The following is a 54365-nucleotide window of genomic DNA, read 5'->3' on the forward strand; positions in this document are numbered from 1 at the left end:
ACGTGAGCGACCGCTCGCCCCGACCCGATGCGTTGGACCATGATCAACCTGCCGGCCGGAGCCAGCCGGGCATTAGCGTGAGACACGAGAGACCTCCGTGGGATCGAGGGAACCTAGACAGCTCCAACTCGACCTCGGAGGTCTCTCCTACGTCAACAACGATCCGGGTCAGTACATCTAGCCGCAGGACGGCGGCTCGATGACGTTCTCGGTCGTGTTGATCATCGGGGTTCCGCGCACCTCGAGCGGGCCATAGGCTCCGGGCGCCCCAATGAACGTCGCGGTCACGGTCGTGGTCTCGCCGGGAGCGAGATAAGCGGCGAAGGATGCCACGGGTCGCCCGAGATCGTCGGTGCGACCGGTGACAATGGTCTCGAGTCCCTGGACGTCGACACGTGCGTCGCTGACGGACGCCCCGATCGGGCCGTAGACGAAGATCTCGGTGCGGAACTTCTCACCCAGCCAGTCGCGACTCATCACGTACTGGGGGAGGGCGTCCGCTTCGTCGACGGTCAGATTGGAGTGCAGGGTCACGGAGGTCGAGAAAGTGGGGTTCGCCGGTGCTGTGCAGACGTCGGTCGTCGTGCGCGTGCTGGTTTGCAGGTAGTAGTCGATCTTCGAGGCCGAGGTGTCGCGGTAGTAGACCCCGATCACGGTCTTCTCGTCATTGGTCTTCGGCAGAGTGCCCTGCAAGGGGGTGCCGTCGAGCAGCGCCTGTTCGTCGGGACTGGCGCTCCACATCATGATGCTGCCGTGATTGATGCCCTCGGTGATCGCCCTGGTCATCGTCTTGATGTCGAAATCCCCGGTCGTGATCTTGTTGATGATCTCTGAGGCGGCGGCCTGGAAGAAGGCGTCGGCGAGGGGCGCGTCCTCGTTCCGGGGGTATCTCATATAGACGCCGTTGACGAGCAGGGACACGGCGTTGTCGCTCGAGAGCACGTCTCCCGAGGAGAGGGTGATGGGCCCGGTGGCCTCGAGGATCCGGGCCAGGGCCAGCGGATCGATCGAGATGACGCCGTCGACGCTCGAGCCCTGGTCGCGCAGCCAGAAGGCACGCATGATGCTCGCGGCCGTGGGGAAGTCGGGCCGGCTGGTCGAGGTGTTGATGTGGTCGACGAGGTAGCTGCCGTAGAGGTCGAGGGCGCTCTGGTCGACGGGGACGTCGACGGGGACGCCCTCGACGAAGTTGCCGCTGTTCGCCTGCCCCACCATCGCGATCGAGCCGTTGTCGATCGACATGAGCGAGTAGGCGGCGGCGCTTCCGCCCAGGGCCGTGCTCTCGGCGTTGTTCTGGAAGGCGAGCAGATAGCTACGGGGGCCGTTCTGGCCCAGCACGTTCCCGGCGACGTCGACGAGCGGAGTCATCTGGGTGATCGCCGTGTCGGCCGTGGTGAGCAGCCCGTCGAACTTCTCGACCGCGGCCTTCACGGGGCCGATCGTGTTCGCCGTGTCGATGGTCGACATCTTCTGCTTCGCATCGCCGAAGACGGTCGTCGCCGAGGCCAGGATCGTCTTGGCCTTGTCGAGCGGGGTGAGGTCGAATCCGCCGGTCACCGGATCGCGCGCACCGAGGTCGAAGGTCGACAGGGTGTCGATGGCGGGCACGGCGACCTGCTGCACGATGTCATCGATGCTTCCCGCCACGATGCGCACGGCGCTGAGGTTCTCGCCCAGCACCGGGATGTACTCGGCAGCGCGCCAGATCGGGTCGTCCGCCCCCGCGACCGCACCCGCGGAACGGGTTTGGAGCTGATCGCTCGTGCCGGCGAGAGCGTCGAGGTCGAAGCTCGTGGCTTGAGCCTGCAACTGGTCGACGAGGGTCTGCGCCGCCTCGAGGTCGTTCTTGACGATGAGCACCCGGGTCGCGAGCCAGGCGGCACAGCCCAGACCGGCGATGAGCACGATGGAGACGACGATCCAGACGGTCCGTTTGGTCGTGGATCCTCTGCCCGGCCGGCGCTCGGAGGCATGACGTGGCGTCGCGGTCGCGTGTTGGGGGCCTGGACGATTCACAGGTCAACTGTAGAGGAGCGAAACTGGGAAGCCGGGTCATGAACTGCCCCCTGAAATGACGGCAGCTTAAGGGGGAGCCCCGTATGGGATGTCCAGTACAGTTATGACGTCGTGAATCGTCTGCGATTGATCCCACGATTTACGCTTCATCACCCGAAGGATGGGCGAGTCAGGTCAGGAGGTCGCCTATGGTCGCGCGGGGTTCGCGTCCGACGGCTTCGATTCGGCGGCGGTCATGGCAGCGATCGTTCGCCGCTCGACTGTTCACGACCGACATCCTTCTGATCAGCGGCTCGGTGCTCGGCTCGCAGCTGCTCTGGTTCGGTTTCGACACGGTCGAGCTGTCCGCCGACATCCCTGCTCTTCGCGCCGGCTACACCACCGTCTCGATCGTCTTGATCGTCAGCTGGATGCTCATGCTCGACCTTTTCGGAACCCGCGACCACAAGGTCATCGGCAGCGGCTCGCTCGAGTACAAGCGCGTCACCGATGCGACCATCAGGCTCTTCGGGGTCTTCGCGATCCTCGCCTTCCTCTTCAGGATCGAGCTCGCCCGCGGCTACTTCCTCACCGCGCTGCCGGCCGGACTGCTGCTCCTCCTCTTCTCGCGCTGGCAGTGGCGGCAGTGGCTGCGTCGCAGACAGGCGAAGGCCACCTTCGTCTCGCGTGCGCTGCTCGTGGGCGAGCGCGACAAGTCGGTGCACGTCGGGCAGACGATCCAGGCGACCCCCGGGGCGGGCCTCCTGCTCGTGGGCGCGCTCACCCCCGACGGGCGGGTCACCGATCCCGACATCCAGGGGGCTCCGATCCTGGGCGACTTCGCCACGCTCCTGCAGGCCGTCGAGAGCTCGCGGGCCGACACCGTGATCCTCACCGGTTCCGACGAGCTCAGCCCGGCCGACATGCGCCGGGTCGGCTGGGAGCTCGAGTCGCGCGGCGTCGAGCTCATCGTCGCGCCGGCGCTGACGGATGTCGCGGGCCCCCGCATCCACGCCCGCCCCGTCGCCGGGCTGCCCCTCATCCATGTGAGCTACCCGACCTTCGAGGGTGTGAAGCGCTTCTCGAAGAGGATCTTCGACATCCTCGGCTCCGGTCTGCTCATCGTCGTGAGCTCCCCGCTCCTGCTGGGCATCGCGATCGCCGTCAGGCGCTCGGGGCCGGGCAGCATCCTCTACCGCCAGGAGCGCATCGGACGCAAGGGCACCCCCTTCGGCATGCTCAAGTTCCGCTCGATGGTGCAAGACGCCGACGACCAGCTCGAGAGCCTGCTCGACGCGCAGGGCACTTCGGACACCCCGCTGTTCAAGGTCACCAACGATCCGCGCATCACCCCGATCGGGCAGGTGCTGCGCAGGCACTCCCTCGACGAGCTGCCGCAGCTGTTCAACGTCTTCGTCGGGAACATGAGCCTCGTCGGTCCCCGGCCCCAGCGCGCGGCCGAGGTCGCGCTCTACGACGACGCCGCTCATCGGCGCCTCATCATGAAGCCGGGCATGAGCGGCCTCTGGCAGGTGAGCGGCCGATCCAACCTCAGCTGGGACGACAGCATCCGCCTCGGTCTCTACTATGTCGAGAACTGGTCGCTGACCGCCGACGTCATCATCCTGTGGCGCACGGTGAGGGCCGTCGTCAAGCCGGAGGGCGCGGTTTGAGGCGCGACACGCCCGGGTTGCAGCAATACCCGAAATGTGGCAAACTCGTCTAGTTCAACATTTCGGCCCGCGCGCCTGCTTGAGTGCAAGCGCTGCAGGGCCGAATCACTGCCAGGCAGTGCATAGGAGTTGCTCTTCGAGAGCATTGGGCCTAGGCCGCGGGTAGCAGAACGAAGCTTAATCGACACCCCAAACGACCTGGGTAAAACCATGTCATGAGTCGTGCGCCCGAACATCGGCGACACGCTCGAACGGGGAGCCGGTGACAGGCTCGTTGGTCGGGTCTGTCGAGCGCAGCAGGCATCGCGGAGGCTCTCCGCGGTGCGGGGCTGGGTTCGACAGGCTCGATGAGCGGCCATTGACAGAAGAACAGTGGTGCGACATACGTAGTGCTACGCAGCGTCCAATGCGGCCGGAAGACCGTAAGACGCTCTGAATGAGAGAGAGTCAGACATGGCGGGACAAAAGATCCGCATTCGACTTAAGTCATATGACCACGAGGTCATCGACACCTCGGCGCGCAAGATCGTCGACACGGTGACCCGTGCCGGCGCGACTGTGGTCGGCCCGGTGCCGCTTCCTACCGAGAAGAACGTCATCGCCGTCATCCGTTCGCCTCACAAGTACAAGGACAGCCGTGAGCACTTCGAGATGCGCACCCACAAGCGACTGATCGACATCATCGATCCGACGCCCAAGGCCGTCGACTCGCTCATGCGTCTCGACCTGCCGGCGGACGTCAACATCGAGATCAAGCTCTGAGCCGGATAGGGACGCAAGGAATCATGGCTACCGAAACCAAGAAGACCACCAAGGGTCTGCTCGGCACGAAGCTCGGCATGACCCAGGTGTGGGACGAGAACAACAAGCTCATCCCCGTCACCGTCATCGAGCTCTCCCCGAACGTCGTCACCCAGATCCGCACCCCTGAGGTCGACGGATACGACGGCGTGCAGATCGCCTACGGCCAGATCGACCCGCGCAAGGTCGACAAGCCCTCCACCGGCCACTTCGCCAAGGCCGGCGTCACGCCGCGCCGCCACCTCACCGAGCTCCGCACCGCGGATGCCGCTGACTACAGCCTCGGCCAGGAGCTCACCGTCGACGGTGTCTTCGAAGCCGGCAAGAAGGTCGACGTCGTCGGCACCAGCAAGGGCAAGGGCTTCGCCGGTGTTATGAAGCGACACAACTTCAAGGGTGTCTCCGCTTCGCACGGTTCGCACCGCAACCACCGCAAGCCCGGCTCGATCGGCGCCTCCTCGACCCCCAGCCGTGTCTTCAAGGGCATGCGCATGGCCGGTCGTATGGGTGGCGACCGGGTGACCGTGCTCAACCTCGTCGTGCACGCCGTCGACGCCGAGAAGGGTCTCTTGCTCGTCAAGGGCGCCGTTCCCGGTGCACGCGGTCGCATCGTATTCGTCCGCAACGCAGTGAAGGGGGCGTAGTTCATGGCTACCGCACTCGACATCGTCGACATCTCGGGTAAGAAGGCCGGCTCGGTCGAGCTTCCCGCCGAGATCTTCGACGTTCAGACCAATGTGCCGCTCATCCACCAGGTGGTCGTGGCCCAGCTCGCAGCCGCCCGTCAGGGAACCCACAAGACCAAGCGTCGTGGTGAGGTCTCCGGTGCCGGCCGCAAGCCGTTCAAGCAGAAGGGAACCGGTCGCGCTCGTCAGGGCTCGATCCGCGCCCCTCAGATGACCGGTGGTGGCATCGTCCACGGACCGCAGCCGCGCAACTACTCGCAGCGCACCCCGAAGAAGATGATCGCCGCCGCTCTGCTCGGCTCGCTCTCGGACCGCGCCCGCGGAGGCCGCCTCCACGTCGTCGAGTCGCTCGTCGCCGGTGAGACGCCCTCGACGAAGGCCGCTCTCGAGCTGCTCGCCGGTGTCGCGTCGAGCAGGCACGTGCTCATCGTGCTCGAGCGCGACGACGACCTCAGCTACCTGAGCGTTCGCAACATCCCCACCGTCCACGTGCTCACTGCCGACCAGCTGAACGCCTACGACGTGCTCGTCTCCGACGACATCGTCTTCACGAAGGCGGCCTTCGACATCTTCGTCGCGGCCAAGCTCGCGAGCGCGGCCAGCAAGGCGAACAAGGAAGAGGTGTCCGCGTAATGGCCATCGCAGTCAACAAGGACCCCCGCGACATCATCATCGCGCCGGTCGTCTCCGAGAAGAGCTACGGGCTGATCGACGAGGGCAAGTACACCTTCATCGTCGACCCCCGCTCGAACAAGACCGAGATCAAGCTCGCCATCGAGAAGATCTTCAAGGTCAAGGTCGCGTCGATCAACACCCTCAACAAAAAGGGCAAGACCCGCCGCACCAAGTTCGGCATCGGCAAGACCAAGGACACGAAGCGCGCGATCGTCACGCTCAAGTCCGGTTCTATCGACATTTTCACGGCAGTTGGCTAGGCGCCGGGACTAGAGGATAAAGAACAATGGCTATTCGTAAGTACAAGCCCACGACTCCGGGTCGTCGCGGTTCATCTGTTGCGGACTTCGCAGAGATCACCCGTTCGACGCCCGAGAAGTCGCTGCTCCGTCCCCTGTCGAAGACCGGTGGCCGTAACAACCAGGGTCGCATCACGACTCGTCACATCGGTGGTGGCCACAAGCGCCAGTACCGTGTGATCGACTTCCGTCGCAACGACAAGGACGGCGTGCCGGCCAAGGTCGCTCACATCGAGTACGACCCCAACCGCACGGCGCGCATCGCGCTCCTCCACTTCGCCGACGGCACCAAGCGCTACATCCTGGCGCCCAACAAGCTGTCGCAGGGCGACACGGTCGAGTCCGGTTCGGGCGCGGACATCAAGCCCGGCAACAACCTGCCGCTGCGCAACATCCCCACCGGTACCGTCATCCACGCGATCGAGCTGAAGCCGGGCGGAGGCGCCAAGATGGCGCGTTCCGCCGGTGCGTCGGTTCGCCTCGTCGCCAAGGACGGCCCCTACGCGCAGCTCCGTCTGCCGTCGGGCGAGATCCGCAACGTGGATGCCCGCTGCCGCGCCACGATCGGCGAGGTCGGCAACGCCGAGCAGTCGAACATCAACTGGGGCAAGGCCGGTCGTATGCGCTGGAAAGGCGTTCGCCCGACCGTTCGTGGTGTCGCGATGAACCCGATCGACCACCCGCACGGTGGTGGTGAGGGCAAGACCTCCGGTGGTCGCCACCCGGTCAGCCCGTGGGGTCAGAAAGAGGGCCGCACCCGTCACCCCAACAAGGAAAGCGACAAGCTCATCGTTCGTCGCCGTACCGCCGGCAAGAAGCGTAAGTAGGAGTTGTAGAAGATGCCACGCAGTCTCAAGAAGGGCCCCTTCGTTGATGACCACCTGCTCCGCAAGGTCGTTACAGCGAACGAAGCCAACAACAAGAACGTGATCAAGACCTGGTCGCGCCGCTCGATGATCATCCCGGCCATGCTGGGACACACCATCGCGGTGCACGACGGTCGCAAGCACATCCCGGTGTTCGTCACCGAGACGATGGTTGGGCACAAGCTCGGAGAGTTTGCCCCCACCCGCACCTTCCGTGGACACGAGAAGGACGACAAGAAGGGTCGTCGCCGCTAACGCGGGGACGTAAGGAGGAGAGAAATGGTGGAAGCAGTCGCACGCGTGCGTCACATCCGCGTCACCCCCATGAAGGCCCGTCGCGTCGTCAACCTGATCCGCGGCAAGCAGGCCCAGGAGGCCTTGGCCATCCTGAAGTTCGCACCGCAGTCGGCGAGCGAGCCGGTCTACAAGCTCGTCGCGGCGGCCATCGCCAACGCGCGAGTGAAGGCCGACGCGAGCAATTCGTACCTTGACGAGCAGGACCTCTACGTCGCGAAGGCATTCGTCGACGAGGGCACGACCTTGAAGCGGTTCCAGCCGCGTGCACAGGGCCGCGCGTTCCAGATCCTCAAGCGCACGAGCCACATCACGATCGTCCTGGCAACGCCGGACGAGACGGTGGCCGCCGGTTCCAAGAAGTCAGCCCAGAAGGCGAGGACCAACTAATGGGTCAGAAAGTCAATCCGTACGGTTTCCGTCTCGGGATCACGACCGACCACGTGTCGCGCTGGTTCTCGGACAGCACCAAGAAGGGTCAGCGTTACTCGGACTACGTTGCCGAAGACGTCAAGATCCGTCGTCTGCTCAGCACCTCGCTCGACCGCGCCGGCGTTTCGCGCATCGAGATCGAGCGCACCCGTGACCGCGTCCGCGTCGACATCCACACCGCCCGTCCGGGCATCGTGATCGGTCGCCGTGGCGCCGAGGCCGAGCGCATCCGCGCCGACCTCGAGAAGCTCACGGGCAAGCAGATCCAGCTGAACATCCTCGAGGTCAAGAACCCCGAGGCCGACGCCCAGCTCGTCGCGCAGGGCATCGCCGAGCAGCTTTCCGCTCGTGTGGCGTTCCGCCGTGCGATGCGCAAGGGCCTGCAGGGCGCTCAGCGCACCTCCACGGTCAAGGGTGTTCGTATCCAGGTCTCCGGCCGCCTCGGCGGCGCCGAGATGAGCCGTTCCGAGTTCTACCGCGAGGGCCGCGTTCCGCTGCACACTCTGCGCGCGAACATCGACTACGGCTTCTACGAGGCGAAGACCACCTTCGGCCGCATCGGCGTGAAGGTCTGGATCTACAAGGGCGACATCACCAACAAGGAGCTTGCCCGCGAGCAGGCCAACCAGAAGTCATCGCGCCCGGAGCGTCGTGACGGCCGCGATGGCGACCGTCCCCGTCGTGGCTCGGCGCCGAAGACGGATGCGGCCGCCGCCGCTCCCGTCGCAGCAGGAGTTGAGGCATAACCATGTTGATTCCACGTCGAGTCAAGCACCGCAAGCAGCACCACCCCGGCCGTAGCGGCCAGGCGACCGGTGGCACCACGGTGTCGTTCGGTGAGTACGGCATCCAGGCCCTCACCCCTGCCTACGTGACCAACCGTCAGATCGAGTCCGCTCGTATCGCGATGACCCGTCACATCAAGCGTGGTGGAAAGGTGTGGATCAACATCTACCCCGACCGCCCGCTGACCAAGAAGCCCGCCGAGACCCGCATGGGTTCCGGTAAGGGTTCACCCGAGTGGTGGGTCGCCAACGTCAAGCCGGGTCGCGTGCTCTTCGAGCTCAGCGGCGTCAACGAGACGGTCGCCCGCGAGGCGCTCACCCGTGCTATCCACAAGCTGCCGCTCAAGGCACGCATCATCAAGCGCGAGGAGGGCGACGCGTAATGGCGATCGGATCCAAGGAACTCCGCCCGACGGAGCTCGACACCTTTGAAGACGAGCGACTTGTCGACGAGCTGAAGAAGGCCAAGGAAGAGCTGTTCAACCTGCGCTTCCAGTCGGCCACCGGCCAGCTCGAGAGCCACGGCCGCCTGCGTGCGGTCAAGCGCGACATCGCTCGTATCTACACCGTGATTCGCGAGCGTGAGCTCGGAATCCGCGCGACGCCCGCACCTCTCGAGGTCGAGGCGAAGCCAGAGAAGAAGACCCGTGCCAAGAAGGCGGATGCCGCAGAGGCAGCGCCGACCGAGAACAGTGAGGAGGCCAAGTAATGGCTACCGCCAAGGAACAGACGACTGAGACAGAAGCCGCGGCCGAGACGCTCGTTCGCGGTTACCGCAAGAGCCGTCGTGGATACGTCACGAGCGACAAGATGCAGAAGACCATCGTCGTCGAGGTCGAAGACCGCGTGAAGCACCCGCTGTACGGCAAGGTCATCCGCCGTACCTCGAAGGTCAAGGTCCACGACGAGAACAACACCGCCGGCGTCGGCGACCTCGTTCTCATCTCCGAGACGCGTCCCCTCAGCGCTTCCAAGCGCTGGAGGCTCGTCGAGATCCTCGAGAAGGCCAAGTAAGCCTCGGCTTGCTTGCGATATAGGGACAGATAAATGCTTCAGCAGGAATCAAGAGTCAAGGTGGCCGACAACACGGGCGCCAAGGAGCTCCTCACCATCCGCGTGCTCGGCGGCTCCGGCCGTCGCTACGCGGGTCTGGGCGATGTCATCGTCGCGACCGTCAAGGACGCGATCCCCGGTGGCAACGTCAAGAAGGGTGACGTCGTCAAGGCGGTCATCGTTCGCACCAAGAAGGAGACCCGTCGTTCGGACGGCTCCTACATCAAGTTCGATGAGAACGCCGCGGTGATCTTGAAGAACGACGGGGACCCCCGCGGTACCCGCATCTTCGGACCGGTTGGTCGTGAGCTTCGCGACAAGAAGTTCATGAAGATCGTTTCCCTGGCGCCGGAGGTTATCTAGTCATGGCGAAGAACATCAAGAAGGGCGACCTCGTGCAGGTCATCACCGGTGCCACGCAGGCACGCGGTGGCGACCGCGGCAAGCAGGGGCGCGTCATCGAGGTCTTGGTCGAGCAGAACCGCGTCATCGTCGAAGGTGTGAACTACATCACCAAGCACACCCGCGTCGGCCAGACGCAGCGTGGCACGAAGACCGGTGGCATCGAGACCATGGAGGCCCCGATCCACATCTCCAACGTCGCCATCGTCGACCCGGAGACCAAGAAGCCGACCCGCGTCGGCTTCCGCACCGAGCAGGTAACGAAGGACGGCGTCTCCAAGACCGTCCGCGTCCGTTACGCCAAGAAGTCAGGTAAGGACCTGTAATGACTGACATCTCAACTGCTGCGCCGGCTGGCACAGTGTCTTCCAACAGCACCCAGCCGCGCCTGAAGCAGAAGTACCAGACCGAGATCTCGGCCGAGCTCACGAAGGCGCACGGTTTCACCAACGTGCACCAGGTTCCGACGCTCGTCAAGGTCGTCGTGAACATGGGTGTCGGAGAGGCTGCCCGCGATGGCAAGATCATCGACGGCGCCGTCACCGACCTCACGAAGATCACGGGCCAGAAGCCCCAGGTCACGAAGGCCCGCAAGTCGATCGCGCAGTTCAAGCTGCGTGAGGGACAGCCCATCGGCGCCCACGTCACACTTCGTGGCGACCGCATGTGGGAGTTCCTCGATCGTCTGCTCTCCCTCGCGCTTCCCCGCATCCGCGACTTCCGTGGTCTCTCCGACCGCCAGTTCGACGGAAACGGCAACTACACCTTCGGTCTCACGGAGCAGTCCGTGTTCCACGAGATCGACCAGGACAAGATCGACCGCGTTCGAGGCATGGACATCACCGTGGTGACGACCGCCAAGACCGACGACGAGGGTCGTGCGCTGCTCAAGGCGCTCGGCTTCCCGTTCAAGACGGCCGACACCAAGTAGCCTCACGGCTGCGCAGCGACGCGGGCATCCGCCCGGCGTCGTCCGACACCACAGGTCGACATTCGTGTAACGGATGCCGAAACCAGGCGAGAAAGGCACCACCACATGACAATGACAGATCCGGTCGCAGACATGCTGACCAGACTGCGTAACGCGAACTCTGCGCACCACGACTCCGTGTCGATGCCGCACAGCAAGCTCAAGGCCCACATCGCGCAGATCCTCACCGATCAGGGTTACATCGCGGCGTGGGAGGTCACCGACGCCACCGTCGGCAAGACCCTCACTCTCACGCTCAAGTTCGGTCCCAACCGCGAGCGTTCCATCGCCGGCATCAAGCGCGTCTCGAAGCCGGGTCTGCGCGTGTACGCGAAGTCGACCGAGATCCCCACGGTTCTCGGCGGGCTCGGTGTCGCCATCCTGTCAACGTCCTCCGGTCTGCTCACCGACCGCCAGGCTGAGAAGAAGGGCGTGGGTGGGGAAGTCCTCGCCTACGTGTGGTAACTCGCAATGTCACGTATTGGACGTCTTCCGATCGACGTGCCCGCAGGGGTCACCGTGACGATCGATGGCTCTAACGTCTCCGTCAAGGGACCGAAGGGCGAGCTCGCGCTCACCGTCGCCAGCCCCATCGAGGTTCAGCTCGAAGAAGGGCAGGTCCTCGTGACCCGCCCGAACGACGAGCGCGAGTCCCGTTCGCTGCACGGCCTGACGCGCACGCTCATCAGCAACCAGATCATCGGCGTCACCGAGGGTTACTCCAAGGGACTCGAGGTCGTCGGCACGGGTTACCGTGTCGTCGCCAAGGGCGCGGGTGTCGAGTTCGCGCTCGGCTACTCGCACTCCATCACGGTCGAGCCGCCGACGGGAATCACTTTCGCGGTCGAGGGCAACAACAAGCTCACCGTGCACGGCATCGACAAGCAAGCCGTGGGCGAAGTCGCCGCCAACATTCGTAAGTTGCGCAAGCCCGAGCCCTACAAGGGCAAGGGTGTGCGTTACGCCGGCGAGGTCGTTCGCCGCAAGGCCGGAAAGAGTGGTAAGTAACCATGGGTCTCGGAACTAGAGGAAAGAGCAAGGCGGCCGCTCGTACGCGCCGTCACACGCGCCTTCGCAAGAAGGTCGTCGGCACCGAGCTGCGCCCGCGTCTCGTGGTCACGCGTTCGGCCCGCCACGTCTTCGTGCAGGTCGTCGACGACAGCAAGGGCTTCACTCTCGCGTCGGCTTCGACGCTCGAGTCGGACCTGCGCACCTTCGACGGCGACAAGACGGCCAAGGCCCGCAAGGTCGGCGAGCTCGTCGCCGAGCGCGCCAAGAAGGCCGGCGTCGAGGCGGTCGTATTCGATCGTGGTGGCAGCAAGTACGCGGGTCGCGTCGCTGCCATCGCCGAGGGAGCTCGAGAGGGTGGTTTGGACCTGTGAGCGATCAGCAGATTTCTAAGGAGCAAGAGGTGGCTGTAGTAGAGGCACCGGTGGAGACGGCCGCATCGACCGAATCCACGCAGAACGAGCCTCGCGAAGGCCGTCGCGGGGGTCGCGAACGCAACCCCAACCGCGACCGCGGCAGCCGCGACTCCGAGAAGAGCCAGTTCCTGGAGCGCGTTGTCACCATCAACCGCGTCTCCAAGGTCGTGAAGGGCGGTCGTCGCTTCAGCTTCACCGCTCTCGTGGTCGTGGGCGACGGCAACGGACTCGTGGGCGTCGGCTACGGCAAGGCCCGTGAGGTCCCGACCGCCATCTCCAAGGGCGTCGAGGAGGCGAAGAAGAACTTCTTCCGCGTCCCGCGCGTCGGCAACACGATCCCGCACCCCGTCCAGGGTGAGGCCGCCGCAGGCGTCGTCCTGCTGCGTCCGGCGTCGGGTGGTACCGGTGTCATCGCGGGTGGTCCCGTGCGCGCCGTGCTCGAGTGCGCCGGCATCCACGACGTGCTGAGCAAGTCGCTCGGCTCGTCCAACACGATCAACATCGTGCACGCAACCGTCGCGGCGCTCAAGCAGCTCGAAGAGCCGCGCGCCGTCGCCGCCCGTCGTGGCCTCGACGTCGATGACGTCGTTCCCGCCCGTCTGCTGCGTGCCGAGGCCGACGCTAAGGCAGGTGCATGATGGCCGCGCGCCTCAAGGTGACACAGATCAAGTCCATAATTAGTGAGAAGCAGAACCAGCGCGACACGATTCGCAGCCTGGGTCTCAAGCGCATTGGTGACGTCGTGGTCCGCGAGGACAACCGCCAGAACCGCGGTTACGTCAACACTGTCGCTCACCTGGTGAAGGTCGAGGAGATTGACTAATGGCTGAAGAAACAGAAGCCACCACAGGTGCCGCAGCTGAGAAGAAGCCCGCGGCCAAGAAGGCGGCGGCCCCCAAGGTCGCAGCCGACAAGCCCGTAGCCGAGAAGGCTCCTGCCGCCAAGAAGGCGCCGGCCAAGGCCGCTGCCGACACGGCGACGGATGCAGAGAAGGCGCCCGCGGCCGAGAAACCCGCTGCTGCCAAGAAGGCACCCGCCAAGGCCGCTGCTGCTGCCACGGCGGACGCCGAGGCGGCTCCGGCCGCCAAGGCTCCCGCGAAGAAGGCTCCTGCGAAGGCGGCGCCCACGGCCAAGGCCGAGAGCGAAGCCCCGCGCGAGCAGGTTCTGAAGGTGCACCACCTGCGCCCCGCCGCCGGATCCAAGAAGGCCAAGACCCGCGTCGGACGCGGTGAGGGCTCGAAGGGCAAGACGGCCGGCCGTGGAACCAAGGGAACCAAGGCCCGGTACTCGATCCGTCCCGGTTTCGAGGGCGGCAACCTGAACTCGGTCATGCGGGCTCCCAAGCTCCGCGGGTTCAAGAACCCGTTCCGGGTCGAATACCAGGTCGTCAACCTCGAGCGTCTCGCGGAACTGTACCCGGCCGGCGGTGAGGTCACCATCGGCGACCTCGTGGCCAAGGGCGCTGTGCGCAAGAACGAAAAGGTCAAGGTTCTCGGCAACGGCGACATTACGGTTAAGCTGAACGTTGCGGTCGACAAGGTCTCCGGCTCCGCTGAGCAGAAGATCGTCGCCGCTGGTGGCTCCGTCAAATAAAACACGATGCACACAGCGTCGCGGCGTTCCGCCACGACGAGTGGCATTCGTGTCATGCAGAGTCATCGTAGAGTAGTCAAGTTGGGTGTCCGTTGGATCGGACACCCAACTAACTCCCACAGGAAAGCTGGAGGCCCTCTTGTTTAGCGCCGTTGCGCGGATCTTCCGCACACCCGACCTTCGACGGAAGATCGGCTTCACCCTGGGTATCGTCGCGCTTTTCCGGCTCGGATCCTTCATTCCCGCTCCCTTCGTCGACTTCGGCAACGTCCAGCAGTGTCTCGCGGACAACCAGGGCACCTCGGGTCTCTACGAACTCGTCAACCTCTTCAGCGGCGGAGCGCTCCTGCAGCTCTCGGTCTTCGCGATGGGCATCATGCCCTACATCACCGCGTCGATCATCGTGCAGCTGCTGCGTGTCGTCATCCCTCACTTCGAGACCCTGTACAAAGAGGGCCAGGCCGGTCAGGCCAAGCTCACGCAGTACACGCGTTACCTCACCATCGCGCTCGGCGTCCTGCAGTCGACGACGCTCATCACGGTGGCACGCAGCGGGGCCCTGTTCGGCACCTCCGCCAGCCCCGAGTGCTCGCAGCTCATCACCGATGACTCCTGGTACGCGATCATGCTCATGGTCATCACCATGACCGCGGGAACCGGCCTCATCATGTGGCTCGGCGAGCTCATCACCGAGCGCGGCATCGGCAACGGCATGTCGCTCCTCATCTTCACCTCGATCGCCGCGACGTTCCCGAACTCGCTCTGGGCCATCGCCCAGGCCAAGGGCTTCGAGGTCTTCCTCCTCGTGCTCGCGATGGGCATCGTGATCATGGGACTCGTGGTCTTCGTCGAGCAATCGCAGAGACGCATCCCCGTGCAGTACGCGAAACGGATGGTCGGGCGCCGAACCTACGGCGGCAACAACACCTACATCCCGATCAAGGTCAACATGGCCGGCGTCGTGCCCGTCATCTTCGCCTCCTCGCTGCTGTACCTCCCCGCCCTCATCGCCCAGTTCAACCAGCCCGCTGCGGGCCAGGAGCCGGCACCGTGGGTCGTGTGGATCACCAACTACCTCACCAAGGGCGACCACCCGCTGTACATGCTGCTGTACTTCCTGCTCATCGTCGGGTTCACCTACTTCTACGTCGCGATCACCTTCAACCCCGAAGAGGTCGCCGACAACATGAAGAAGTACGGCGGGTTCATCCCCGGCATCCGCGCAGGGCGCCCGACGGCCGAGTACCTCGACTTCGTGCTCACCCGCGTGACCCTGCCCGGATCGATCTACCTCGGTTTGATCGCGCTCATCCCGCTCATCGCCCTCGCGGCGGTCGGGGCGAATGCGAACTTCCCCTTCGGCGGCGCGTCGATCCTCATCATCGTCGGTGTCGGACTCGAGACGGTCAAGCAGATCGACTCCCAGCTGCAGCAACGGCACTACGAGGGTCTGCTTCGGTGAGCCGGGCGACGAGCGAGTCGGGTACTCGTCTGCTGCTCATCGGCCCTCCCGGGGCTGGCAAGGGCACGCAGGCGGCTCGGCTCGCCGAGCTCCTCGGCGTACCGGCGGTCTCCACGGGAGACATCTTCCGCTGGAACGTCAAGAACGAGACCGAACTCGGCCTGCAGGCGAAGGCGTTCATGGATGCCGGGCAGTACGTGCCCGACTCCCTCACCAATGCGATCGTGCACGACAGGCTGCAGGAGGCCGACGCCGGGGCGGGGTTCCTGCTCGACGGCTACCCGCGCACGACCGAGCAGGTCAGTGAGCTCGACCGTCTCCTGCATTCCGACGGCACGCACCTCGACGGCGTCGTGCAGCTCGTGGCCGACCGCGACGAGGTCGTGAGCCGGCTGCTCAAGCGGGCAGACGAGCAGGGGCGTTCGGATGACACGGAAGAGGTCATCCGTCACCGCCTCGCCCTCTACGACGAGCAGACCGCTCCGCTCATCGAGGTCTACGGCCGTCGTGGCCTGCTCATCGAGATCGACGGGCTCGGCCCGGTCGACGACGTGACCGACCGCATCGTCGCGCAGCTCGTGGAACGCGGCATCCTGCCCGGGGACGGCGAGTCGGCCGCCTCTTGATGGCCCTGCACCGTTCGCTCTACAAGACGCCTGCCCAGCTGCGGGCGATGGTCGCGCCCGGCCTCGCGACCGCCGCGTCCCTCGCAGCGGCGCGCGACGCCATCCGCCCCGGCGCGACGACCCTCGAGCTCGACACGCTCGCCCGCCAGACCATCGAGGGCCTGGGCGGCATCTCGAACTTCATGCTCGTGCCGGGCTACCGGCACACCATCTGCGCGTCGGTGAACGACGACGTCGTGCACGGTATCCCGAGCGACCGTCCGCTCGAGGCCGGCGACATCGTGTCGATCGACAGCGGCGCCGAGATCGACGGCTGGAACGGCGACTCGGCCTTCACCATGGTCGTGCCGGATGCCGCGAGGCCCGAGCTCGTGGCCGAACGCGAGCGCCTCTCGCACGTCACCGAGCAGTCGCTCTGGCACGGCATCGCGCGGCTCGCCCGCGCACGTCACCTCAACGAGGTCGGCGAGGCCGTGCAGGACTACATCGAGTCGCAGCACAACCCTTCGTCTCCGGACGGCCGGTACGGCATCCTGACCGATTACATCGGCCACGGCATCGGCCGGTCGATGCACGAGGCGCCTCCCGTGTTCAACTACCGGGTGCGGCAGAAAGGCCCTGAGGTCAAGCCGGGGCTCGTCGTCGCGATCGAGCCCATGGTCGTGCTCGGCAGCCCCGACACCTTCGTGCGCGACGACGAGTGGACGGTCGCGACCGAGGACGGCGCCTCCGCGGCGCACTGGGAGCACTCGGTCGCGGTGCACCCGGGCGGAATCTGGGTGCTCACGGCGCCCGACGGAGGGGCGAGCGGTCTCGCACCCCTCGGTGTGACCCCCGTTCCCGTTCCGTAGCCCGCCCGTCACGGCTATCGTGAAGCTGGGTGGCGACGTCCGTTCGGGCGGAGTTCGATCCGCGACGTGAGGATGGCGATGGAACTGCACGGGATCGGTGTTGGACAGGGCGTGGCGATCGGGCCGGTCATCCTCATGCCGGAGCCTCTGCCCGAGCCGGTGGGCGCGCAGAGCGCTCTCTCGCCGGCGGAGGAGGGCGAGCGCGCGGCCGCGTCTCTCGCCGCCGTCGCCGACGAGCTGCGCGCTCGGGGCGAGCGTGCGGGAGGGACCGCGCAGGAGGTGCTCGACGCACAGGCGCTCATGGCGGCGGACCCGGCGCTGAGCGACGACGTGACCGCCCGGCTGCAGACGGGGATCACCGCAGAGCGCGCTGTGTTCGAGGCCTTCGCCGCCTTCCGCGAGCTGCTCGTAGGCATGGGCGGCTACATGGCCGAGCGCGCGACCGACCTCGACGACATCTCGCAGCGGGTCATCGCCGACCTCGGCGGGCTCCCCGCGCCGGGGGTGCCGGCCCCGGACCACCCCTTCGTGCTCGTCGCACGCGACCTCGCGCCGGCCGACACCGCCCTGCTCGACCTCGAGAAGGTGCTCGCCCTCGTGACGAGCGATGGCGGCCCCACCTCGCACACGGCGATCCTGGCGCGCGACAAGGCGATCGTCGCGATCGTCGGCGCCTCGGGCGCGCTCGCGCTGCACGACGGGCAGGAGGTGATCGTCGACGCCGCGGCCGGCCGTGTGGTCGTCGACCCCTCCGCCGACGAGAAGGATGCCGCGCGCTCCGCCATCGCGGATCGCGCGGGCCGCGCCGAAGCGCCCGTGGGGCCCGGCCGTCTCGCCGACGGCACCGGGCTGCCGCTCCTGGCCAACCTCGGCTCGGCGGAGGGGGCCGCGGTCGCGATCGAGCGCGGAGCGGAGGGTGTCGGCCTCTTCCGCACCGAGTTCCTCTTCCTCGACGCGGCGATGGCGCCCACAATCGTCGAGCAGCAGGAGCAGTACACGGCCCTGCTCGCGCAGTTCCCCGGGCAGAAGGTCGTGGTGCGCGTGCTCGACGCGGGCGCCGACAAGCCGCTGCCCTTCCTCAACGACGGCGAGGAGGAGAACCCCGCCCTCGGCCTGCGCGGGCTGCGGGCGCTGCGAGCCAAGGAGGACATCCTGCGCGAGCAGCTCACGGCGCTCGCGAACGCCGACGCGGCCACCGACGCCGAGGTCTGGGTGATGGCGCCCATGGTCTCGACGGTGGAGGAGACGCGGTACTTCGTCGAGCTCGCCCACGAGCTGGGGCTCGCGATGGCGGGCGTGATGGTCGAGGTGCCGGCGTCGGCGCTTCTCGCGGACCGCATCCTCGCCGTCGCCGACTTCGTCTCGATCGGCACCAACGACCTCACGCAGTACACCCTCGCGGCCGACCGGATGCTCGGCTCGGTCGCCGGCTTCCAGGATCCGTGGCACCCGGCCGTGCTGAAGCTCGTCGGCGAGGTGGGCGCAGCAGGGGTCGCGACGGGCAAGCCCGTCGGCATCTGCGGGGAGGCCGCGGCCGATCCCGCCCTCGCCGTCGTGCTCGTCGGGCTGGGGGCCACGAGCCTGTCGATGTCGTCCGCCGCTCTCGGCGACGTGCGCACCGAGCTCGCCGGCGTGACGCTCGCCCAGGCGAAGGAGCTCGCGGCGGTCGCCCTGGCCGCCGACGGCGCACCGGAGGCCCGAGCCGCGGTCGCTGCGGCCGCCCGGGGCTAGGCCATCCGGCGGGTGCAGGGGAACACCGAGGCTCCGGGAGTACACTGACGGCCGCGCAGAACCCGAGTCGGAGGCACCATGTCAGTCACAACGGAATTCTTGGCACAGACGGGTGTCAACACCCTCCCGATCATCATCGGCGTGGCCGCCGTCATCGCGATCGGCGTGCTGCTGCTCGTGGTCGGGCTCGTTCGACGTCGCGGGCAGCGCTGAGTCGCGGCATCCGCTCGCTTCTCGTCGTTCTCAAAACGACGGAGATTTCGCTTAAACCGGGCCTTGTGAGCCTCAAATCCGCTCAAATCGGCAGAATGTCCGTCGTTTTGAGTACGGGTGAGGGCGACGGAGGCGACTGCGATCGCGACGGAGGCTCCGCCGCCGGCGAACGATTGGCGAAAAGCGGGATTATCACATAAGATTGCTCTTTGGTGTCTTGAGCGCGCCCGCGCGCGCCGTTTTCACCACTCCACCCGCACGATCAGCAATCATTACTCTTGAGCGACAGTGAGGCTATGGCCAAAAAAGACGGTGTCATCGAAATCGAAGGCTCTGTGGTCGAGGCTCTTCCCAACGCGATGTTTCGCGTTGAGTTGACCAACGGACACAAAGTTCTCGCCCACATCTCCGGCAAGATGCGTCAGCACTACATCCGCATTCTGCCCGAAGACCGGGTGATCGTAGAACTGAGCCCCTACGACTTGACCCGCGGCCGTATCGTCTACCGCTACAAGTAACGAGCGCTGAAAAGTAACGGCCCGCTCCCGCGTCCGAACCCGGACATCACGGCGAGCGGGTACGAAGACAGCGAATGAAGGAACAGCTATGAAGGTCAAGCCCAGCGTCAAGCCCATGTGCGAGCACTGCCGCGTCATCCGCCGCAACGGCAATGTCATGGTCATCTGCAAGAACAACCCGCGCCACAAACAGCGTCAGGGCTAGATCGTCGACCGAGCCTGCCGGATGCCGGCGGGCTCGCTCCACGAGTGACAACTGAACACGAGATAACGGCACCGTCAGAACCTGCTCCGGCAGGGGACACCCCGGGTTGGAGGCCCGGGCACAGGCGCTGCTCCACACCTCCACTCACCAACAGGAGAAGCCACAATGGCACGTCTAGCAGGCGTAGACATTCCGCGCGACAAGCGCGTGGAAGTCGCATTGACGTACATCTACGGTGTCGGCCGCACGAGGGCGCTCAAGACCCTCGCCGACACCTCCATCGACGGAAACATCCGAGTCAAGGACCTGAGCGACGACCAGCTCGTCGCCTTGCGTGACTACATCGAAGGCAACTACAAGGTAGAGGGCGACCTCCGCCGCGAGGTGGCCGCCGACATCCGCCGCAAGGTCGAGATCGGCAGCTACGAGGGCATCCGCCACCGCCGCGGCCTCCCCGTGCGCGGCCAGCGCACCAAGACCAACGCTCGCACCCGCAAGGGGCCGAAGCGCACCGTTGCCGGCAAGAAGAAGGCCCGATAGCGAGCACTGCTCGTATCGCCATAAAAGTTTTAGGAGAAAACAATGGCAGCACCAAAATCGGCCGTTCGTAAGCCGCGCAAGAAAGAAAAGAAGAACATCGCTCTGGGCCAGGCCCACATCAAGAGCACGTTCAACAACACGATCGTCTCGATCACCGACACCACCGGTGCGGTCATCAGCTGGGCGTCGTCCGGTGGAGTCGGCTTCAAGGGTTCGCGCAAGTCGACCCCGTTCGCCGCTCAGCTCGCTGCGGAGTCGGCTGCCCGCCAGGCTCAGGAGCACGGCATGAAGAAGGTCGACGTCTTCGTCAAGGGGCCGGGCTCCGGTCGCGAGACCGCGATCCGCTCGCTTCAGGCCGCAGGCCTCGAGGTCGGCTCGATCAACGACGTCACCCCGCAGGCGCACAACGGATGCCGCCCGCCGAAGCGTCGCCGCGTCTGACCTTTCGCGTTGACCGCCGGCCGATCCGCCGGTGATCGGGCTCGTCGAATCCGACGAGCCCCGTCACCGTACGACCGGCCGGCGGTCGATGGTCACGTTCTCTACACAACTCCATAGATAGCCGGGCCAGCCACCCGGTCGCCAACGCAAGTGTCATATAGCGGACACTTAGCCGAAAGGAATCAACAGTGCTTATTGCACAGCGTCCAACGCTCACCGAAGAGAACATTTCGGAGTTCCGTTCGCGGTTCGTCATCGAGCCGCTCGAGCCGGGTTTCGGTTACACCCTCGGTAACTCGCTTCGCCGGACCCTCCTGTCCTCGATCCCCGGTGCAGCTGTGACGAGCATCCGCATCGACGGCGTGCTCCACGAATTCAGCACCGTCCCTGGTGTCAAAGAAGACGTCACGGAGATCATCCTCAACATCAAGGGCCTCGTCGTCTCGAGCGAGCACGACGAGCCCATCACGGCCTACCTGCGCAAGCAGGGCGCCGGCGAGGTCACCGCTGCCGACATCTCTGCTCCTGCGGGCGTCGAGATCCACAACCCCGAGCTCGTGATCGCGACGCTCAACGACAAGGCGAAGTTCGAGCTCGAGCTCACGATCGAGCGCGGCCGCGGATACGTGTCGGCCACGCAGAACCGCAACGAGTTCAGCGAAGCCGGTCAGATCCCGATCGACTCGATCTACTCGCCCGTGCTCAAGGTCACCTACCGCGTCGAGGCGACGCGTGCCGGTGAGCGCACCGACTTCGACCGTCTTGTGGTCGACGTCGAGTCGAAGCCGGCGATCACCCCGCGCGACGCCATCGCCTCGGCCGGCCGCACCCTCACCGAGCTCTTCGGTCTCGCCCGCGAGCTCAACAACGCGGCCGAGGGCATCGAGATCGGCCCCGCGCCGGTCGACGCCGTGCTGAGCTCCGAGCTCTCGATCCCGATCGAAGATCTCGACCTCTCGGTGCGCTCGTACAACTGCCTCAAGCGCGAGGGCATCAACAACGTCAGTGAACTGGTCGCCCTCTCGGAGACGCAGCTCATGAACATCCGCAACTTCGGTCAGAAGTCGGTGGATGAGGTCAAGGACAAGCTCACCGAGCTCGGCCTGTCGCTCAAGGACTCCGTTCCCGGCTTCGACGGGGCGCACTTCTACAGCGGCTACGACGACGAGAACATCTAAGGCTCGTCGCAAGACGGCTAACCGACATTTGACACTGGAGATTCACTAACATGCCAAAGCCAACCAAGGGCCCCCGCCTCGGAGGCGGTCCTGCTCACGAGCGACTCCTGCTCGCCAACCTGGCTGCTGCCCTTTTCACGCACAAGAGCATCAAGACCACGGAGACGAAGGCCAAGCGACTGCGCCCCGTCGCCGAGCGTCTGGTGACCTTCGCGAAGCGCGGCGACCTGCACGCTCGTCGTCGTGCGCTCGCGATCATCGGCGACAAGTCGGTCATCCACGAGCTCTTCACCGAGATCGCTCCGCTCGTCGCGGAGCGTGAGGGCGGCTACACCCGCATCACGAAGCTCGGCTTCCGCAAGGGAGACAACGCCTCGATGGTGCAGATCGAGCTCGTTCTCGAGCCCGTCACCCCCAAGGTGAAGCGTTCGAGCACCTCGAAGGCCGCTCCGGCTGCTGAGCCCGTCGCCGACGCGGCCGAGGTCGAGGAGACCGAGACCGTCGAGGCCTCCGAGCCCATCGCCGAGGAGGAGACCACCGAGGCCGCCGCCGAGGTCGAGTCCGACGCGGCCGAGAAGGCCGACGACGCGGCCGCCGAGCCCGCGGCAGACGCCGAGAAGGCCGACGACGCCAAGTAAAGCACCTGCACACCGGAAAGCCCCGGCCGTCGTCGCGACGGCCGGGGCTTTTTTGTGCCCTTCGCCAGCCTGGCTGCAGGAAGGCGTGATCGAGGTCGCGGGGCCGGGGCGAGGCCGGCATCCGTGTCGTGGATTTCGCGCCCGAGCGGGCCGAGGCGACACAGCTGCCCCCCAACGACGCGTTTCGGGCGGGCACGTGAAAGTCTCGCGGGCACGTGACTTTCCGGGTGCCCCCGGGCTTTTCACGTGCCGCGAGGCGCCGGATGATTTTTAGCCGGCGGTTGAGGGCGTGAAGGCGTCGAGGGGGGCCGCATGCTGCTTCTCTTGCGCGAGCCGGGCGAGGGCGTCGCTCACGGCGTTCGCGTAGATCTGCCCACCCGTGGGGCCGGGGTGGATCTGGTCTTCGGAGAGCAGGTCGAGGTGACCCGCGATCGCTGTGCTCCAGTCGGCGCACGCGACGTTCGTGTAGGCGATGTCGAAATTGCCCAGAGTCTGGTTGACCACGGGAACCCAGTCGCGGGGGGCGAAGGCGTTCACGAGCACGATCTCGCGGTCGGGGCCGGCGATCGCGCGGATCCGCTCCAGGCCGTCGTTGGAGACGAGTCCGTTGGTGCCCAGACCGATCAGGATCACCGGGCGCAGGGCTCCCTGGTCGCTCAGCGCCTGGACGATGTCGGGCGCCTCGGAGAACTGCCGGGAGACGGTGGCGTCGATCGCGATGCCGGGGAAGGTGCTCTGGAGCTCGGGGGCCGAGGCCAGCATGACCGAGTCGCCGATCGCCGTGATCTGGTCGCCCGAGGGAATGGTCACGGCCGGGGCGGGAGGCGCCGGGGGTGTGGTCGGGTCGGTGGGGGCGTTCGGGGCCGCGGGCTCGGGCGGGGTCGTCGGGGCCGGATCGGCGTCGGCGGGCGGGGCCGGGGTCTCGGTCACGGCCGGAGCCTGCGTCGGCCCCGGGCTCGCGAGCGCGGCGAGGCCCCTCTCGATGTTCTGCTGCGCGCTCGAGACGCGCGGCGCGGAGGCGAGCGCTGCGGCTGAGCCGGCCAGGAGGAGCGTCACGACGACGGCGACCCCCGCGACGATCCGGCGGCGCACGCGTGCCGAGCGCACCGGCGCCATGGCGCGGCGCGCGGCCTCCCGGAAGCCCAGCCGTCGGATGGGCCGCTCGATGTACCGGTAGGAGAGGAAGGCCACGGGCACGAAGACGACGAGCGTCAGGACCCCCACGAGCACGCTGCGCGGTGTTCCCGGGAGGGCGGGCAGCACGGCCGCGACGATCACGAAGACGGGCCAGTGCCAGAGGTAGAGCCCGTAGGAGCGTTCTCCGAGGTAGCGCAGGGGTGCGACATCCAGCCACCGGCCCAGCCGCCGCCCCGACTGGATGCCCGACCAGATGAGCACGACGGTGAGCACGCTCACGATCGGCAGGCCGCCGTGATAGGTGAAGGTCGCCGTGTCGTGGAGCAGGGCGGCGAAGGTCACGAGACCGAGGAGCGCGGCGATCCCGATGACGGGCGACCACCTCTCGATGACGGGCAGGAGCCGCCGGGCCCGGGCGGGGTCTCGGGGGAGCTGGGACGAGTGGGCGAGGGCCAGCGCGGCGCCGAGCATAAGCCCGAAGCTGTGGGTCTCGGTGCCGAAGTAGACCCGGGTCGCATCCGTTCCGGGAACGTAGAGCAGCCACATCGCGGCGGCGGATGCCACGGCGAGGCCCACGACGACGATCAGGGTGATGACCGAGCGCCGGCGGCCTCCGTCGCGGCGCAGCAGGAGCAGCAGGAGGAGGGCGAGCGGCCAGAGCACGTAGAACTGCTCCTCGACGGCGAGCGACCACAGGTTGCGGAAGAGCTCGGGCGCCGTGAGCGCGAAATAGCTGCCGTCGGAGGCGATCGCCAGCCAGTTGTAGCTGAAGGTCGCGGCGCCGAGCACCTGCCAGTCGAGGCCGACGAGCACGTCGCCGCCGACGACCCAGGCGAAGGTGCAGCAGACGAGCAGGAGCACGCCGATCGCCGGCACGAGCCGCAGGAAACGGCGCCACCAGAACGAGCGCAGCGCGACCCGCCCGGTGCGCACGCGCTCGTCGATGAGCAGGCTCGTGATGAGGAAGCCGCTCACGACGAAGAAGACGTCGACCCCGATGAACCCGCCCGGCAGGAAGCCCGGGAAGAGGTGGTAGACGACGACCGCGATGACCGCGAGCGCGCGCAGCCCGTCGAGGCCCGCGTAGCGCGGCCGCCCCGCGCGCGCGTCGGAGAGCGCGGCCGCCGTCGCGGTCGGGGCTGGCGCAGGGGAGTCGGTCTGTGTCGTCATGTTTTCGTGAGGTGCAGTAGGTGCCCGACAACGATAACTCCCCGCACCTGCCGCCTAGACTATTCACCCGTGGCGGGTGTGATGATGGTCGAGAATTCGCAGGAGCCGGTGCGTTTCCGGCTCGATCTGTCGTATGACGGCTCCGATTTCACGGGCTGGTCGCGCCAGCCGGGGCTGCGCACGGTGCAGGGCACGCTCGAGGAGGCCCTCGAGACGATCTTCCGCCGCCATCCGCCGGCCCCGCGGCTCGTGGTCGCCGGGCGAACGGATGCCGGTGTGCACGCGGCCGCGCAGGTCGCCCACGTCGAGCTCACCCGCCAACAGCTCGCCGCGCTCGTCAAGCCCAGCCGTGGGCACCGGGAGACGGCGGTCAGCTCGGATCCGGAGGTGCAGCTGCTGCGCAGGGTCAACGGCGTGCTGGGCGCGGTCAGCGACATCGTCGTGCACAGGGCGCGCATCGCCCCCGAGGGCTTCGACGCACGTTTCTCGGCGGTCTGGCGCCGCTACGAGTACCGCATCGCCGACGCGGTCGCGCATCGCGACCCGCTGCAGCGGCACCGCACCTACTGGCACCACCTGCCTCTCGACGTCGAGGCGATGGATGCCACGGCCGCGAGTCTCGTCGGGCTCCACGACTTCCGCGCCTACTGCAAACCGCGCGAGGGCGCGACGACCATCCGCACGCTGCAGGACTTCCGCTGGCGGCGCGACGAGGACGGCACGATCGTGGCCTTCCTGCAGGCCGACGCCTTCTGCCACAGCATGGTGCGAGCGCTCGTGGGGGCCTGCGTGTCGGTCGGAGAGGGCAAGCTGCCCGCGCAGGAGCTCACCCGGCTGCTCGAGCAGCGCGAACGCGACAACGAGTTCAAGGTCATGCCCGCTCGGGGCCTGACCCTCATCCGTGTCGGCTATCCGGAGGACGGCCTGCTGAGGTTCCGCGCAGAGCAGACGCGCGCGCGGCGACGGCTCGACGGCGAGGCCGAGGCGGAGGGCGCGGTCGAGCCGAGTGCCGCGGACGACGGCACGGCCGGGTCGAGCGCTGCAGTTTGACCGGGTCGCCGCCTGTGGCCTAGTATGGACGTTTGGTGTCTGCGCCACGCGCGGCACTCGAAGTTGAGCCCTCCACCGCCGGTGTTACCGAGATGTTTTTCTCGCGAACACGACAGGGAGCGGGATTCACGAACACCTCATTTCGAACTCAAGGAAGCAGCACTACTGTGACGCGCACATATTCCCCTAAGGCCGGCGAGATCCAGCGTGACTGGGTCGTCATCGACGCGACCGACGTCATCCTCGGCCGCCTCGCAAGCCACGCCGCGATCCTCCTTCGCGGCAAGCACAAGCCGACGTTCGCGCCCCACCTCGACAGCGGGGACTTCGTCATCATCATCAACGCGGAGAAGGTCGCCCTCACGGGAGCCAAGCTCGAGCAGAAGAAGGCCTACCGCCACTCGGGTTACCCGGGAGGCCTCAAGGCCGTCACCTACTCGGAGCTCCTCGAGAAGAACCCGACCCGCGCGGTCGAGAAGGCCGTTCGGGGCATGCTGCCCAAGAACTCGATCGGTCGTGCTCAGCTCACCAAACTCAAGGTCTACGTCGGCCCGGAGCACCCGCACGGCGCACAGCAGCCCAAGCAGTACACCCTCGACCAGGTCGCCCAGTAAGCGTCCGGCGCCAGACTTTCAGATAAGGAATCACAATCGTGGCGAAGATCGCAGACCAGATTGACGCGGCTCCGGAGAGCTACTCGACGGAGACCCCGGCCGAGGTCGCACCCAAGACCCCCCGCGCCGTCCTCAACGTCCCCGGCGCAGCCGTGGGCCGACGCAAGCAGGCCATCGCCCGCGTGCGCCTCATCCCCGGTTCGGGAACCATCACGGTCAACGGCCGTGAGTTCGCGGACTACTTCCCGAACAAGCTGCACCAGCAGCTCATCACCGACCCGTTCACGGTGCTCGACCTCATCGGCAGCTACGACGTGATCGCCCGCATCACCGGAGGCGGCCCCTCGGGCCAGGCCGGTGCACTGCGTCTCGGCATCTCCCGTGCGCTCAACGAGATCGACGAGGAGAACAACCGCGCCACGCTCAAGAAGGCGGGCTTCCTCAGCCGCGACGCTCGCGTCAAGGAGCGCAAGAAGGCCGGTCTCAAGAAGGCTCGCAAGGCTCCGCAGTTCTCGAAGCGCTAGTCGCGCTCCGGGTACAGACTGCGCTCCATGGCACGTCTTTTCGGCACGGACGGTGTCCGTGGCCTTGCCAACCGCGACATCACGGCTGAGCTGTCGCTCGGCCTCGCGCAAGCGGCCGCCCAGATCCTGGGTGCGTCCGCTCGCGAGGCCGGGCGGCGCCCCGTCGCGGTGCTCGCACGCGACCCCCGCATCTCCGGCGAGTTCATCTCGGCCGCGGTGGCGGCGGGGCTCGCCAGCTCGGGGGTCGACGTTCTCGAGGCCGGCGTCCTGCCGACCCCGGCCGCCGCGTTCCTCATCGCCGACGTCGGCGCCGACTTCGGCGTGATGATCTCGGCGTCGCACAACTCCGCGCCCGACAACGGCATCAAGTTCTTCGCCCACGGCGGCACCAAGCTCCCCGACGAGCTGGAGGACGAGATCGAGGCGGCCCTCGCGGGCGAGAAGCTCGCTCCCGTCGGCGGCGAGGTCGGGCGCATCCGCCGTTTCTCCGACGCCGAGGACCGCTACATCGTCCACCTGCTCGGAAGCCTTCCGCATCGTCTCGACGGCCTGCACGTCGTCATCGACTGCGCCCACGGCGCGGCCGCCGGCGTCTCGCCCGAGGCCTTCTCGGTCGCGGGCGCCAAGGTCACCGTCATCGGCAACGACCCCGACGGTATGAACATCAACGACGGTGTCGGATCGACGCACCTCGACTCGCTCGCGGCGGCCGTCGTCATCCACGGGGCCGACCTCGGCATCGCGCACGACGGCGACGCCGACCGCTGCCTGGCCGTCGACGGCCAGGGCAACATCATCGACGGCGATCAGATCATGGCGATCCTCGCCGTCTCGATGGCCGAACGCGGTGTGCTCAAAGACCGCACGCTCGTCGCGACCGTGATGAGCAACCTCGGCCTGCGGGTCGCGATGGCCGAGAACGACATCACGATGCTCGAGACGCGGGTGGGCGACCGCTACGTGCTCGAGGCCATGAACGAGAAGGACTTCTCCCTCGGCGGCGAGCAGTCGGGGCACGTCATCATGCGGGCCTTCGCGACGACGGGCGACGGCATCCTCACGGGGCTGCACCTCGCGAGCGAGCTGGCCCGCACCGGCAAGACCCTCGGCGAGCTCGCCTCGGTGATGTCGGTGTACCCGCAGATCCTCGTGAACGTGCCGGGCGTCGACAAGAGCGGCGTCGAGACCGACGAGGTCATCGCCCAGGCCGTGCGCGACGCGGAGGCCGAGCTCGGCGACACCGGTCGGGTGCTGCTGCGCCCGTCGGGCACCGAGCCCCTCGTACGGGTCATGGTGGAGGCCGCCGACCAGCACACGGCCGACCGTCTCGCGCACGAGCTCGCCGGCATCGTGCGGGAACGGCACTCGCTCTGAGCCGTCGCGCGTGCCCCTGAGCCCCGTGCCCCTAAGCTCGTTGACGTGATGCCCGCCGAGAACTCCGAGACCTGGCCTCGCGGCGGCAACGACCTCGTGGTGCAGGGCGACAACCTGGCCGTCATCCGTGACTTCCCCGACGAGACCTTCCGCCTCATCTACCTCGACCCGCCGTTCAACACGGGCCGTGCGCAGAGCCGGCAGTCGAGCGCCATGGTGCGCTCGGAGACGGGCGACAGGGTGGGCTTCAAGGGCCAGCGCTACGAGACGGTCAAGGGCACCCTCTACGGCTACGACGACGAGTTCGCCGACTACTGGGAGTTCCTCGAGCCGCGCCTGCGCGAGGCCTGGCGCCTGCTCACCCCCGACGGCACCCTCTACCTGCACCTCGACTACCGCGAGGTGCACTACGCGAAGGTCATGCTCGACGCGCTCTTCGGACGCGAGTGCTTCCTCAACGAGATCATCTGGGCCTACGACTACGGGGCCCGCTCGCGCCGCAAGTGGCCGAGCAAGCACGACACGATCCTCGTCTACGTCAAAGACCCGTCCGGGTACTTCTTCGACTCGCGGGGCGTCGACCGGGAGCCCTACATGGCGCCCGGGCTCGTGACGGCCGAGAAGGCCGCGCTCGGCAAACTGCCGACGGATGTCTGGTGGCACACGATCGTGTCGCCGACCGGTCGCGAGAAGACCGGCTATCCCACTCAGAAGCCCGAGGGCGTGCTGAGGCGCATCGTGCAGGCGAGCAGCGCGCCGGGGGACTGGGTGCTCGACTTCTTCGCGGGCAGCGGCACCACGGGGGCGGTGGCGCAGTCGCTCGGCCGCCGCTTCGTGCTCGTCGACGAGAACCCGGAGGCGGTCGCCGTCATCCGTCGTCGTCTGGGCGAGCGCGACACCCTCAGCTATCTGAGCTGAGCGCGTCGTATCGACCCGACGTGAGCTGAGCACGAGCACCCGCGAAGAGGGGCGGGGCCGGCTCGGGCCGGAGGCGCAGAGGACGGCGCTCGCTGGCTGGAGCTTGTTGTGCGCCGCTGGAGCTTGTGCGCCGCTAGAGCTTGCGCAGGAGCACCGAGGAGACCGAGTGGTCTCTGTCTTTGCGCAGCACGAGGGTCGCGCGCGAACGGGTCGGGCGGATGTTCTGCACGAGGTTGGGCTCGTTGATCTCGCGCCAGATCTCGGAGGCCCGTGCCCGTGCCTCGGCCTCGCTGAGGCTCGCGTAGCGGTGGAAGTACGACTCCGGGTTGGCGAAGGCGCCGCGCTGCAGCGACAGGAAGCGCTCCTCGTACCAGCGGGCGATGTCGCTCGTGCGCGCGTCGACGTAGATCGTGAAGTCGAAGAGGTCGCTCACCGCGAGCCGGCTCTCCGGGGTGGGCGGCTGCAGAACGTTGAGGCCCTCGATGATGAGCACGTCGGGCTGCCGCACGATGATCTCGGCGTCGGGCACGATGTCGTAGCTGAGGTGCGAGTAGAACGGCGCGCGCACCTCGGCGATGCCGCTCTTGACGTCGCTGACGAAACGCAGGAGCGCCCGGCGGTCGTACGACTCGGGGAAGCCCTTGCGGGTCATCAGACCCCGTCGGGTGAGCTCGGCGTTGGGCAGCAGGAAGCCGTCCGTCGTCACGAGCTCGACTCTCGGGGTGTCGACCCAGCGGGCCAGCAGCTCGCGCAGCAGACGCGCGATCGTCGACTTGCCGACGGCGACCGAGCCGGCGACGCCGATGACGAAGGGCGTCGTCTTGGCGCGCTCGCCCAGGAAGTCGCTCGTCGCCCTGTGCAGGTTGCGGGTGCCCGCGACGTAGAGGTTGAGCAGCCGGCTGAGCGGCAGGTAGACCTCGGTCACCTCGCGCAGATCGAGGGGCTCGCCGAGCCCTCGCAGCTGCACGATCTCGACCTCGCTGAGCGGGAGAGGAGTGGATGGCACGAGGCCGGCCCAGTCGACGCGGTCGAATTCGACGAACGGTGAACTGTGGCCGTGGGCGGGTGTGAGGGCCGACTCCGACATAGCTTCCCAGTTTAGTGAGGATAAAATCGGGTTCATGTGTGGAATCGTGGGTTACGTCGGCGACCAGAAGAGCCTCGAAGTCCTCCTCGGGGGCCTCAGCCGCCTCGAGTACCGCGGGTACGACTCCGCCGGAATCGCCGTGATCGATGAGCACGGCACCCTCAACACGGCCAAACGCGCCGGCAAGCTCGCCGTGCTCAAAAAAGATCTCGAGACCAGCCCTGTCGCCAACGGCTCGACCGGCATCGGGCACACCCGCTGGGCGACGCACGGCGGGCCCACCGACCACAACGCGCACCCGCACCTGGGCGACGACGGCAAGCTCGCCGTCATCCACAACGGGATCATCGAGAACTTCGGCGAGCTCAAGGCCGAGCTCGTGGCCGAGGGCTTCGAGTTCACGAGCGAGACCGACACGGAGGCGGCCGCCATCATGCTCGGCCGCGAGTACCGTCGCACGGGCGACCTCACCGCCGCCTTCCGCGCGGTCGTGCGGCGCCTCGACGGAGCCTTCACCCTTCTCGCCGTGCACCAGGACCAGCCCGGCGTCGTCGTCGGCGCGCGCCGCAACTCCCCGCTCGTCATCGGCCTCGGCGACGGCGAGAACTTCCTCGGCTCGGACGTCGCGGCCTTCGTGGAGTTCACCCGCCGCGCCGTCGCGATCGGGCAGGACCAGATCGTCACCATCACGCCCCTCGCCGTCGCCGTCACCGACTTCGACGGGGCCGAGGTCGAGACCGAGGAGTTCGAGATCTCGTGGGACGCCTCCGCCGCCGAGAAGGGCGGCTGGTCGAGCTTCATGCAGAAAGAGGTGAGCGAGGAGCCCGAGGCCGTCGCGAAGACCCTGCTCGGCCGCATGAACGGCGGTGTGGTCCGGATCCCGGAGCTCGAGGCCTTCGGCGACGAGGTGCTCAGCGGCATCCGTCGTATCACGATCATCGCCTGCGGCACGGCCGCGTACTCGGGCATGGTCGCCAAGTACGCGATCGAGAAGTGGTGCAGGATGCCGGTCGACGTCGAGCTCAGTCACGAGTTCCGTTACCGCGACCCGGTGATCACCCCCGACACGCTCGTGATCTCGATCAGCCAGTCCGGCGAGACGATGGACACGCTCATGGCCGTGAAGTACGCCAAGGAGGCCGGCGCCCGGGTGCTCTCGATCTGCAACACGCAGGGCGCGACGATCCCCCGCGAGTCGGAGGCCGTCATCTACACGCACGCGGGGCCCGAGGTGGCGGTCGCGTCGACCAAGGCCTTCGTCGCCCAGATCGCGGCGCTCTACCTGTTCGCCCTGCACCTCGCGCGGGTGAAGGGGACCCTCTCGGAGGAGGAGCTCGCCGCCCAGGCCGCCGAGCTCGCCGCGATCCCCGACAAGCTCGCGACCGTGCTCGAGTCGCACGGCGAGATCGCCCAGCTCGCCCGCTGGATGGCCGACACCCGCGCCGTGCTCTTCCTCGGCCGCCACGTGGGCTTCCCCGTCGCGCTCGAGGGCGCCCTCAAGCTCAAGGAGCTCGCCTACATCCATGCGGAGGGCTTCGCCGCCGGCGAGCTCAAGCACGGCCCGATCGCCCTCATCGAGCCGGGCCAGGCCGTCTTCGTGATCGTGCCCAGCCCGCGCGGCTCGGCGACCCTGCACTCGAAGGTGGTCTCCAACATCCAGGAGATCCGCGCGCGTGGCGCCCGGGTCATCGCGATCGCCGAGCAGGGCGACGCCGCCGTGCTGCCGTTCGCCGACGAGGTCATCCCCATCCCGCTCGCCGCGCCGCTCTTCGAGCCGCTGCTCGCCGTCATCCCGCTGCAGATCTTCGCGATGGAGCTCGCGGCGGCGAAGGGCCTCGACGTCGACCAGCCCCGCAACCTGGCGAAGTCGGTCACGGTCGAATGATGCGGTCGTCATGATCGCGGGAATCGGCGTCGACGTCGTCGACGTCGCGCGCTTCGAGCGCTCGCTGGCCCGCACCCCGCGGCTCGTCGAGAGGCTCTTCGTGCCGGCCGAGCGGGATCGGGCTCCGCGCTCCCTCGCCGCCCGGTTCGCGGCCAAGGAGGCGCTGCTCAAGGTGATCGGCGGAGCCCACGGCGTGCGCTGGCACGACATGGAGGTCGTCTCCGACGACCACGGCAACCCGGCCTTCCGGGTGACGGGCACGGTCGCGGCCGCTTTCGCCGAGCTCGGCATCGGAGAGGTGCACCTGAGCATGAGCCACGACGCGGGGCTCGCCTGCGCCTTCGTCGTGGCCGAGAGGGGCATCGGATGACGCAGCCGCTGTTCCGCGAGGCGGTCATCGATCGCGCCGCCATCACCCGCAACGTCGAGCACCTGCGTGCACTCGTCGGCACCCCGCACACGATGGCGGTCGTCAAGGCGAACGGCTACGGGCACGGCGCCGTCGAGTCGGCGCGCGCTGCGCTCGCCGGGGGAGCCGACTGGCTCGGGGTCGCCGACATCCGCGAGGGCGTCGCCCTGCGCGAGGCGGGTGTCACCGCGCCCGTGCTCGCCTGGCTGCACGAGCCGGAGGCCGACTTCGGCGAGGCCGTGCGGGCGGGCATCGACGTGGGCGTCTCGTCGCGGGCGCAGCTCGAGCAGCTCGCCGCAGCCGGTTCGACGGCGGCCCCGGCATCCGTTCAGATCAAGTTCGAGACGGGGCTGAGCCGCAACGGCGTGGCCCCCGCCGAGTGGGATGTCGTGCTCGCCGACGCCGTGCGCTTCCAGAACGACGGCACGATCCGCGTGACGGGGCTCTTCAGCCACCTCTCGAACGCCTCCCCCGCCGACGACGCGGCCGCGATCGCCCTCTTCAGCGAGGCGGTCGCGCGGGCTGCCGCCGTCGGGATCGCGCCCGAGCTCGTGCACCTCGCCGCGACCGCCGCGGCGCTCCGTCTTCCCGCTGCCCGATTCACGATGGTGCGCCTGGGGGTGGGCATCTACGGGCTGTCGCCGTTCGACGACACGGATGCCGCGGAGCTCGGCCTGACCCCCGCGATGACCGTGCGCGGGCGCGTCGCCGCCGTGCGCCGCGTTCCGGCCGGCACGGGGGTCTCCTACGACTACGCCTACCGCACCGAGCGCGAGACGGGCCTCGCCCTCGTGCCGCTCGGCTACGCGGAGGGCGTGCCGCGGCAGGCCTCCGGTCGTGCGGAGGTGAGCATCGGCGGCCGCCGCTACCCCGTGTGCGGCCGCATCGCGATGGACCAGTTCGTGGTCGAGGTCGGCGACGACCCCGTCGAGGTCGGCGACGAGGTGGTGCTCTTCGGCGACCCCGCGACGGGTGCCCCCGGGGCCACCGATTGGGCGGTCGCGGCATCCACGATCAACTACGAGATCGTCACGCGCATCGGGCCGAGGGTGCACAGGAGCTACGTCTAGATGGCGGTCGAGACCCGGCTCGTGACCGATCCGGATGCGATGGGCGCGCTCGGCGCGGAGCTCGCGGGGCGCCTGCGCGCGGGAGACCTCGTGGTGCTCACGGGGCCGCTCGGCGCCGGGAAGACGACGTTCACGCGCGGGCTCGGCGAGGGGCTCGGGGTGCGCGGCCCCGTCACGAGCCCCACCTTCGTGCTCGCACGCACGCATCCCAGCCTGCGGGGCGGCCCGGCGCTCGTGCACGTCGACGCCTACCGCCTGGGCAGCGCGGTGGAGCTCGACGACCTCGACATCGACTACGCCAACTCGGTGGTCGTGGTCGAGTGGGGCGCGGGAATGCTCGACGGCGTGAGCGACTCGTGGCTCGACATCCGCATCGAACGGCCCACGGGCGGCGTTGCAGGGGCAGCGGATGCCGCGGCTCCCGAGCTCGCCGACGAGGAGCCGATCGAGCCCCGCACCGTGACCATCACCCCCGTCGGCCCCCGCTGGCTCTGACCTCGCTCCTCCCTCCTCTCCTCCCTCGTCGGCAACTCAAAACGACGGAGATTTGGCCTTTTGGGGGCCGTTTCGGGCACTTCTGGGCATTTTGGGGCCGAATCTCCGTCGTTTTGAGTAGAGGCGGGGCCGAGGGGAGGGCGCCGGGGAAGGGGATTAGGCTGGAGTCCGTGCTTCTGGCGATCGATACCTCCGCGGGAACGAGTGTCGCCGTCGTCGACCGCGATGGAGGGGTGCTCAGCGAACGCACGGTCGACGACACCATGCGTCACGCCGAGGTCGTCGGAACCCTCATCGCGCAGGCGCTCGACGAGGTGGGCGTACGGCCCGCCGAGCTCTCGGGCGTCGCGACCGGCATGGGCCCCGGCCCGTTCACCGGGCTCCGCGTGGGCATCGCCGCCGCGCGCACCTTCGCGCTCGCCGTGGGCAGGCCGGTCGTTCCGATCGTGAGCCACGACGCCATCGCCTTCGGCGCCTACGCCTCCGGGCGCAGCGGACGCCTGCTCGTCGTCACCGACGCGCGCCGGCGCGAGCTGTACTGGTCGCTCTACGAGGGCGCCGACGAGTTCGGTCTCCCGCTGCGCGTCGACGGCCCGGGTCTGGCGAAGCCCCCGGAGCTCGCGGAGGGCCCCGAGCGGCTCGACGCCCGGCTCGTCTCCGCGGGCGAGCTCGGCATGCTCGCCGAGCTGACCTTCCTGCACGAGCGCCCCTTCGCCGCCGACGAGGCGCTCTACCTGCGCTCGCCCGACGTGACGCCCTCCGCAGGCGCCAAGCGGGTGACGGCATGACCTGGCAGCTGCGCCGGGCGACGCCGGCCGACCTCGACGCGATCATGGGGATCGAGACATCCGTGTTCGTGAGCGACGCCTGGTCGCGCGCGAGCATGGCCTCCGAGCTCGCGAGCGTGCACGGCCACTACCTCGTCGCCTTCCGCCCGGAGACCCCCGGCACGATCGACGCCTATGCGGGGCTGCACGCCCCGCAGGGATCCCCCGACGCCGAGATCCAGACCATCGCCGTCGCCGAGCACGCGCGCCGCCACGGGCTCGGCCGGGTGCTCATGCTGCAGCTCATCGCCGAGGCGCGGCGCCGTGGCGCGACCGAGATGTTCCTCGAGGTGCGCGCCGACAACCCGCCCGCGCAGACCCTCTACCTCGACCTCGGCTTCGAGAGGATCGCCGTGCGCCCGGGCTACTACCAGCCCGACGGGGTGGATGCCTGGGTCATGCGCCTGGCGTTGGAGGAGCCCCGCACGACCGTCGCCGCCGGGCCGGCCGAGGAGCGCGAGGCATCCGGTCATGAGGCGCCGGAGGCATCCGGAGCGTCCGGAGCGTCCGGAGCGTCGGCGGAGCAGGACGGGGGTCGGGCGTGAACCGTGACCAGCCGCTCGTCCTCGGCATCGAGACCTCCTGCGACGAGACCGGCGTGGGAATCGTGCGCGGCACGAGCCTGCTCGCCAACGCCATCGCCTCCTCGATGGAGGAGCACGCCCGCTACGGCGGAGTGGTGCCCGAGGTCGCGGCGCGAGCCCACCTCGAGGCCATGACCCCGACGATCCGCGAGGCCGTCGCGGAAGCCGGCATCCGCCTCGAGGATGTCGACGCGATCGCCGTGACGAGCGGGCCGGGGCTCTCGGGGGCGCTCATGGTGGGTGTCGGTGCCGCGAAGGCGCTCGCCGTCGCGCTCGGCAAGCCGCTCTACGCCGTCAACCACCTTGTGGGCCACGTGGGCGCCGACGTGCTGCGCGCGGAGGGCGAGGGTGACATCGAGCTGCCGACGATCGCCCTGCTCGTCTCCGGCGGCCACACCTCGCTGTTGCTCGTGCGCGATCTCGTCTCCGACGTCGAGCTGCTCGGCGAGACGATCGACGACGCCGCGGGGGAGGCCTTCGACAAGGTCGCGCGGGTGCTCGGGCTGCCCTACCCGGGCGGGCCGCAGATCGACCGGGTCGCTGCATCCGGAGACCCTCGGGCCATCCGCTTTCCGCGAGGGCTCAGCCTGCCCAAAGACAGGGAGCGGCACCGCTACGACTTCTCGTTCTCCGGTCTCAAGACGGCGGTGGCCCGCTGGGTCGAGCGCGAGCAGGACGCCGGGCGCGAGGTCCCGGTCGCGGATGTCGCGGCGAGCTTCCGTGAGGCCGTCGTCGATGTGCTGCTCACCAAGGCGCTCGCCGCGTGCGCCGACGTCGGGGTGCCGCGGCTGCTGCTCGGCGGAGGCGTCGTCGCCAACGCACGGGTGCGCGAGGTGGCCCGGGAGCGCTGCGCGGAGCAGGGCGTCGAGCTGCGGATCCCGCCGCTCGAGCTCTGCACCGACAACGGCGCCATGATCGCCGCGCTCGGCGCCCAGCTCGTGATGGCGGGCCGCGAGCCCTCCGGCCTCGACTTCGGCGCCGACTCGACGCTGCCGGTCACCCTGATCCAGGTGGGGTAGGCGCCGAGCGGCGCTGCGCGTTGACACCCTCAGTGGGGGAGTGCAACTATGGGGCAGTCTCACGCAACACACTGTCGATGAAGGATGTCATCATGAGCGACCCCGTCAACCCGAGCGGTTCCAACCCCGACGAGCCGGACGAGCCGACCACCCCGCCCGTGGCCGGTGCGCCGTCGGAGCCCGCTGCAGCCGTGCCGCCGGTTCCGCCCGCCGCCGACCTGCCGCCCGTTCCGCCCGTCGCCGACGTTCCTCCGACGCCTCCCACTCCGCCGGCCCCGCCCGTTCCTCCGGCGCCTCCGGCCCCGCCTGCTCCGCCCGCCGCGAGCCCCTACGGCGCTCCCGCCGCCCCGGCGGCTCCGTACGGCGCACCCGCGCAGCAGCCCTACGGCGCTCCCCAGCAGCCGTACGGCACTCCGCCGGCCACGCCCTACGGTCAGCCGGCGAACGGCTATGCGCCTCCCGCCTACGCCGCTCCCGCCTCGCCCGCCAAGTCGCCGGTGCTGAGCATCATTTCGCTCATCACGGGCATCCTCGGCATCGTCGTGGGCTTCTTCGGCTGGGGCATCCTCTTCGCCATCGCCGGTGTCGTGCTCGGCTTCCTCGGCCGCTCGAAGGAGCCGGCCGCCAAGGGCCTGTGGCTCACCGGCATCATCACCGGCTTCGTGGGCATCCTGATCAGCCTCATCGTGCTCATCATCTGGATCGTGATCTTCGCGGCCGTCATGAGCTACGGCGGCGGGGACTACACCTACTAGCCAGCACCTGTTCCGAACGACGACGGCCCACGCGATGCGCGTGGGCCGTCGTCGTCGTCGGCGCGGATGACGGCGCGCCGACCGCGACGACCGCGCCGCCGCGACGCGCGGCGAACAGGGCGGGCTCAGGGGCGGGCGAGGCGCTCGACGAGCAGGGTCGTGTGCCGCCCGGCCACCCGGGTCATGACGATGGTCGCCGACTCGGGGCCCGAGAGGGCGAGGCGCTGTCGCAGGGTCGCCGGGTCGATGTCGATCCCGCGCTTCTTGATCTCGAGGGTGCCGATGCCGCGCTCGCGCAGGGCCTTCTTGAGCCGCTTCTCGTCGGCCGGAAGCGTCTCGAGCACCCGGAAGGCCGTCGCGAAGGGCGTGTGCGGCGGCTCGTCGGCGGTGAGGTAGGCGATGCCCCCGCTCACCATGCGTGCATCGAGGCTGCGGGCCAGGTCGCCGATCAGCCGGGCCCGGATGACCGCGGCATCCGGCTCGAGCAGGAACCCGCCGAGCTCGCCCACCTCGGCGTCGGGGCTGTCGGCCGCGGCTGTGAGCTCGTCGATCCCGGTCTCGCCCAGCACAAGAGCAGAACGCCGGATGCCGGGGCGCGCGAGCTCGCGGAACCACAGCCCCATCTCGGTGAGCTGGCCGCCCACGCTCACCCACTGGGCCTCGGCCTCGGCGGGGATGAGCTCGCGATCGAGTCCCGGACCGAGTTTGACCCCCACCGGCATCCGCTCGCCGAGGCCGAAGGCGAAGCCGAGGGACGGCGAGTAGTCGTTCGGGTCGGTGAGGCGGGTCGTGCCCGTGTGGCCCGCGGTGCGGCGCGCGGGGTCGAGGTAGGCGGCGTCCGCGGTGCCGAGGTCGACCTCCTCGGCCCGGGCGTGCACGACGGCGGCGGTCTCGAAGGGCGCGAGGTTGAAGCTCGCGATCGCCGCGGTGACCTCGTCGGCCTCGACGGCGGTCACGGTGAGCCCGAGCCCGGCGAGTGCGAGGGCGTCGCCGCCGATGCCGCAGCCGAGGTCGACGACGTGGCGCAGGCCGGCATCCCGGAACCGGCCGGCGTGCAGGGAGGCGACCCGCAGGCGGGTGGCCTGCTCGAGGCCCGCCTCGGTGAAGAGCATCGAGGGGGCGAAGTCGCCGAACTTGGCCGCGGCCTTGCGACGCAGGCGCGACTGGGTGAGCACGGCCGAGACGAGCTCGGGCGAGTGCCCCTGCTTGCGCAGGGCGGCCACGAGGGCGAGCACGTCGCCTTTCGACTCGTAGGGGGGAAGCGAGTCGAGGAGGCCGAGGCCTCCGGGGGACAGCAGCTCGAGAAGTTCCGTTCGCTCCACGGAGTCCACCGTACCCCGGCGCGACACTGGCACTCACATTGCGGGAGTGCCAGCTTTGGCCCTAAACTCGTCTTAGCACTCTCGGTGTGAGTGTGCTAACTCACACTCTTCAGCATCTAGAAAGAGGTCAACCGTGTCGGTCGCTATCAAGCCGCTCGAGGATCGCATCGTCATCAAGCAGGTCGAGGCAGAGCAGACCACTGCGTCTGGTCTGGTCATCCCTGACACCGCCAAGGAGAAGCCCCAGGAGGGCGAGGTCGTGGCTGTCGGACCGGGTCGCATCGACGACAACGGCAACCGCATCCCGCTCGACGTCGCCGTGGGCGACAAGGTGATCTACTCCAAGTACGGCGGAACCGAGGTCAAGTTCGGCGGGGAAGACCTGCTCGTGCTGTCGGCTCGCGACGTGCTCGCGGTCGTCGTCCGCTAGAGAACTGCACCCATCTGAAAGGCCCGAGCGGTTCGCCGCTCGGGCCTTTCCGCGTCTCCGGGGGTGCGGCGCCTAGAGGTGCGCGGTGCGAGCGGCACCGCGGCCCGCGCCCAGGCTGGCGGCGGGTGATCGAAGAATGGCGCTCACGGCACCCTGAGTCGCACCCGGGCGCCCACGGCGGGCGGTAACGTGAGAACCCGCATGAGTACCTCCGAACCGGCCGTCGCCGCGACATCCCCTCGCCCCAAGCTCTCCGGCGCAGGCCTCATCTACGCGCTCGCGGCCTACGTGCTCTGGGGGGTGCTGCCGATCTACTTCGTGGCGCTCGCCCCGGCCAACGCCTTCGAGATCGTCGCCTGGCGGATCGTCTTCTCTCTCGTCTTCTGCGCCGTGCTGCTGACCGTCACGCGGGGCTGGCGGCCGTTCTTCGCCATCGCGCGCCAGCCGCGGCTGCTCTTCATCATGGCGCTCGCGGGTGTGCTCATCTACATCAACTGGCAGACCTTCGTGCTCGCCGCTGTGTCGGGCCACGTCGTCGAGGGAGCGCTCGGGTACTTCATCAACCCGATCGTGACAGTGCTGCTCGGTGTGCTCGTGCTGCGCGAACGGCTCCGCCCCGCGCAGTGGGTCGCCATCGCGATCAGCGCCATCGCCGTCATCGTGCTCGCGGTCGGCTACGGCTCGGTGCCGTGGATCGCTCTCATCCTGGCCCTGTCGTTCGGCTTCTACGGCCTCATCAAGAAGCGCGTCGGGCCCTCGGTCGACTCGGTGAGCGGACTCACCCTCGAGACCGTCTGGCTGACCCCCGTCGCGGTCGCACAGATCCTCGTCGTCTCGTCGACGGTCGGCCTCACCTTCGGCACGGTCGGCACCTGGCACACCGTCGCGATGCTGAGCGCGGGTGTCGTGACGGCGGTTCCGCTGCTGCTGTTCGCCTCGGCCGCGCGCCGCCTGCCGCTCACCGTCATGGGCTTCGTGCAGTATCTCGCGCCCATCATGCAGCTCGCCTTCGGCGTCGCGATCATGCACGAGCCGATGCCGCCCGAGCGCTGGTTCGGGTTCGCGCTCGTCTGGCTGGCCCTCGGAATCCTGACCCTCGACATGGTGATCGCCGGCCGGTCGTCGCGACGCGCCTCGGCACGCACGGCCTGAGCGGGCACGCGCGGCCTGACGGCGTGCGCAACAGACGGCGCGGCTGAGAGCCGGCGTGCATCGCCCGCTCGGCCTGCGCACAGCGGTCGTGGATGCCGCACGCTGCAGATTGTGCGGAGGTGCACGAAACTGCCCCGGCATCCGCTTTTCGCGGCCGGATGCCGCGTCTGAGCCCACGAGTGCGCCTCTTGTCACGATTCATAACGATTCGGTGCGCGTTACATGCCCGTAACACCTATGTATTGTCTGCGGTCGGTTGTGCGAATAGGTTGTCACAACGGCAGTGCGCGATTTCTTCGTGCGCTGGTCACACTTTCTAGAGTTACAAGGAGCACCATGAGCGTTTTTGCGAAGATCTCATCCTCGCGCTCGAAGCCCCTCTCGGTTGTCGTGGGTCTGGTCGCAGTGGGTGCAAGCGCACTGTTGCTGACCTCGTGCGCGGCTCCCGCGGGACCGGCTGAGAGCTCGGACTCCGCAGCACCCGAGACCGTCCTCTGCGGGCCGGATGCTGCGACCGACACCCCCGACCTCGCGCCTGCGGCCCCCGCAGCGGCCCAGACACGTGACACGACCCTGAAGATCGGCTCGATCCTGCCGACGACCGGCAGCCTGGCCTACCTCGGCCCGCCCGAGATCGCCGGTGTCGACCTCGCCGTCGCCGAGATCAACGCCTCGGCCGGCGGAGTCAACGGCGGCAACGTCGAGGTCATCCACCGCGACTCCGGCGACACCACGACCGACATCGCGACCCAGTCGGCGACCGACCTGCTCAGCCAGGGCGTCTCCGGCATCGTCGGCGCCGCCTCGTCGGGTGTCTCGTTCACCTTCATCGACCAGGTGACCGGCGCGAAGGTCGTGCAGGTCTCGCCCGCGAACACCTCGCCCGACTTCACGACCTACAACGACGGCGGCTTCTACTTCCGCACCGCTCCGTCGGACGTGCTGCAGGGCCGGGTCCTGGGCAACCTCATCGTGAAGGACGGCGCCGAGAACGTCGGCATCATCTACCTGAACGACGCCTACGGCACGGGCCTCGAGTCCAACGTCACGACGGCCATCGAGGCCGCCGGTGGAACCGTCGTCGCCTCCGAGGCGTTCAACGAGGGCGACAGCCAGTTCAGCTCGCAGATCGACGCCGTGCTGGCCGAGGACCCCGACGCGATCGCGCTCATCGCGTTCGACCAGACCAAGGTCATCATCCCCGAGCTCGTGGGCACCCAGGGCTTCCCCGGCGACAAGGTCTACTTCGTCGACGGCAACCTGGCCGACTACTCGGCGGACTTCGACGAGGGCGTCCTGAACTGCGCGAAGGGCACGCTCCCCGGTGTGCTCGCCGATGACGAGTTCAAGGCGAAGCTCCTCGGTGTCGACGACACCCTGACCGACTTCAGCTACGGCGCCGAGTCGTACGACGCGGTCATGCTCATGGCCCTCGCCGCCCAGGCGGGTGGCGCATCGGACGGCCCGACCATCCAGGCGAACATGCAGGCGGTCTCCGAGGGCGGTGAGAAGTGCTCGACCTTCGCCGAGTGCTCCGATCTGCTCGCGTCGGGAGCGGACATCGACTACGAGGGCGTCTCCGGACCGATCACCTTCGACGAGAACGGTGACCCGACCGAGGCGTACATCGGCATCTACCAGTACGGCAGCGAGAACACCTACTCGCCGCTCGACGTCGAGTTCGGCTCGCTCGCCGGCTAGTCCGTCCAGCACCACAGCACACGTGGCCGGGCCCCTCGGGGTCCGGCCACTCGTGCGTCCTCTTGTCTCAAGTTCCTCTCTCAAGCTCTCTTGTCCCGTGCCAAATGCAGGATGCCGCGTGGTCGGGGGCATTTCGGCAGACGGAGAGCCCCGAGTCCGGCGCGATCTCCTGCATCTGGGAAGGAACCGGGATGGGAAAGGCGGGAAGGGAGTGAGGGGAGAGGGCGACGACGAGGCGGGGCGCGGACACGCAGAACGCCCGGGCCTCCTGCGAGGACCCGGGCGTTCGTCGTGTGCGGGTGGTGCTGCGGCGCTAGTGACCCTGGTCGGCGGCGAGGGTGCCGAGGTAGAGCTCGATGACCTTGGGGTCGTTGAGCAGCTCGCGACCCGTTCCCGTGTACGCGTCCTTGCCCTGGTCGAGCACGTAGGCGCGGTCGCAGATCTGCAGGCAGCGCCGGGCGTTCTGCTCGACCATGATGACCGACACCCCGGCCCGGTTGATCTGGTGCACCCGCAGGAACGTCTCGTCCTGCCGAACCGGAGACAGACCGGCGGATGGCTCGTCGAGCAGCAGCACGGAGGGCTCCATCATGAGCGCCCTGCCCATCGCCACCATCTGCCGCTCGCCGCCCGAGAGGGAGCCGGCGCGCTGTTTGCGGCGCTTGCCCAGCTCGGGGAAGAGCGTGGTCACGAAGTCGAAGCGCTCGGCGAAGATCGACGGCTTCTGGAAGAGCCCCATCTCGAGGTTCTCCTCGATCGTGAGGGTCGGGAAGACGTTGTTGTTCTGGGGCACCATGCCGACGCCCTTGGCGACGAGCTTGTTGGCCTTGAGCCCGGTGATGTCCTCGCCCTTGAGGTGGATCGTGCCGCTGCGCACCTGCACCTGGCCGAAGATCGCCTTGAGCACGGTCGACTTGCCGGCGCCGTTGGGCCCGATGATGCCGATGAGCTCGCCCGGGAAGGCCTCGATCGTGCAGCCGTTGAGGATGTTGACGCCGGGCAGGTAGCCCCCGACGATGTCGTCGGTGCGCAAGACGGCCTGGCGGGTGTCGGCGACGGCCGCCCCCGCCGCGCCTGGTGTGGGATCGCTCACGATGTCGCTCCGTCCTTGTTCTCGTGGTCGTGCGAGTGCGCCTCGTGCGCGGCCTCCATGGCCACCTCCACGGGGTTCGGCCCGGCCTCGTCCATGAGGTCGCCGAGATCCGTGTCGTGGTGCGCGCCGAGGTAGGCGTCGATGACCGCGGGATCCTTCATGACCGTCTCGGGCGGCCCCTCGGCGACGACCTTGCCCTCCGCCATGACGATGACCCAGTCGGAGATGTGGGCGACCATGTGCATGTCGTGCTCGACGAACAGCACCGAGGTGCCGTCGGACTTCAGATCGCGGATGTGCTCGAGCAGCGACTGCGTGAGCGCCGGGTTGACCCCGGCCATCGGCTCGTCGAGCATGATGAGCTGCGGCTGAACCATGAGCGCGCGTGCCATCTCGAGCAGCTTGCGCTGGCCGCCCGAGAGCGAGGCCGCGTAGTCCTCTCGCTTGGCGTCGAGCTTGAAGCGCGCGAGCAGGTCGTCGGCGCGCCTCGTGTTCTCCTCCTCCTGCGCCCGCCAGAGCGGCTTCACGAGGGAGCTGAAGAGCCCCTCGCCGCGCTGGCCGGTCGCCCCGAGCAGCATGTTCTGCAGCACCGTGAGCCGGCCGAGCGACTTCGTCAGCTGGAAGGTGCGCACCATGCCGGCGCGGGCCACCTTGAACGCGGGCACGCCGGCGAGCGACTTGCCGTCGAACTCCCAGGTGCCGGTGTTCGGCTTGTCGAAGCCCGTGAGCAGGTTGAACATCGTGGTCTTGCCGGCGCCGTTGGGGCCGATGAGCGCCGTGATCTTGCCACGCGGGATCTCGAGGTGCGCGACATCCACCGCCTTGAGCCCGCCGAACTGGCGGGTGACGTGGTCGGCGATCACGATCGGATCGACCTTGGGGCAGCCGGGGCCGACCGGGCCCTTCACGAGGGGATGCTCGTAGCCGGTGGCCTGGTGCGGTGCTGTCGCGGCCGGAGTGGTGACGGGAGGATTAGACACTGAAGGACAACTCCTTCTTGTTTCCGAAGATACCTTGCGGTCTGAAGATGACCAGGAGCATAAGCGCCGCTCCCACGAGGATGTAGCGGATCTGGCCCGCCTGCACGGTCGAGATGAACCCCAGGCCGCCGGACTCGATGAGCCCGTAGAGGATGCCCTGCGTCAACGAGAGCACCACCCAGAAGATCATCGCGCCGACGATCGGGCCGAAGATCGTCGCGGCGCCACCCAGCAGCAGGATGGTCCAGATGAAGAAGGTGAGGCCAGTCGTGTAGTTGGCGGGCTGCACGGCACGCGGCAGGATGAAGATGATGCCGCCGATCGAGCCCATGACACCGCCGATGACGAGCGCCTGCATCTTGTAGGAGTAGACGTTCTTGCCGAGGCTGCGCACGGCATCCTCGTCTTCGCGGATGCCCTTGATGACCCGCCCCCACGGGCTGCGCATGAGCAGCCAGACGAGCACGCTCGCGAGGATGACGAGGGCCCAGCCGACGATGCGCACCCACCAGTCGTAGGCGTTGTAGACGAACGGGCCGAAGCCGTACGTGCCGTCGGGGATCGGATTGAGGGCGGCGAAGGTGTCTTTGAAGCCGCTCAGGCCGTTGGCCGCGCCCGTGATGTCGGTGAGGCCCGTCGTCGTGACGATGTAGCGCACCACCTCGGCGGCCGCGATCGTCACGATCGCCAGGTAGTCGGCCCGTAGTCGCAGCGTCGGGATGCCGAGCACGAAGGCGAAGAGCACCGAGGCGACGATCGCGGTGATCACGGCGGCCCAGAGGGGCCAGCCCGCGAGGGTCGTGATCGCGAAGCCGTAGGCGCCGATCAGCAGGAACGCGGCCTGCCCGAAGTTGAGCAGGCCCGAGTAGCCGAAGTGCACGCCGAGGCCGATGGCCGCGAGGGCGTAGGCCGCCGTGGTCGGGCTGATGATCTCGCCGACGGCGTTGCCGAGAATGTTTCCCCAGTCCATGTTCCTTCTCCTAACCGATCCGCTCTCGTCGGCCCAGGATGCCCTGTGGCCGGACGAGCAGGACCAGGATCAGCACGACGAGCGCAGCCGCGTACTTGAGGTCTGCCGGGATGAAAAGCGTCGACAGCTCGACGAAGAGGCCGACGACGATCGAGCCGACGAGCGCGCCGTAGGCCGAGCCGAGGCCGCCGAGCGTCACGGCCGCGAACATGAGCAGCAGGATCTGGAAGCCCATGTCCCACGACACCTGCCGGTAGAGGGCGAGCATCACTCCGGCGAGGGCCGCGAGCGCGCCCGCGATGACCCAGACGATGCGGATGATGCGGTCGACGTCGATTCCGGATGCCGCGGCGAGCGAGGGGTTGTCGGACACGGCTCGCGTCGCCTTGCCGATCCTCGTGCGGGTGAGGAAGAGGCCCACGAGCACGAGCACCACGACCGAGATGACCATGCTGATGATCGAGGCGACCGTGATCCGCACCGGGCCGAGCTGCACGGCCTCGCTGAGGCCCACGTTCATGGCCTTCGTCTCGCCGCCGATGAAGTAGAGGTAGAGGTAGCGCAGCACGATCGCGAGGCCGATGCTCACGATCATGGCCTGCACGAGCTTGACGCCCTTGCGCCTCAGCGGTTTCCAGAGCAGGGCGTCCTGCACCCAGCCGAAGGCGCCGCCGAAGACGAGGGCGATGGCCATCGCGACGAAGATGTTGACCCCGAGCAGCACAGCGAAGATCCAGGCGACGATCGCTCCGAAGGTCACCATCTCGCCGTGGGCGAAGTTGTTGAGGCCCGTCGTGCCGAAGATGAGCGTGATGCCGATCGCGGCGAGGGCGATGAGCAGGCCGAAGTTGAGGCCCGAGACGAGCCGTTGCAGCAGCTGCGCCCCGAAGCCCGTCGTCTCGCGGGTGTCCTCGCCCATCGGGAAGGAGCGGGTGATCGAGGTCGTGAGCCACTGATCGGCCGTGACCACGGAGGAGGCGGCATCCGGGTTTCTCAGCTCGACGCCGTCGGGCAGCGTCGAGACCTCGAGCGTCACCGTGTACTCGGCCTTGCCGGGGACGACGACCTCCCATTCACCCGCCTCGTCGCTCGTGGCTGTCTCGGAGAAGCCGTCGCCCTCGACGGTGATGTCGACGCCCTCGAGCACTTCGTCGCCGTTCCTGAGCACTCCGCCGATCGAGTACGTGTTGGTGAAGTCGCTCTCCTCGGTGGGAGCGGGGGCCGGGGTCGGGGTCTCCGCGGCGGTGGCGGGACTCATCCCTCCCGCGAGTGTGACCCCGAGCACGATCGTCGCGAACAGGACTCCGAAGAGCGCTTTCAGGGAGCGCGACGAGCGCCTGTGGGCTTTTTCAGTGATCGACACTGCACCTCCATGGCGGAATCACGTGAGCTTCGCTCCCGTGTCTCCTCAGTCCTTACCATCCAACGACGTTGTCTGACGATACGTGCCGATTATGTCCTATTTGTTTCGGCTGAGGGCATTTCTCGGTCTGGTTATTATGCGGGTGGAATACCTGGAGCGCTAACTCGCTTAACATTGAACACACCGGCGGGCTCGTCAGAAACGCCGATTTGTGATCTTCTGCACAACACGGCACTCGACGGCTTTGGCACAAAGCTCATTAACACAAGGGGAGAGATGGATCAGCTGGATCCCTTCGGTTTTGTTGGACTCACCTATGACGACGTGCTGCTCTTGCCGGGCCACACCGACGTCATCCCCAGCGAGGCGGACACCTCCTCGCGGCTGACACGCCGGATCAGCGTCGCCACCCCCTTGCTGAGCTCCGCGATGGACACGGTGACCGAATCCCGTATGGCGATCGCGATGGCGCGTCAGGGCGGTCTGGGCGTCCTGCATCGCAACCTGTCGATCGACGACCAGGCCGAGCAGGTCGACATCGTCAAGCGCAGCGAGTCCGGCATGATCAGCAACCCGGTCACGACGACGCCGAACGCGACGGTCGCCGAGGTCGACGAGCTGTGCGGCACCTTCCGCGTCAGCGGCCTCCCGGTCATCGACGAGGGCGGCATCCTCGTGGGCATCATCACGAACCGCGACATGCGCTTCGTCTCGCCGTTCGAGAAGTCGACGACCCTCGTGCGCGACGTCATGACGCGGATGCCGCTCATCACCGCTCCGGTCGGCATCGACCCCGACGAGGCCATCGCCATCTTCGCTGAGCACAAGATCGAGAAGCTCCCGCTCGTCGACGCGGCCGGCAAGCTCAAGGGCCTCATCACCGTCAAGGACTTCGACAAATCAGAGCAGTACCCCGACGCGACCAAGGACGACGCAGGCCGTCTGCGCGTCGGCGCCGCGATCGGCTTCTTCGGCGACGCCTGGCTGCGCGCGACCACCCTGCTCGACGCGGGCGTCGACGTGCTCGTGGTCGACACGGCCAACGGCGACAGCGCAGGCGTGCTCGACATCATCCGCCGGCTCAAGGCAGACCCGGCGTTCGCCGGTGTCGACGTCATCGGCGGCAACGTCGCGACCCGCTCGGGCGCTCAGGCGCTCATCGACGCGGGAGCCGACGCGATCAAGGTCGGCGTCGGGCCGGGCTCGATCTGCACGACCCGCATCGTCGCCGGCGTGGGCGTGCCCCAGGTGACGGCCGTCTACGAGGCCTCCCTGGCGGCCCGCGAGACCGGAACGCCCGTGATCGCCGACGGCGGCCTCAACTACTCGGGCGACATCGCCAAGGCGCTCGTCGCCGGTGCCGACACGGTCATGATCGGCTCGCTCTTCGCGGGCACGGCCGAGAGCCCCGGCGAGCTCATCCTCGTGGGCGGCAAGCAGTTCAAGAGCTACCGCGGAATGGGCAGCCTCGGCGCACTGCAGACCCGCGGCCAGAAGACGTCCTACTCCAAAGACCGCTACTTCCAGGCGGATGTGCCCTCTGACGAGAAGCTCATCCCCGAAGGCATCGAGGGCCAGGTGCCCTTCCGCGGTCCGCTCTCGACCGTGGCCTACCAGCTCATCGGCGGCCTGCGCCAGTCGATGTTCTACGTGGGCGCCCGCACGATCCCCGAGCTCAAGGAGCGCGGCAAGTTCGTGCGCATCACGGCGGCCGGCCTCAAGGAGTCGCACCCGCACGACGTGCAGATCGTGGCCGAGGCTCCGAACTACCGTCGCTAGGCGGCATCCGCTCTCTCCCCTCGTCGTGTTGTTCTCAAAACGACGGAGATTGTGGCGAAATACGGGGTTTGCGGGCGTTTCTACCCGAAATCGGGCGGAAAGTCCGTCGTTTTGAGCGCAGACGGGCGGAAAAGGGAAGCCGATGAGTGCTCACAGTAGGCTTGACCGGTGACTGAGATTGAGATCGGCCGTGCCAAGCGCGGTCGCCGCGTGTACGCATTCGACGACATCGCCATCGTTCCGAGCCGCCGCACGAGAGACCCGCAAGACGTCTCCGTGAACTGGTCGATCGATGCGTTCCAGTTCGACATCCCCTTCCTCGCGGCCCCCATGGACTCCGTCGTCTCGCCGACGACCGCCATCATGATGGGCCAGCTCGGCGGGCTCGGAGTGCTCGACCTCGAAGGCCTGTGGACCCGCTACGAGAACCCCGAGCCGCTGCTGGCCGAGATCCGCTCGCTGCCCGAAGACGCCGCGACGAGCCGGATGCAGCAGATGTACGCCGAGCCGATCAAGCCCGAGCTCGTCACCGCCCGCATCGCCGAGATCCGCGCCGCCGGCGTCACCGTCGCCGGCTCGCTCTCGCCGCAGCGCACCCAGGAGCTCTACCAGACGGTCGTGGCGGCGGGCGTCGACCTCTTCGTCATCCGCGGCACGACCGTGTCGGCCGAGCACGTCTCGAAGAACTCGGAGCCGCTCAATCTCAAGGAGTTCATCTACGAGCTCGACGTGCCCGTGATCGTGGGCGGCGCCGCCACCTATACGGCGGCGCTGCACCTCATGCGCACGGGCGCGGCAGGCGTGCTCGTCGGCTTCGGGGGCGGCGCGGCGTCGACGACACGCGCGGCGCTCGGCATCCACGCGCCCATGGCGACGGCGGTGGCGGATGTCGCGGGCGCACGTCGCGACTACATGGACGAGTCGGGCGGCCGCTACGTGCACGTCATCGCCGACGGCGGACTCGGAAGCTCGGGCGACATCGTCAAGGCGATCGCCTGCGGAGCCGACGCCGTGATGCTCGGCTCGACTCTCGCCCGCGCGACCGACGCACCCGGGGGCGGCTACCACTGGGGGCCCGAGGCCCACCACGCGCAGCTGCCCCGCGGCAACCGCGTGCGGGTCGGGACGATCGCGCCGCTCGAGGAGATCCTCTACGGCCCGGCGCCCGTCGCCGACGGCACAGCCAACCTCGTGGGCGCCCTGCGGCGCTCGATGGCGACGACCGGATACTCCGACCTCAAGGAGTTCCAGCGCGTCGAAGTGGTTGTGGCGCCTTACCCGGTGCATTAGCGTCGCAAGGGACGGCATGCGAATGCCGGTTGCACGACTCGTTCCACAGAACTGAGGAGGCACTGATGCCCAAGACCACGTCGGTATCGCACTCGAGCAAGCTGGGCCCGGAGGAGCGAGCGGCAGCGATCGCCGCCCTCACGGAGAAAGAGCTCGACATCCTGGTCGTCGGCGGTGGCATCGTCGGCGCGGGAAGCGCTCTGGATGCCGTCACGCGCGGCCTGAGCGTCGGCATCCTCGAAGCGCGCGACTGGGCCAGCGGCACCTCGAGCCGGTCGTCGAAGCTCGTGCACGGCGGCATCCGCTATCTGGAGCAGCTCGACTTCCATCTCGTGCGCGAGGCCCTCATCGAGCGCGGCCTGCTGCTGCAGCGCATCGCGCCGCACCTCGTCAAGCCCGTGCGCTTCCTCTACCCGCTCACCAAGCACGTCTGGGAGCGCTTCTACATCGGCGCCGGCATGATGCTCTACGACGTCTTCTCGTACACGGGAGGGCGGCCCCCGGGCGTTCCGCACCACCGCCACCTCAGCAAGCGCCAGGTGCAGCGGGCCATGCCGAGCATCGCCCCCGACGCGCTCGTGGGCGGCATCTCGTACTACGACGCCCAGGTCGACGACGCCCGCTACGTCGCGACGCTCGTGCGCACGGCCTCCTTCTACGGAGCGCACGCGGCCAGCCGGGTGCGGGTCGAAGGCTTCCTCAAGGTCGGTGAGAGGGTCGTGGGAGTGCAGGCACACGACCTGCAGACCGGCGAGCGCTTCGAGGTGCGCGCCAAGCAGGTCGTCAATGCGACGGGCGTCTGGACGGACGACACCCAGGCGATGGTCGGCGAACGCGGCCAGTTCAAGGTGCGCGCCTCGAAGGGCGTGCACCTCGTGGTGCCCCGCGACCGCTTCCAATCGTCGATGGGGCTGCTGCTGCGTACGGAGAAGAGCGTGCTCTTCGTCATCCCGTGGGGGCGGCACTGGCTCATCGGAACGACCGACACCGACTGGCATCTCGACAAGGCGCACCCGGCCGCGACCGCCGCCGACATCGACTACATCCTCGAGCACGTGAACTCGGTGCTCGGCGTTCCGCTCACCCGTGAAGACGTCGAGGGCGTCTACGCGGGGCTCCGCCCGTTGCTCGCGGGGGAGTCCGACCAGACCTCGAAGCTCTCGCGGGAGCACCTCGTGGCGCACTCCGTGCCCGGTCTCGTCGTGATCGCGGGCGGCAAGTGGACGACCTACCGGGTCATGGCGAAAGACGCCATCGACGCGGCGGTGGACGCGCTCGACGGCAAGATCCCGCCGAGTGCGACGCAGGACATCGCGTTGCTCGGCGCCGAGGGGTACCAGGCGGCGTGGAACAAGCGCGGCGCCATCGCTCAGGCGTTCGGGGTGCACCGGGTGCGCATCGAGCACCTGCTCAACCGGTACGGGGTGATGGCCGACGAGGTGCTCGAGCTCATCCGCGACGATCCGGAGCTGCAGAATCCGCTGCCCGGGGCGGACGACTACATCGGCGCGGAGGTCGTGTACGCGGCATCCCACGAGGGCGCCCTGCACCTGGAGGACGTGCTCGCCCGCCGCACGCGCATCTCGATCGAGGCCTGGGACCGCGGCGTCTCGGCCGCCCCGGTCGCCGCGCAGCTGATGGCCGGGGTTCTCGGCTGGGACAAGAAGCGCGAGAACCAGGAGGTCGCCAACTACCTCAAGCGCGTGGCCGCCGAGCGCGAGAGCCAGCTGCAGCCCGACGACGCCTCCGCCGACCGGGTGCGCCTGGAGGCCCCCGACATCGTCGACACGAAGTAGCCGGCTCGCGTTCTGCGTCGAGCGCGGGTTTGTTCGCGAGCGACGTGCCTCGAAGGGGCGCGGCGGCGAACAAACCCGCGCTCGGCGGCAATCCCGCGCATCGGGCGGCAGGGTGCGACCGAGCGAGCTCATGCGCGGCGACGTCTCAGACCCGCGCGCTCGAGCAGAAGGCGCAGCCGCTCCGGGCTCAGCAGATCGCTCCACACGATGCGGATGACGCGGAGCCCGAGTGCGCGGAGCCTGTCCTCGCGCAGCTTCTCGGCCCACACCACCTCGGCCGGAGTGCGGCCCTGCAGGTACTCGGGCCTGCTGTACTTCTGAAAGCCGTCGAACTCCACCACGAGGCCGAGCTCGGGCCAGAAGAAGTCGACCTCGCCGATCAGGCCGTCGGCGTCGTGCACGGGATGCTGGAGCTCCGGCGGGTCGAAGCCGAGCTGGTGCATGAGCACCCGGGCGAGCGACTCGCCGGCGTTGTAAGCCCCGGGGTCGGCGAACTCGAGGACCGCGCGTGCCCGGCGCACCCCGCGCGCGGGGCCGTGCCGCCCGAGCTCATCGACGAGCGCTTCTCGGGTCACGAGCTGGTTCCGCAAGGCGCGGTCGGCCATCGCGACCCCGCCGGCGAAGTCGTGGAGCCGTGAGACCGAGACGACGGTGCGGGCGGCCGAGGTGACGCGCAACCCGTCGATCACCGTGGCGTCGTGCGCGGCATCCGCGTGGAATCGATAGGTGACCCGGGAGGTGCTGCGGCCGCCGCTCGCGTCGGGGCCGTCGATGTGCACGGCCGTCGGCCAGCTGCCCAGCATCGGGAGCCGCCAGACGGCTGCGGCCGAGAACCGGGCGAGGATGTCGCGATGCCCCCGTGCCGCGTCGACCGCGCGCACGAGCGTGCGGTAGCGGGCGTCCGCATCCGCCGAGGCGGGCTCGGCGGGCGCGTAGACCCCGCGGGTGACCCTGCGGAGATCACCGGTCACGAGCGCTCTCGGCAGCTCGCCGTGCCGGCCATGCTCGTGCGCGTCTCTCCAGAGCAGCAGCCCGTCGCGTCGTTCGAGGAGTGTCTTCCAGTCGTTCGTCATACGACGATCGTCGGCGGGGCAGGAGGACCGGGAGACTCTCCGGTGCGGATCGGTGCACTCTCGCGGCATCCACAGCTCGGCCGTGCGGAGGATCGCATCCCGTCGAGCGCGGGTTTGTTCGCGGGCGACGAGCTTCGAGGGCCGGCGCTCGCGAACAAACCCGCGCTCGACGCAAAACAGGGGGCGGAGGGGGCGGAGAGGCAGGCGCGAGGAACAAACGGCGCTCGCCGTGGGCGAACCGCGGACGAGTCGTGCCGGGGCTTCGGTAGAATAGACGTACTGCCCACAAACCAGGAGGAGCCCTCAGCATGGTTGATGTTCGGCGGGTCAAACTTCCGGGAGTCGGTGTGCTCCACACCTTCGTGACGGATGACGGAGGCAAGGTCGGCGTCATCGCCCACCGCTCCGGACACAGCGACCTCATCACATTCGCCGACGACGAAGACGGACCCGACGGCACCAAGGTGTCGTTGCGCCTGAGCGAAGACGAGGCGCACACCCTCGCCGAGCTGCTCGGCGGCACCCAGATCACCGAGTCGCTCACGGCCCTCGACCAGATCCCGGGCCTCAGCATCGACTGGTTCACGGTCGACTACGAGGACTACATCGCCGGCCAGCAGCTCGGCAACCCCGGCGACCGCGGCATCGTCGGCCTGACCGTCGTCGCCGTCGTTCGCGGCGAGTCGGCCAACCCGGCGCCCGCCGCCGACTTCAAGGTCTTCCCCGGTGACACCCTCGTCGTCGCGGGGTCGCCCGAGAAGGTCGCCAAAGCGTTCAACTTCTATCGCACAGGAGAGAAACACCTCAAGACGCCGGTCGACGCCCCGCCGGGAGCCTAGGAATGCACCTCGGCCAAGATCTCCTCACGCTCGGCGTTCTTCTGGTCGTTGCCTACGGACTCGGGCGCCTCGCGAAACTCGTCGGCCTGCCGTCCATTCCGGTGTACATGATCGTCGGGCTGCTGGCCAGCCCGCACACGGGATGGTTCCCGCTCAACTTCGAGTCCGCCGACATCGAGCTGATCGCGGTCTTCGGCCTGGTCCTGCTGCTGTTCAGCCTGGGACTCGAGTTCGATCAGGAGGAGTTCTTCGGCAACGCCGGAAAACTCCTGATCTCGGGCGGATCCTATGTGCTCATCAACATGGGCATCGGCTTCCTCTTCGGGATGATGGTCGGCTGGGGCACCCGTGAGGCGCTCGTCATCGCGGGGATGACCGGCACCTCGTCATCCGCGATCATCACCAAGCTGCTCATCGAGCTGCGCCGTCTCGCCAACAAGGAGACGCCCATGATCCTGGGCGTCACCGTCGTCGGTGACATCTTCATCGCCGTCTACCTGGCCATCGTCTCGGTCGTGCTGAGCGGCCAGACCGAGATCTGGCCGATCGTGCTGCAACTGTCGGTGGCCTTCCTCTTCCTCGTCGTGATGTTCACGATCGCGCGCTGGGGCGGGCGCGTGGTCTCGCGGCTCATGCGCACCAAAGACGACGAGCTCTTCACGATCCTGTTCTTCGGCCTCGCGGTGCTCTTCGCCGGGATCGGCGAGATCATCGGTGTGACCGACGCGATCGGCGCGTTCCTGATCGGCGTCGTGCTCGGCGCGAGCAACTACCGGTCGAAGATCGAACGCGTCGCGGTGCCGTTGCGCGACGTCTTCGCCGCCTTCTTCTTCCTCAACTTCGGCCTCGCCCTCAACATCGCCGAGTTCGGCTCAGTGATCACGATCGTGGTCATCGCCGTGGTGATGACCTTCGCGCTCAACATCGGCTCCGGCATCCTGCTCGCCCGGCTGCACGGGATGGGCGCGCCCGAGGCGATCAACACGGCCGCCATCCTCGCGAACCGCGGCGAGTTCACGCTCATCCTCGCGACGCTGTCGGTCAGCGCCGGCCTCGACCATCGACTGCAGCCCTTCGCCGGTCTCTACGTGCTCATCATGGCCGTGCTCGGCCCGTTGTTCGCGGCGAACTCCGAGCGAATCGGTGCGAGGATGTTCCGGAGCGCGGAGCGGGCTGCGGTGCAGCATCGCGAGCGGGATCCGATCCTCGACGAAGGCATCAACCTCGTCGAGGCGGCGACCGCGGGCATGGAGCCCGGCGACGACACCCCGACGAAAGAGGCGGTCGACCGCATCGTCGAACAGGCCA

At 68.0% G+C, this 54365-nt stretch carries 62 protein-coding genes (1 of these 62 running past the window's edge); 53 read left to right on the plus strand and 9 right to left on the minus strand.

What is annotated here, in order from left to right:
* Window positions 1-177 precede the first annotated feature (177 nt).
* Window positions 178-2016: a DUF4012 domain-containing protein gene (locus CLV54_RS07845; protein WP_157802877.1), complete on the minus strand. Its 1839-nt coding sequence runs from the start codon at window positions 2014-2016 to the stop codon at window positions 178-180.
* Between the two features lie 188 nt (window positions 2017-2204).
* On the opposite strand from CLV54_RS07845, the gene CLV54_RS07850 reads away from it, so the two are divergent.
* From CLV54_RS07850 to rplQ, 32 genes are all read left to right on the plus strand, one after another.
* Window positions 2205-3668 carry a sugar transferase gene (locus CLV54_RS07850; RefSeq protein WP_100344438.1) on the plus strand — a complete coding sequence of 488 codons (1464 nt, stop codon included), beginning with the start codon at window positions 2205-2207 and terminating at the stop codon, window positions 3666-3668.
* Window positions 3669-4121: 453 nt separating this feature from the next.
* Complete coding sequence (rpsJ, locus tag CLV54_RS07855; protein ID WP_092547990.1) at window positions 4122-4430, plus strand: 30S ribosomal protein S10; 309 nt, start codon at window positions 4122-4124, stop codon at window positions 4428-4430.
* Window positions 4431-4453: 23 nt separating this feature from the next.
* A complete protein-coding gene (gene rplC, locus CLV54_RS07860) occupies window positions 4454-5113 on the plus strand; it encodes a 50S ribosomal protein L3 (protein ID WP_100344439.1) in 660 nt (219 codons plus the stop codon).
* A gap of 3 nt (window positions 5114-5116) precedes the next feature.
* On the plus strand, window positions 5117-5788 hold the full coding sequence (gene rplD / locus CLV54_RS07865; protein WP_100344440.1) for a 50S ribosomal protein L4: 672 nt from the start codon (window positions 5117-5119) through the stop codon (window positions 5786-5788).
* Window positions 5788-6090, plus strand: coding sequence for a 50S ribosomal protein L23 (rplW, locus tag CLV54_RS07870; protein ID WP_100344441.1), 303 nt, complete (start codon window positions 5788-5790; stop codon window positions 6088-6090). The genes rplD and rplW overlap by 1 nt, the downstream gene beginning before the upstream one ends.
* 26 nt (window positions 6091-6116) lie before the next feature.
* On the plus strand, window positions 6117-6956 hold the full coding sequence (gene rplB / locus CLV54_RS07875) for a 50S ribosomal protein L2 (protein ID WP_100344442.1): 840 nt from the start codon (window positions 6117-6119) through the stop codon (window positions 6954-6956).
* A 12-nt stretch (window positions 6957-6968) separates the two neighbouring features.
* Window positions 6969-7250 (plus strand): 30S ribosomal protein S19, encoded by a 282-nt coding sequence (gene rpsS / locus CLV54_RS07880; protein ID WP_100344443.1) that lies wholly within the window; start codon window positions 6969-6971, stop codon window positions 7248-7250.
* A gap of 24 nt (window positions 7251-7274) precedes the next feature.
* The gene (gene rplV / locus CLV54_RS07885) at window positions 7275-7679 is read left to right on the plus strand and encodes a 50S ribosomal protein L22 (protein WP_100344444.1); all 405 of its coding nucleotides are present in this window, start codon (window positions 7275-7277) and stop codon (window positions 7677-7679) included.
* Window positions 7679-8467 carry a 30S ribosomal protein S3 gene (rpsC, locus tag CLV54_RS07890; protein ID WP_100344445.1) on the plus strand — a complete coding sequence of 263 codons (789 nt, stop codon included), beginning with the start codon at window positions 7679-7681 and terminating at the stop codon, window positions 8465-8467. Before rplV ends, rpsC begins: the two co-directional genes overlap by 1 nt.
* Before the next feature lie 2 nt (window positions 8468-8469).
* A complete protein-coding gene (gene rplP / locus CLV54_RS07895) occupies window positions 8470-8889 on the plus strand; it encodes a 50S ribosomal protein L16 (protein WP_100344446.1) in 420 nt (139 codons plus the stop codon).
* A complete protein-coding gene (gene rpmC / locus CLV54_RS07900) occupies window positions 8889-9215 on the plus strand; it encodes a 50S ribosomal protein L29 (protein ID WP_100344447.1) in 327 nt (108 codons plus the stop codon). Before rplP ends, rpmC begins: the two co-directional genes overlap by 1 nt.
* Window positions 9215-9520, plus strand: coding sequence for a 30S ribosomal protein S17 (gene rpsQ / locus CLV54_RS07905; protein ID WP_100344448.1), 306 nt, complete (start codon window positions 9215-9217; stop codon window positions 9518-9520). Before rpmC ends, rpsQ begins: the two co-directional genes overlap by 1 nt.
* A gap of 33 nt (window positions 9521-9553) precedes the next feature.
* Window positions 9554-9922: a 50S ribosomal protein L14 gene (gene rplN, locus CLV54_RS07910; RefSeq protein WP_100344449.1), complete on the plus strand. Its 369-nt coding sequence runs from the start codon at window positions 9554-9556 to the stop codon at window positions 9920-9922.
* Window positions 9923-9924: 2 nt separating this feature from the next.
* A complete protein-coding gene (gene rplX, locus CLV54_RS07915; RefSeq protein WP_100344450.1) occupies window positions 9925-10287 on the plus strand; it encodes a 50S ribosomal protein L24 in 363 nt (120 codons plus the stop codon).
* Window positions 10287-10892: a 50S ribosomal protein L5 gene (rplE, locus tag CLV54_RS07920; RefSeq protein WP_100344451.1), complete on the plus strand. Its 606-nt coding sequence runs from the start codon at window positions 10287-10289 to the stop codon at window positions 10890-10892. Before rplX ends, rplE begins: the two co-directional genes overlap by 1 nt.
* A 105-nt stretch (window positions 10893-10997) precedes the next feature.
* Window positions 10998-11396, plus strand: a complete 399-nt coding sequence (gene rpsH / locus CLV54_RS07925; protein WP_100344452.1) for a 30S ribosomal protein S8 — start codon at window positions 10998-11000, stop codon at window positions 11394-11396.
* Window positions 11397-11402: 6 nt separating this feature from the next.
* Window positions 11403-11939: a 50S ribosomal protein L6 gene (gene rplF / locus CLV54_RS07930; protein WP_100344453.1), complete on the plus strand. Its 537-nt coding sequence runs from the start codon at window positions 11403-11405 to the stop codon at window positions 11937-11939.
* Window positions 11940-11941: 2 nt separating this feature from the next.
* The gene (gene rplR, locus CLV54_RS07935) at window positions 11942-12313 is read left to right on the plus strand and encodes a 50S ribosomal protein L18 (protein WP_100344454.1); all 372 of its coding nucleotides are present in this window, start codon (window positions 11942-11944) and stop codon (window positions 12311-12313) included.
* A gap of 29 nt (window positions 12314-12342) precedes the next feature.
* Complete coding sequence (rpsE, locus tag CLV54_RS07940) at window positions 12343-12993, plus strand: 30S ribosomal protein S5 (protein ID WP_425430271.1); 651 nt, start codon at window positions 12343-12345, stop codon at window positions 12991-12993.
* Window positions 12993-13178, plus strand: coding sequence for a 50S ribosomal protein L30 (gene rpmD, locus CLV54_RS07945; protein ID WP_100344998.1), 186 nt, complete (start codon window positions 12993-12995; stop codon window positions 13176-13178). Before rpsE ends, rpmD begins: the two co-directional genes overlap by 1 nt.
* Window positions 13178-13948 (plus strand): 50S ribosomal protein L15, encoded by a 771-nt coding sequence (gene rplO / locus CLV54_RS07950; protein WP_100344456.1) that lies wholly within the window; start codon window positions 13178-13180, stop codon window positions 13946-13948. Before rpmD ends, rplO begins: the two co-directional genes overlap by 1 nt.
* A gap of 139 nt (window positions 13949-14087) precedes the next feature.
* Window positions 14088-15410: a preprotein translocase subunit SecY gene (secY, locus tag CLV54_RS07955; RefSeq protein WP_100344457.1), complete on the plus strand. Its 1323-nt coding sequence runs from the start codon at window positions 14088-14090 to the stop codon at window positions 15408-15410.
* Window positions 15407-16036, plus strand: a complete 630-nt coding sequence (locus tag CLV54_RS07960; protein ID WP_245861518.1) for an adenylate kinase — start codon at window positions 15407-15409, stop codon at window positions 16034-16036. The genes secY and CLV54_RS07960 overlap by 4 nt, the downstream gene beginning before the upstream one ends.
* Window positions 16036-16887, plus strand: coding sequence for a type I methionyl aminopeptidase (gene map, locus CLV54_RS07965; RefSeq protein WP_100344458.1), 852 nt, complete (start codon window positions 16036-16038; stop codon window positions 16885-16887). The genes CLV54_RS07960 and map overlap by 1 nt, the downstream gene beginning before the upstream one ends.
* Window positions 16888-16965: 78 nt before the next feature.
* The gene (gene ptsP / locus CLV54_RS07970) at window positions 16966-18618 is read left to right on the plus strand and encodes a phosphoenolpyruvate--protein phosphotransferase (protein ID WP_425430272.1); all 1653 of its coding nucleotides are present in this window, start codon (window positions 16966-16968) and stop codon (window positions 18616-18618) included.
* 78 nt (window positions 18619-18696) lie between these two features.
* Complete coding sequence (locus CLV54_RS18125; RefSeq protein ID WP_281258167.1) at window positions 18697-18831, plus strand: MYXO-CTERM sorting domain-containing protein; 135 nt, start codon at window positions 18697-18699, stop codon at window positions 18829-18831.
* 296 nt (window positions 18832-19127) lie between these two features.
* Window positions 19128-19349, plus strand: a complete 222-nt coding sequence (gene infA / locus CLV54_RS07975; RefSeq protein ID WP_021759551.1) for a translation initiation factor IF-1 — start codon at window positions 19128-19130, stop codon at window positions 19347-19349.
* 88 nt (window positions 19350-19437) lie between these two features.
* Window positions 19438-19554, plus strand: a complete 117-nt coding sequence (gene rpmJ, locus CLV54_RS07980; RefSeq protein WP_100344460.1) for a 50S ribosomal protein L36 — start codon at window positions 19438-19440, stop codon at window positions 19552-19554.
* 165 nt (window positions 19555-19719) lie between these two features.
* A complete protein-coding gene (gene rpsM, locus CLV54_RS07985) occupies window positions 19720-20094 on the plus strand; it encodes a 30S ribosomal protein S13 (RefSeq protein ID WP_100344461.1) in 375 nt (124 codons plus the stop codon).
* 42 nt (window positions 20095-20136) lie between these two features.
* The gene (gene rpsK / locus CLV54_RS07990) at window positions 20137-20535 is read left to right on the plus strand and encodes a 30S ribosomal protein S11 (protein ID WP_100344462.1); all 399 of its coding nucleotides are present in this window, start codon (window positions 20137-20139) and stop codon (window positions 20533-20535) included.
* A gap of 188 nt (window positions 20536-20723) precedes the next feature.
* Window positions 20724-21713: a DNA-directed RNA polymerase subunit alpha gene (locus CLV54_RS07995; RefSeq protein WP_100344463.1), complete on the plus strand. Its 990-nt coding sequence runs from the start codon at window positions 20724-20726 to the stop codon at window positions 21711-21713.
* 50 nt (window positions 21714-21763) lie between these two features.
* On the plus strand, window positions 21764-22351 hold the full coding sequence (gene rplQ, locus CLV54_RS08000; protein WP_100344464.1) for a 50S ribosomal protein L17: 588 nt from the start codon (window positions 21764-21766) through the stop codon (window positions 22349-22351).
* Between the two features lie 270 nt (window positions 22352-22621).
* On the opposite strand, the gene CLV54_RS08005 is transcribed toward rplQ, so the two are convergent.
* Complete coding sequence (locus CLV54_RS08005) at window positions 22622-24658, minus strand: acyltransferase family protein (protein ID WP_100344465.1); 2037 nt, start codon at window positions 24656-24658, stop codon at window positions 22622-22624.
* A gap of 84 nt (window positions 24659-24742) precedes the next feature.
* On the opposite strand from CLV54_RS08005, the gene truA reads away from it, so the two are divergent.
* The 5 genes from truA (at window position 24743) to CLV54_RS08030 (ending at window position 29138) form a co-directional block, all read left to right on the plus strand.
* Entirely contained in the window at window positions 24743-25708 is a 966-nt protein-coding gene (truA, locus tag CLV54_RS08010; protein ID WP_425430277.1) for a tRNA pseudouridine(38-40) synthase TruA, read from the plus strand.
* A gap of 167 nt (window positions 25709-25875) precedes the next feature.
* Window positions 25876-26322 (plus strand): 50S ribosomal protein L13, encoded by a 447-nt coding sequence (gene rplM, locus CLV54_RS08015; RefSeq protein ID WP_100344466.1) that lies wholly within the window; start codon window positions 25876-25878, stop codon window positions 26320-26322.
* A gap of 38 nt (window positions 26323-26360) precedes the next feature.
* Window positions 26361-26846, plus strand: coding sequence for a 30S ribosomal protein S9 (rpsI, locus tag CLV54_RS08020; RefSeq protein ID WP_100344467.1), 486 nt, complete (start codon window positions 26361-26363; stop codon window positions 26844-26846).
* 27 nt (window positions 26847-26873) lie between these two features.
* The gene (gene glmM, locus CLV54_RS08025; protein ID WP_100344468.1) at window positions 26874-28220 is read left to right on the plus strand and encodes a phosphoglucosamine mutase; all 1347 of its coding nucleotides are present in this window, start codon (window positions 26874-26876) and stop codon (window positions 28218-28220) included.
* Between the two features lie 48 nt (window positions 28221-28268).
* Window positions 28269-29138 (plus strand): DNA-methyltransferase, encoded by an 870-nt coding sequence (locus CLV54_RS08030; protein ID WP_100344469.1) that lies wholly within the window; start codon window positions 28269-28271, stop codon window positions 29136-29138.
* Between the two features lie 133 nt (window positions 29139-29271).
* Here CLV54_RS08030 and coaA read toward each other — a convergent pair whose 3' ends face one another.
* Window positions 29272-30225: a type I pantothenate kinase gene (gene coaA / locus CLV54_RS08035; protein WP_100344470.1), complete on the minus strand. Its 954-nt coding sequence runs from the start codon at window positions 30223-30225 to the stop codon at window positions 29272-29274.
* 34 nt (window positions 30226-30259) lie between these two features.
* Between coaA and glmS the strand changes: the two genes are divergently transcribed.
* The 8 genes from glmS (at window position 30260) to CLV54_RS08075 (ending at window position 37269) form a co-directional block, all read left to right on the plus strand.
* Entirely contained in the window at window positions 30260-32110 is a 1851-nt protein-coding gene (glmS, locus tag CLV54_RS08040) for a glutamine--fructose-6-phosphate transaminase (isomerizing) (protein ID WP_100344471.1), read from the plus strand.
* A 10-nt stretch (window positions 32111-32120) separates the two neighbouring features.
* Window positions 32121-32480: a holo-ACP synthase gene (locus CLV54_RS08045; protein ID WP_100344472.1), complete on the plus strand. Its 360-nt coding sequence runs from the start codon at window positions 32121-32123 to the stop codon at window positions 32478-32480.
* Complete coding sequence (alr, locus tag CLV54_RS08050) at window positions 32477-33589, plus strand: alanine racemase (RefSeq protein WP_100344473.1); 1113 nt, start codon at window positions 32477-32479, stop codon at window positions 33587-33589. Before CLV54_RS08045 ends, alr begins: the two co-directional genes overlap by 4 nt.
* Window positions 33590-34084 carry a tRNA (adenosine(37)-N6)-threonylcarbamoyltransferase complex ATPase subunit type 1 TsaE gene (tsaE, locus tag CLV54_RS08055; protein WP_211294491.1) on the plus strand — a complete coding sequence of 165 codons (495 nt, stop codon included), beginning with the start codon at window positions 33590-33592 and terminating at the stop codon, window positions 34082-34084. It abuts the gene before it with no gap.
* Window positions 34085-34254: 170 nt separating this feature from the next.
* Window positions 34255-34872, plus strand: a complete 618-nt coding sequence (gene tsaB / locus CLV54_RS08060; RefSeq protein WP_100344474.1) for a tRNA (adenosine(37)-N6)-threonylcarbamoyltransferase complex dimerization subunit type 1 TsaB — start codon at window positions 34255-34257, stop codon at window positions 34870-34872.
* Window positions 34869-35456, plus strand: a complete 588-nt coding sequence (gene rimI / locus CLV54_RS08065) for a ribosomal protein S18-alanine N-acetyltransferase (protein WP_100344475.1) — start codon at window positions 34869-34871, stop codon at window positions 35454-35456. Before tsaB ends, rimI begins: the two co-directional genes overlap by 4 nt.
* Window positions 35453-36514: a tRNA (adenosine(37)-N6)-threonylcarbamoyltransferase complex transferase subunit TsaD gene (gene tsaD / locus CLV54_RS08070; RefSeq protein ID WP_100344476.1), complete on the plus strand. Its 1062-nt coding sequence runs from the start codon at window positions 35453-35455 to the stop codon at window positions 36512-36514. Before rimI ends, tsaD begins: the two co-directional genes overlap by 4 nt.
* A gap of 92 nt (window positions 36515-36606) precedes the next feature.
* A complete protein-coding gene (locus CLV54_RS08075) occupies window positions 36607-37269 on the plus strand; it encodes a DUF4190 domain-containing protein (protein ID WP_100345002.1) in 663 nt (220 codons plus the stop codon).
* 125 nt (window positions 37270-37394) lie between these two features.
* On the opposite strand, the gene CLV54_RS08080 is transcribed toward CLV54_RS08075, so the two are convergent.
* The gene (locus tag CLV54_RS08080; RefSeq protein WP_100345003.1) at window positions 37395-38591 is read right to left on the minus strand and encodes a class I SAM-dependent methyltransferase; all 1197 of its coding nucleotides are present in this window, start codon (window positions 38589-38591) and stop codon (window positions 37395-37397) included.
* 133 nt (window positions 38592-38724) lie between these two features.
* On the opposite strand from CLV54_RS08080, the gene groES reads away from it, so the two are divergent.
* The 3 genes from groES (at window position 38725) to CLV54_RS08095 (ending at window position 41874) form a co-directional block, all read left to right on the plus strand.
* A complete protein-coding gene (groES, locus tag CLV54_RS08085) occupies window positions 38725-39021 on the plus strand; it encodes a co-chaperone GroES (protein ID WP_100344477.1) in 297 nt (98 codons plus the stop codon).
* 201 nt (window positions 39022-39222) lie between these two features.
* The gene (gene rarD, locus CLV54_RS08090; RefSeq protein WP_100344478.1) at window positions 39223-40173 is read left to right on the plus strand and encodes an EamA family transporter RarD; all 951 of its coding nucleotides are present in this window, start codon (window positions 39223-39225) and stop codon (window positions 40171-40173) included.
* Window positions 40174-40509: 336 nt separating this feature from the next.
* Window positions 40510-41874: an ABC transporter substrate-binding protein gene (locus CLV54_RS08095; RefSeq protein ID WP_100344479.1), complete on the plus strand. Its 1365-nt coding sequence runs from the start codon at window positions 40510-40512 to the stop codon at window positions 41872-41874.
* 313 nt (window positions 41875-42187) lie between these two features.
* Here CLV54_RS08095 and CLV54_RS08100 read toward each other — a convergent pair whose 3' ends face one another.
* From CLV54_RS08100 to CLV54_RS08115, 4 genes are all read right to left on the minus strand, one after another.
* On the minus strand, window positions 42188-42907 hold the full coding sequence (locus CLV54_RS08100) for an ABC transporter ATP-binding protein (RefSeq protein WP_425430278.1): 720 nt from the start codon (window positions 42905-42907) through the stop codon (window positions 42188-42190).
* Window positions 42908-42963: 56 nt separating this feature from the next.
* Window positions 42964-43875: an ABC transporter ATP-binding protein gene (locus tag CLV54_RS08105; RefSeq protein ID WP_245861599.1), complete on the minus strand. Its 912-nt coding sequence runs from the start codon at window positions 43873-43875 to the stop codon at window positions 42964-42966.
* A gap of 64 nt (window positions 43876-43939) precedes the next feature.
* A complete protein-coding gene (locus CLV54_RS08110) occupies window positions 43940-44917 on the minus strand; it encodes a branched-chain amino acid ABC transporter permease (protein WP_100344482.1) in 978 nt (325 codons plus the stop codon).
* Between the two features lie 10 nt (window positions 44918-44927).
* Window positions 44928-46280 (minus strand): branched-chain amino acid ABC transporter permease, encoded by a 1353-nt coding sequence (locus CLV54_RS08115; protein ID WP_100344483.1) that lies wholly within the window; start codon window positions 46278-46280, stop codon window positions 44928-44930.
* 276 nt (window positions 46281-46556) lie between these two features.
* Here CLV54_RS08115 and guaB point away from each other — a divergent pair, with 276 nt between their 5' ends.
* The 3 genes from guaB (at window position 46557) to CLV54_RS08130 (ending at window position 51145) form a co-directional block, all read left to right on the plus strand.
* On the plus strand, window positions 46557-48059 hold the full coding sequence (gene guaB / locus CLV54_RS08120; protein WP_100344484.1) for an IMP dehydrogenase: 1503 nt from the start codon (window positions 46557-46559) through the stop codon (window positions 48057-48059).
* Window positions 48060-48227: 168 nt separating this feature from the next.
* The gene (locus tag CLV54_RS08125; protein WP_100344485.1) at window positions 48228-49349 is read left to right on the plus strand and encodes a GuaB3 family IMP dehydrogenase-related protein; all 1122 of its coding nucleotides are present in this window, start codon (window positions 48228-48230) and stop codon (window positions 49347-49349) included.
* A 65-nt stretch (window positions 49350-49414) separates the two neighbouring features.
* On the plus strand, window positions 49415-51145 hold the full coding sequence (locus tag CLV54_RS08130; RefSeq protein ID WP_100344486.1) for a glycerol-3-phosphate dehydrogenase/oxidase: 1731 nt from the start codon (window positions 49415-49417) through the stop codon (window positions 51143-51145).
* Between the two features lie 128 nt (window positions 51146-51273).
* On the opposite strand, the gene CLV54_RS08135 is transcribed toward CLV54_RS08130, so the two are convergent.
* The gene (locus CLV54_RS08135) at window positions 51274-52218 is read right to left on the minus strand and encodes a PDDEXK family nuclease (protein ID WP_100344487.1); all 945 of its coding nucleotides are present in this window, start codon (window positions 52216-52218) and stop codon (window positions 51274-51276) included.
* Window positions 52219-52526: 308 nt separating this feature from the next.
* Here CLV54_RS08135 and CLV54_RS08140 point away from each other — a divergent pair, with 308 nt between their 5' ends.
* Together CLV54_RS08140 and CLV54_RS08145 are read left to right on the plus strand one after the other, a co-directional pair.
* Window positions 52527-53057: a cation:proton antiporter regulatory subunit gene (locus CLV54_RS08140; protein WP_100344488.1), complete on the plus strand. Its 531-nt coding sequence runs from the start codon at window positions 52527-52529 to the stop codon at window positions 53055-53057.
* Between the two features lie 2 nt (window positions 53058-53059).
* Window positions 53060-54365, plus strand: the 5' portion of a protein-coding gene (locus CLV54_RS08145) for a cation:proton antiporter (RefSeq protein ID WP_100344489.1). Its footprint extends 50 nt past the window's final position; 1306 of the gene's 1356 nt are visible here — the first part of the coding sequence; the start codon lies at window positions 53060-53062; its stop codon lies off the right edge, out of view.

Source organism: Compostimonas suwonensis, assembly GCF_002797855.1.
Classification (GTDB): domain Bacteria; phylum Actinomycetota; class Actinomycetes; order Actinomycetales; family Microbacteriaceae; genus Compostimonas; species Compostimonas suwonensis.

What these genes read in the sequence shown, in the direction of transcription:
- rarD (WP_100344478.1), top strand. Translation starts at nt 39,223, where the DNA reads ATGAGTACCTCCGAACCGGCCGTCGCCGCGACATCCCCTCGCCCCAAG.
- CLV54_RS18125 (WP_281258167.1), top strand. Translation starts at nt 18,697, where the DNA reads ATGTCAGTCACAACGGAATTCTTGGCACAGACGGGTGTCAACACCCTC.
- rpmD (WP_100344998.1), top strand. Translation starts at nt 12,993, where the DNA reads ATGGCCGCGCGCCTCAAGGTGACACAGATCAAGTCCATAATTAGTGAG.
- CLV54_RS08005 (WP_100344465.1), bottom strand. Translation starts at nt 24,658, where the DNA reads ATGACGACACAGACCGACTCCCCTGCGCCAGCCCCGACCGCGACGGCG.
- guaB (WP_100344484.1), top strand. Translation starts at nt 46,557, where the DNA reads ATGGATCAGCTGGATCCCTTCGGTTTTGTTGGACTCACCTATGACGAC.
- CLV54_RS07850 (WP_100344438.1), top strand. Translation starts at nt 2,205, where the DNA reads ATGGTCGCGCGGGGTTCGCGTCCGACGGCTTCGATTCGGCGGCGGTCA.
- tsaE (WP_211294491.1), top strand. Translation starts at nt 33,590, where the DNA reads ATGGCGGTCGAGACCCGGCTCGTGACCGATCCGGATGCGATGGGCGCG.
- rplV (WP_100344444.1), top strand. Translation starts at nt 7,275, where the DNA reads ATGGTGGAAGCAGTCGCACGCGTGCGTCACATCCGCGTCACCCCCATG.
- rpsH (WP_100344452.1), top strand. Translation starts at nt 10,998, where the DNA reads ATGACAATGACAGATCCGGTCGCAGACATGCTGACCAGACTGCGTAAC.
- rpsS (WP_100344443.1), top strand. Translation starts at nt 6,969, where the DNA reads ATGCCACGCAGTCTCAAGAAGGGCCCCTTCGTTGATGACCACCTGCTC.
- rplD (WP_100344440.1), top strand. Translation starts at nt 5,117, where the DNA reads ATGGCTACCGCACTCGACATCGTCGACATCTCGGGTAAGAAGGCCGGC.
- rplQ (WP_100344464.1), top strand. Translation starts at nt 21,764, where the DNA reads ATGCCAAAGCCAACCAAGGGCCCCCGCCTCGGAGGCGGTCCTGCTCAC.
- ptsP (WP_425430272.1), top strand. Translation starts at nt 16,966, where the DNA reads ATGGAACTGCACGGGATCGGTGTTGGACAGGGCGTGGCGATCGGGCCG.
- alr (WP_100344473.1), top strand. Translation starts at nt 32,477, where the DNA reads ATGACGCAGCCGCTGTTCCGCGAGGCGGTCATCGATCGCGCCGCCATC.
- coaA (WP_100344470.1), bottom strand. Translation starts at nt 30,225, where the DNA reads ATGTCGGAGTCGGCCCTCACACCCGCCCACGGCCACAGTTCACCGTTC.
- map (WP_100344458.1), top strand. Translation starts at nt 16,036, where the DNA reads ATGGCCCTGCACCGTTCGCTCTACAAGACGCCTGCCCAGCTGCGGGCG.
- truA (WP_425430277.1), top strand. Translation starts at nt 24,743, where the DNA reads ATGGTCGAGAATTCGCAGGAGCCGGTGCGTTTCCGGCTCGATCTGTCG.
- rplR (WP_100344454.1), top strand. Translation starts at nt 11,942, where the DNA reads ATGGGTCTCGGAACTAGAGGAAAGAGCAAGGCGGCCGCTCGTACGCGC.
- CLV54_RS08130 (WP_100344486.1), top strand. Translation starts at nt 49,415, where the DNA reads ATGCCCAAGACCACGTCGGTATCGCACTCGAGCAAGCTGGGCCCGGAG.
- infA (WP_021759551.1), top strand. Translation starts at nt 19,128, where the DNA reads ATGGCCAAAAAAGACGGTGTCATCGAAATCGAAGGCTCTGTGGTCGAG.
- CLV54_RS08045 (WP_100344472.1), top strand. Translation starts at nt 32,121, where the DNA reads ATGATCGCGGGAATCGGCGTCGACGTCGTCGACGTCGCGCGCTTCGAG.
- rplW (WP_100344441.1), top strand. Translation starts at nt 5,788, where the DNA reads ATGGCCATCGCAGTCAACAAGGACCCCCGCGACATCATCATCGCGCCG.
- rplN (WP_100344449.1), top strand. Translation starts at nt 9,554, where the DNA reads ATGCTTCAGCAGGAATCAAGAGTCAAGGTGGCCGACAACACGGGCGCC.
- rplF (WP_100344453.1), top strand. Translation starts at nt 11,403, where the DNA reads ATGTCACGTATTGGACGTCTTCCGATCGACGTGCCCGCAGGGGTCACC.
- rpsJ (WP_092547990.1), top strand. Translation starts at nt 4,122, where the DNA reads ATGGCGGGACAAAAGATCCGCATTCGACTTAAGTCATATGACCACGAG.
- rplO (WP_100344456.1), top strand. Translation starts at nt 13,178, where the DNA reads ATGGCTGAAGAAACAGAAGCCACCACAGGTGCCGCAGCTGAGAAGAAG.
- CLV54_RS08095 (WP_100344479.1), top strand. Translation starts at nt 40,510, where the DNA reads ATGAGCGTTTTTGCGAAGATCTCATCCTCGCGCTCGAAGCCCCTCTCG.
- rpsM (WP_100344461.1), top strand. Translation starts at nt 19,720, where the DNA reads ATGGCACGTCTAGCAGGCGTAGACATTCCGCGCGACAAGCGCGTGGAA.
- rplB (WP_100344442.1), top strand. Translation starts at nt 6,117, where the DNA reads ATGGCTATTCGTAAGTACAAGCCCACGACTCCGGGTCGTCGCGGTTCA.
- rplX (WP_100344450.1), top strand. Translation starts at nt 9,925, where the DNA reads ATGGCGAAGAACATCAAGAAGGGCGACCTCGTGCAGGTCATCACCGGT.
- rplC (WP_100344439.1), top strand. Translation starts at nt 4,454, where the DNA reads ATGGCTACCGAAACCAAGAAGACCACCAAGGGTCTGCTCGGCACGAAG.
- rpmC (WP_100344447.1), top strand. Translation starts at nt 8,889, where the DNA reads ATGGCGATCGGATCCAAGGAACTCCGCCCGACGGAGCTCGACACCTTT.
- CLV54_RS08135 (WP_100344487.1), bottom strand. Translation starts at nt 52,218, where the DNA reads ATGACGAACGACTGGAAGACACTCCTCGAACGACGCGACGGGCTGCTG.
- CLV54_RS08140 (WP_100344488.1), top strand. Translation starts at nt 52,527, where the DNA reads ATGGTTGATGTTCGGCGGGTCAAACTTCCGGGAGTCGGTGTGCTCCAC.
- glmM (WP_100344468.1), top strand. Translation starts at nt 26,874, where the DNA reads ATGGCACGTCTTTTCGGCACGGACGGTGTCCGTGGCCTTGCCAACCGC.
- CLV54_RS08110 (WP_100344482.1), bottom strand. Translation starts at nt 44,917, where the DNA reads ATGGACTGGGGAAACATTCTCGGCAACGCCGTCGGCGAGATCATCAGC.
- rpsC (WP_100344445.1), top strand. Translation starts at nt 7,679, where the DNA reads ATGGGTCAGAAAGTCAATCCGTACGGTTTCCGTCTCGGGATCACGACC.
- glmS (WP_100344471.1), top strand. Translation starts at nt 30,260, where the DNA reads ATGTGTGGAATCGTGGGTTACGTCGGCGACCAGAAGAGCCTCGAAGTC.
- rplE (WP_100344451.1), top strand. Translation starts at nt 10,287, where the DNA reads ATGACTGACATCTCAACTGCTGCGCCGGCTGGCACAGTGTCTTCCAAC.
- CLV54_RS08030 (WP_100344469.1), top strand. Translation starts at nt 28,269, where the DNA reads ATGCCCGCCGAGAACTCCGAGACCTGGCCTCGCGGCGGCAACGACCTC.
- rpsK (WP_100344462.1), top strand. Translation starts at nt 20,137, where the DNA reads ATGGCAGCACCAAAATCGGCCGTTCGTAAGCCGCGCAAGAAAGAAAAG.
- rpmJ (WP_100344460.1), top strand. Translation starts at nt 19,438, where the DNA reads ATGAAGGTCAAGCCCAGCGTCAAGCCCATGTGCGAGCACTGCCGCGTC.
- CLV54_RS08075 (WP_100345002.1), top strand. Translation starts at nt 36,607, where the DNA reads ATGAGCGACCCCGTCAACCCGAGCGGTTCCAACCCCGACGAGCCGGAC.
- rplP (WP_100344446.1), top strand. Translation starts at nt 8,470, where the DNA reads ATGTTGATTCCACGTCGAGTCAAGCACCGCAAGCAGCACCACCCCGGC.
- rpsQ (WP_100344448.1), top strand. Translation starts at nt 9,215, where the DNA reads ATGGCTACCGCCAAGGAACAGACGACTGAGACAGAAGCCGCGGCCGAG.
- rimI (WP_100344475.1), top strand. Translation starts at nt 34,869, where the DNA reads ATGACCTGGCAGCTGCGCCGGGCGACGCCGGCCGACCTCGACGCGATC.